Raw genomic sequence first — 55612 nt, 5'->3', positions numbered from 1 at the left:
GGATCGGTTCCGGTGCTCTTGCGGCTCCCCTCCGTCAGACCCCACACCGGAGTGACCTCGGAACCGGCATACGTGGTGGGAACGGCGACGATCGGCAGACCGGTGGTGAGCGCGACGGCCTTGGCCGTCCCCGTCGTCGACCCGCCGCCCACACACAGCACGAGATCCGCTTCGGCCGCCGCCACGCGGGCGCGTTCGGCGACTTCGAGCGGAACGTGCGGCCGGACTCCCGAGAACGTGGCCGCGATCCGGCCGGCGAACGGCGCACACAGTTCACGCGCCAAATCCAATTCCGAATCAGCCGCGATGAGCAGGATCCGCGTGGCCCCGAACGTGTCGATCTCGTCCAGCAGCCCACCGCGCGCGACGCCGGGCCCGAACACAACGCGTCCGGGCAACGCGTCGTAGGTGAAGGTGTTCATCGGGCGGGCTCCGGCAGGACGGTGGGCTGGTAGGCCAGCAGCAGCCAGCGGCCCGTGTCGCGCACCCACACGGCCAAGGACCGGTTCGCGAGGGTCTTGCGGGTCCCGCCCGCGGTGATGTCGGCGTGCATCTCCCCCACCACGACCGCGGTGTCCCCTGCCACCGTGATCCGGTCCACGGGGTGGTCGATGCTGTGGTAGACATAGAAACCCGAGCGTAGATTGTCCAAATAGGACTCCAGCGTGTCGGTGACCGCGTTCGAATGGGTGTAGGCGAGATCGGGATGGGCGTGCGCGGCGAAGGCGGCGAAATCGCCCGCCATCACCGCCGCGTACCTGGCATCTTCCAGGGAGCGGATGGTCGCTTCGGCATCGCCGCTGGTCATGAGAGTGCTTCCTCCTTGGTCACCGGCCGGCCCGTGCGGTCGCGCAGGATCGCGAGCACCTGGGCCATGTCTTCGTCGCCCCGACCGGTCGCCACCGCCTTGTCCAGCACGGCGTAGGCGGCTTCCGCTCCCGGCAGGTCGAGCCCGGCCGCGAGTTCCAGAGCGAGGCCGAGGTCCTTGCGGATCAAGGAAATCGGGGCCGCGACACCGGCGGACGCCGGAGCCAGGAACGCGTCCTCCTTGTAGCCGACATAAGGCGCGCCGGCCGCGCTCCCGCGGAGAACGTCGTAGAAGACCTTGAGGTCCAGCTCGCCCGCCTCGGCGATGAGCAGACCTTCCGCGACGCCCTGGCTGAGGGTGGCGAGTACGGCGTTGATCGCGAGTTTCGCCGCGGATCCCGACCCCGCCGGTCCGGTGTGGAACTGTGCCGACGTCATCGCCGCGAGGACCGGCCGGACGCGTTCGAACTGCTCCTCGGTGCCACCGACCATGGTGGTGATCGTGGCCGCCTCGGCCATCGACACGCTCCCGGACACCGGTGCGTCGATGACGTCCACCGGACCGGTGCGAGCCAGCTCCTTCACGAGCGCGGGACCGACTGTGCCCATGACCACGTGCAGATGATCCCGACCGGCATCCGCCAGCCCGGTCAGGACCAGCTCCCGGGTCGCCACGCCGTCGGGGAGCATGCTGATGGACAGCTCCGTCTCGGCGAGCCCGGCCGCCGAGGCGACCGCCGTGATGCTCGCCGGAACACTGCCGAGACCCGGGTCATGGGCAAGGACCGTGTGTCCCGCCCGTACCAGCCGGAGGGCCATCGGCAGGCCCATCCGTCCGATCCCGGCGAATCCGATCAGCACGGCATCTCCTTTCCGCCACCCTTGCTTGCTCAAGTGTTCACTAATATTGAACACATGGGCTCAAACGTCAAGTGACAGCGGACGAGATGTGATCAGCGCCCTCGGTCGCGATCGGCTTTCAGGAGCAGCGCCAGGGCCTCGACAGCGTTCGAAGGCGACTGGGCGACCTCACCGGAAAGGTCGCCGAACTGGGACTCCACCCACTCGCGGGTGTGCTCGAGCTCCCGCCTGCCGGACACGAACCACACACCTCGCGCGGGCTCGGCTCCGTGGTTGAGGTACATGTGCGGACGGGTGGAGTCGAAGCACAGGGAGTCGCCGGGGGCGAGCAGGTGCCGATCGAAGTCGAGCAGCAGGGTCAGTTCGCCCGACAGCAGGTAGGCATGTTCGATTCCGCTGTGACGCATCAGTTTCCGGTCGACCGAACTGGCGGCACCGGGCGCGTAGGTGACCAGCAAGGCATCGACGTCGGCCTGGCCGCCGATGGCCAGCCGCTCCCACCGGACACCATTGGCCATCTCCAGGACCGGGTTGTCCGCGGCACGCTGCACGACACCGGACGGCGTCCGCGCGACCGGCCGCTCCGGCGACTCACTCACGACCGGCACCCCGGCCTGACCCACGTCGATGCCGAGTAGTTCGTCGAGCGAGATGCCGAGGTGGCTGACCAGCGCGTACAGCGTGCTCACCGAGGGCTGGGACCGGCCTGTCTCCACCTGCGAAAGCAGGCTCGGCGAGATCCCGGCGGCGGTCGCCACCTTGCGCAGACTCAGCTTGCGCTCCTCCCGCGCCTGCCGCAGCGCGGGCCCGATCCTGTCCTCCACCGCGAACCCCTTTGCACCCTCAGTTCACCATCGCTGAACACTACCGCCGAGTTCAGGACCCCGCACTGACCACCTCGCCACGTCGGGTGACGTACAGCGCGCCTGCCTTGACAGCAGTGTTCAGTATGATTAAACAGTGCGATCGCAGTCGCTCACCGATCCGAAGCCCGTCCGGAGGCACCGATGCCCACTATCGAACCGACGATCGAGGCCGTCCTGGCCGGACGTCCCGTCACACGCGAAGACGTGCTGGCATGGGAGACGAAGCGGATGAACGAGGCCGCCGTCAAGATCGGCCTCCCGGTCCCCACCGGCGAACTCGCCCGCAGGCGCGCGGCTTTCGCCGACACCAAACTGGACCTCGGCCCCGACGAGATCCGGCGCCGCCTCGCCCGGGACATCCGCCGCGCCGACTGGGTCGCGCGCACCTCCACCCGCCTCTCGCGCGGGCGTCGCGTCACCAGCACCTGCGACCTCTTCGTCACCGGAGCCGGTACCGCCGCGGATTTCCTCGCCTGGTTCGGCGACGTCGGCCGGGACGACTACGCCCACAGCATGATCGCCGCCAACCCGGACCACTTCCTGATCGACACCGCCCCCGACGGACGACAGGAAGTCGTCGAGACGACCGGAGGAAGTCCCCTCGCGACCCGGTTCCTCGTCGACTACACCGACACCGCGGAGATCGTCACCCACCGAGATCCGGCGTTCCCCCTCGAAGCCTCCGGTGTCGCCCGGACCGGCACCGGCCTGGCCATCGGTGGAGTCCGGCACGAGTTCCGCGACCACGCTGACGGCTTCCACGCCCATCTGTGCGTCGAGTTCCCGCGGTTCACCCTCCCCACCATGGTCACCCGCCACCGGATGCACCTTGCGTGCGAGTTCTCGAACTGGATCGCCCTGGCCTTCGCTCGCTGAACGAACTCGGTCACCATTGGGCAACTACGGCGACTCGCCGGGCGATGCCGACGCTACGCTCCTGCCGAATCGGGCAAAGCGTCCGTTCAGGAAGGAAGACCGATGAGTCGCAAGTACCGTCTGATGACCCTGCTGGCCGCCGGAGCCGCCCTCGTGGGAACGGTGGTCGCGCCCGCGACCGCGATGGCCGCGCCGAGCTGCACCTCGGACCTGTGCCTGTGGTCGGGAATCAACTACACCGGCACGAAGAGCTCGGCGGGGTATTTCGACAAGAACACCCACTGCTACCCGGACAAGCACTACAACTCCGCGGTCAGCCGCACCGGCTACAGCATCCGGATGTACAACGGCTCCTCGTGCAACGGCCCGTCGTTCGTGCTCGGACCTGGCAAGCAGGTCGCCAAGACCCAGTTCGTGGTGCACAGCTTCCGCCGCGCCTGACTCACGCGGCCAGTCGGGCCGTGCGACGGGGTTCCTTGGCCTGGGTGGCGTAGTGGGCGGTGACGATCGCGCCGGCCATGGCCAGGATCAGGCCTGCGATCGTGAAGGTGGCGAAGCCGTCGCGGACACGGTCGTCGAGGAAGAGCAGGCCGATGACCGAGGACAACGCGGTGTTCGTGGTGAACATGATCGCGTTGACCGCCGTCGCACCGCCCTTCTGCAAGGCCAGGGCGAACGCGACCGCCGCGGCCAGGCCGTTGAGGATCATCGCCCACACGGCCGGTTCCGCCAGCATCCCCCAGCCTGAGGACGGCAGGTTCAGGGTGCGCGCCGAGACACCGACCACGCTGAAGCCGACCCCGGTCGCGAAGCCGAGCACCTGTGCCGCCCAGGGGCGGTCGAATCGCCTGAAGTACCAAGCGATCGCCCCCACGACCAACGCCATCGCGGGCAGGACCCAGCGCCACCCCGCCGGGAGGACCTTGGCCGGGCCCGGCTGCGCCGACAGTCCCAGCAAGACCAGGCCGACGGCCCCGACTCCCAACGCGGCCCAGCCCGGCGCCGCCAACCGGCTGCCCAGGAACGCGGAGATCGCGGCCGTCACGCCGACGCTGAACGCCAGCACCGACTGGACGAGGAACAGCGGCAGCCGATGCAACGCGGCCGCCGCGCAGGCGAAGCCGACCAGGTCTACGCCGACGCCGAGGAAGTAGATCCACTGGCGCCGCAGATGCACCAGATCCAGCGCGCTGCCGCCGTAAGCGCCCGCGCGGCGGACGCCGATCGACTCCAGCACCGAGCCGCTACCCGAGGCCAGCGCCGCCAGCAGCGCGAGGACGTATCCGACGATCATTCCAGCAGTCTGTCAGCCGCGCTCAGTCCACCTGAGCAGCACACATCGCTTTCACACCGTGGTCGAACTCCGTCACCGGCCGTCACCGTCTCCGGGTGGGAGTACGCCGCGGGGTAGTCGGCCGCTTCGCGGTCGTCGTGGAGCGATGAGCCGTGGTCCGGGTCGTGTCCGGCGTCAGCTGGGTCGTGGTGGTCGCCGGGGTCTCCGGCGGTGACGGCGTCGAGGTCGTCAAAGGGCCGGTCGCCACCGTCTTCGGAGCCGTCGTGGTCGGCGCGGGCACCACCTTGCCTGCTCCCGACCCACCCCCGGCGCACGCGCCGAGCAGCACACTCGCGCCCACGACCAGGCCAAAGCACCACACCCGCATGGCCGGGACCCTAACAGCCGCCGCCTCCCCGACCGGCCGTTATCGACGGATCGACCTCCGCTGGGGCGTCCGGCCTGCGGCCGACCAGGCAGTGCACCCGGACTGGCCGGAGAACGAGGTCTGGGAGCAGGTGATGACCGACTGGGTCTGGGATCGGGTGGCCGGCTTCGGCGGAGCGGACCCGCGACCGACACCCCGGAAGACCGAGGATCTCCCGGCCGATCCGGCCGATCAGAGGTCGAGTCCGGGGCCGGTGATGTAGCGGCGGCGCAATTCCGCGTGCCCACGGTCGGTGACGTCTGTGCTGTCGACGTACTGATCGATCGCACCGACCGGGGGCAGGGCCCGCACGGCCGAGTCACTGATCGTCGCGACCAGGGCGTCGGTGAACCGGTAGGCGTCCAGAACCCGGAACGGCCGGTCGTGGAAGTAGCGGACCGTCACGTCCACCGGCTCGGTGAGACCGAGATCGTTGTGCAGCCGGGCGGCGATCTCGTAGGCGCGGGAAAGGTGCCGCTCACGTTCCCGCCAGACTCGCGCGGACAGCGCGCCGGACAGGTCCGGAGTCAGCGCCTGGGCGCAGGGCAGCGCGGCGAAGGCGGTGCCAAGCCACTTGCTGTAAGGCGGATACACCCGGTTCATCAACAGGCACAGCTTCATCAGGTCACGGACCTGCCGGGCGGCGACCACCGCGGAGCCCAACTCGTCGCCGACCTCGCCGCAGCGACCGACGAACGGCTCCTCCTGTGACAAGCGCATCCACTGGCACGCCAGGACATAGCGCCACACGTCGTCCGGATACCAGGCGAGCAGCTTTCGGTGAGGTTCCAGCAACCCCAGCCCATCGTGGAAGACGACGCCGCCCGTCAGCTCACGCAGCACCTGCGTCGGCACCGTCAGCCAGGTGGAAGTCGACAGACCGCCGGCCGGATCCGTACCGAGTTGCCCGGTGAAGAACTCCCGCAGATCGGCGACGTGTACCCAGTGCCGAGCCGGCGCGTCCGACGGGAAGGCGAAGCGCACCGGGTAGCCACGGAATTCGAGCGGCAGCCGACGATCGAGCAAGGCGTCCAGCTCGTCGCGGCGGGCGAGGAAGTCCGCGCTGCCAAGGAACAGCTGCATTCGCGGCCCCCAGGCGTGGTCGGTGGAGCGCGCGGTGTCGAAGCCCTGCACCTCCGAACCCCAGCCGATCAACGCCGCCGAGTACGGCACCCCGGCCAGCTCGCTGTCCAAGATCGGCGCGACGACTTCGGTGTAGAACAGCTCGGACAGCTCAAGGCCGGGAAGGAATGGTCGCGTCACGCCTGTCACCCTGACAGAACCTCACCGCGCCCGGCCAGTCGATATTCGGGTCCTGGACGAGGGCCTAGAGACCGGTCAAGCGCCCACAGGCCTGCCAGAGTTCCTGACGTTGCGCGGCGGTTTCGCAGGTCTTGCCGAGGTAGTGCGTCGGCCGCTGGACCCGGTCGTGCCAGAACATCCCGTTGTACCGGGCCGGTTCGTCGGCCGCGGCGAGCCAGACGAAGGTGTCGGCGCCCTGCTCGGCGTCCCGCAGGATCGGCCGTGTCAGTTTCTGGAACGTCGGCAGGGAGGTCGCGACGCCGGGGGTGTCGGCCCAGCCGGGGTGGGCGCTGTGCACGGTGGTCCCGGAGCCGTCCAGCTCGTCCGCCCAGAGTTCGGCGAGCACCACCTGCATGCGTTTGGTGCGCGCGTATCCGGCGGCGGGCTTGTACTCGCCGTGGAGGTACTGGAGGTCGTCGGTGCGCAGAGGCTGGCCGTACATACCGCCGGAACTGACCCAGATCACCCGCGCCCCCTCGGCGAGTTTCGGCCGGAGCGACGCGGTGAGGAGATGCGGGCCGAGAACGTGCGTGGCCAGCATGACCTCGTTGCCCTCGGCCGTTTCCGTCCGCTCGGCCGGCATGACGCCGGCGTTGTGCACGAGGACGTCGATCTCGCCGTCGAGGTCTTTCGCGTAATCGCGCACGGACGAAATCAGGCTCACGTCGCACTGGTCGACGACGATCCGCGCGCCGGGTGCGGCCCGCTCGATCTCGGCGCGGGCGGCGTCACCGTCGCCGCGGACCGCGATCCGGACCGTCGCCCCCAGTTTCGCCAGTCCGACGGCGGTCGCCTTGCCTAAGCCTGCCTTCGCGCCGGTCACCACGGCGACCTTGCCCGCGAGCGCGTCCGGCGCGGGGTCTTCGGGCCACCACCGGCGTCGCAGGAAATGCCCGATGCTGCTGTAGCCGAGCAGGGTCCGGTCGAGCACGGTGTCGGCGGCACGGGTGACGGTGGACATGCGGGCGCTCCTCAACGTTCGTAGTACTGCTGGGCCGGAACCAGTGCCCACACCGTTTTCCCGGTCGGCTCGCCGCGGAAACCCCAATCGAGGGTCAGCTGATGGATCAACCGGAGTCCGTAGTGCGCGCTTTCCGAGGTGGACCGCAAGACTTCCAGGTCGGGGTCGTCGTCGGAGACCTCGACCAGGAAGCCGCGGACCTGCCGGTTGACGCGCAGTTCACCTGGTCTGTCGGTGTGCCGGTACGCGTTGCTCACCAGTTCGTCTATCACCAGCAGCAGGGCACCGAGGGGTTCCTCCTCGCCGCGGCCGAAGCCGAGCTGATCGGCGACGACGGAGCGGATGTCGCGTAGCTCGGGAAGGTCCCGCAGGTCGAGCGTGACTTCCGCGGCGCCGGCGACCCGGCGGCACAGTCGGTCGAGTTCCGCTTCCAGCTCCGCTTGGCCACCGCTCATCGCGTCCAGCTCCCCTCACCTACGCACCTCTCACGAGGTGTTCGGAGCCGGTGAGCCCCGCGGATGGGTGCTAACTGATACGGGGACCGGACTTGGCGGAGAAGCGGAACTCGATGGTCATCGGGAGCTCGCCGAGGTCCAGAGCCTGGCGCAGCCGCGGCAGCCCTTCCTCGGTGACCCGCTCGCGGATGGCGGCCAGATCGCCGTCCTGCTCGGCGCTCAGCACCACGGCCAGCACCGGCGCGTCCTGGGTGCCGCCGAGCGTGGCGTGCGCGGCGTGGACGCCGGGATAGGTCGCGACCTCCGCCACGAACGGTTCCACAGCGGTGCTCGCGGCCAACGCGGTCTGGCCGGTGTCCTGGTCGAAGCGCCAGGTGCGGGATTTCGGCTTGCGGACGGGCTGCGCGACGAGCCAGCGCAGCGTCAGCAGTCCGACGACGACCGCACCCCCGGCGACGGCGTACCAGACCCACCCGGGCGGCGCGGCCGTTCCGGGCACGAGCGTGGCGTCGCGAGCGAGCAGCGGGACCTTGCCGAAGTGGGTGCCGACGGCGAAGGCGCCACCGGCGATCAGCACGAGCCCCGTCAGGATCAGGAGAGTGCGGTTCAGCCTGGCGGGACGGTTGAGATCGCTCATGACGCGCTCCTGGTGGCCTTGACCCGGACCCGCACGGCGGGAACGGTGGCGGGACCGATCTGGGAGAGGCGGTGCTCGATGGCGGCGCGGACCGCGTCGGCGAGGCCCGCCGTGTTCGTCCGCCCGGTGGTCACGACCGAGACGATCGCACGCCGCTTGAGCTTCAGCTTCGCCGCCGAGACGCCGTCCACAGTGGACGCGGCGACGCGGAGCGTCGATCGGTAGCTGCGCCGGGAAGCGCCGGTGTCCGGGCCGCCGTCGAGCGGCAGCACTGTCGGCCTCCCCGGCACGATCGCGCTCATGAGAAGCAGCAGGCCGATCAGCGCGACTCCGCCGCCGACGATCGCCGTCAGCGGATCACTCCATCGGGTGCCGTGCAGCGCGGACGCGACGGCGTCGTAGCTGATCCACGGTTTCTCCCCGATGATCGTCTGGACCGCGACGGCGGCGGCCAGCACGCTGCCGGCGAGCACCAGGAGGGCGACGAGCACGGCGGGGACGGTGCGGCGAGGGCGTCGTTTCATCGGACCCTCCTCGTTTCGGTCTCCCCGGAGTGCAGGGCCGTGACGGTGATGTCGACCCGCGTCACGGTCAGCCCCGAGAGTTCGCCGACGCGGCGGAGCAGGTGCTTTCGCGCGGTTTCCGTGGTGGCACGGACCGAGAGCGGGTACTTCACCGAGAGCCGGACGTCCAGGGTGGCCGTCGAGCCGGTGACGTTCGCGCTCACCTTGGCGCCCTGGTCCAGGTCCTCGCCGCCGACCGCGATCCCGAGCACCCGGGAGGCCGCGCCGCCGATGCCGTCGAGTTCGGTGATCGCCTGCGCGGCGATCCGCTCGACGGCACCGCCGGCCACGGTCAGCCCGCCGCGCCCGTCCGTGTCCGGCGCGGCGGCGGTCATGGTCGTCATGGCGGTCAGCCCCTGTCGCGGCCGGCCAGGGCCGACAGGTCGAGCTTGCCGTCGAGGAACCGGCCGACCAGCAGGCCGAGGACGGCGAGGACGAGTACGACGAGGAAGGCGCCGAAGCCGCCGAACGCGCCGGCCACGCCGAGCACGAGACCGGTCAGCAGGCCGAGATGGGTGGCGTTCATGAACGTTCTCCTTGCTTTGTCGGGCGCTGGCCGGCGCCGGTGGTCACTGGACGCGGGTGGATTCGGTGCTCTCGTCGGCGTCGTCGTCGCCCGGGATGTGCACGTCGGAGACGTTGATGTTGACCTCGACGACCTCGAGCCCGGTCATCTGCTCGACCGCGCCGATCACGTTGCGGCGCACCGACTTGGCGAGATCCGCGATCGCGACGCCGTATTCGACGACGATCTGCAGGTCGACCGCGGCCTGACGCTCGCCGACCTCGACGGAGACGCCCTGCCCGGCGGACGCGGTGGCACCCGGGATGCGCTCGCGCAGCGCGTTGAAGGCACGCACGGCGCCGCCGCCGAGGGCGTGGACGCCGGTGATCTCCCGGGTCGCGAGGCCCGCGACCTTCTGCACGACGGTGTCGGCGATCGTGGTGACGCCCTGGGTGGAGGCGAGCGCGCCGTTCTCGGCGGCGGGGGTGGCGGAGTTCGAGCTCGGCTTGGCGGTGGTGGCGGTGTTCGTCATCGCAATCTCCTCGGTTCGGATTCCATTGCCTGTGGTGGAAGTGCGCGGTGTCCCGTTCGCTCCCACACTCCATAGACCCAGCCGGGAGAAGATCGTCACGACCCGATCGTGTGGTCTGGATCTCACCGCCCGTGGGTATCACTTACGGGCTTTTCTGGCGTTCGCGTGAGTTCTCTGTTAGGAAAGGTTCCTAACTAATGGGAGGCGATGTGCGCGGACGTGGTCTGGCGGCGACGACGGTTCTGGTGGTCCTCTGCGGCGGTTCGGCCGCCGTCGCGGAGACGACGACGGCGGGAACCGGGGCGCGTTCGGCGCGCAACATCATCTACATCCAGGGCGACGGTCTCGGACTCGGTCAGCGCGACCTGCTCCGGCTGGCGCTCAAAGGAAAACACGGCGAACTGGCGATGGACGGGCTCTCGGCCACCGGCCTCGTGCGGACCTCGTCCGACGACGAGGACGAGGTCGTCACCGACTCGGCCGCGGCGGCCACGGCCCTGGCGACCGGGCACAAAACCCGCAACGGCGCCGTCGGGGTGGACACCCGCGGACGTCCGCTGGAAACGATCCTCGAACGGGCGAAACGGGCGGGGAAGTCGACCGGCCTGGTCACCACCGCGCAGGTGACGGGCGCCTCGCCGGCGGCCTTCGCGGCGCACGTGCCCAGCCGGGATTCACAAAGCGACATCGCGAAGCAGTACATCGAGGACAGCCGTCCGGACGTCCTGCTGGGCGGCGGCGAGGACTGGTGGTACCCGAAGGGGGACCCCGGCCTCTGGCCCGACAAACCCGGCGAAGAGAGCCGCAGTCCCTACGGCAACCTGGTCGAACGCGCGCAGCGAACGGGCTACACCTACGTGCGTGACGGCGACGAACTGCGGAACACGAGGGCGAACCGGATCCTCGGCCTGTTCGCGAACGAGGACATGGTCGACTACGGCCCGGACGGCGTCGGGAAGTACGCGCCGCGAGTGCCGCTCCAGCAGATGGCACGCAAGGCGCTGGACACGCTGTCGAAGAATCCGCGCGGGTTCTTCCTCTTCCTGGAGGAAGAAGGGACCGACGGGATGTCGCACGAGAACAACGCGCACGGCGTGATCGACGCCGGCCGCGCGCTCGACGCCACGATCGCCGAGGTCCTGCGCTTCGTCCGCGCGCACCCCGACACGCTGGTGATCATCGGCGGCGACCACGAGACCGGCGGGCTGAGCATCGAGAATTACGACGCCGAGGACACCGACCCCGACCAGGACGGTCCGTTCGGCGTACCGGGTTCGAAGCTTCAGTTCACTGTGGACTGGACGACCCACGACCACACCGGCGCCGACACCCCGGTCACCGCCGAAGGCCCTGGTTCCTCCAGGTTGGGCGGCACCGTCGAGAACACCGACGTCTATCGGGTGATGCGGGCGGCAAGCGGCCTGTAAAGCGGAAAGGCCACCTCCGTCGCCGGAGGTGGCCCTTCTGCGGGTACTCGTCAGCCGATGCTCTCGACGACGGCCTCCGCCACGGCCTTCATCGTGGTCCGGCGGTCCATCGCGGTGCGCTGTATCCAGCGGAAAGCGTCGGGCTCGGTGAGCCCCTGACGGCTCATCAGCAGTCCCTTGGCGCGGTCGATCACCTTCCGCGTCTCGAGCCGGTCGGTGAGGCCCGCGACCTCGGACTCGAGGGCCTGGAGTTCGGCGAACCGGCTCACGGCCAGCTCGATGGCCGGCACCAGATCCCGCTTGGCGAACGGCTTGACCAGGTACGCCATCGTGCCCGCGTCCCTGGCCCGCTCGACGAGGTCGCGCTGGCTGAACGCGGTCAGGATGACGACCGGCGCGATCCGGTCGCCGGTGATCTTCGAAGCGGCCTCGATACCGTCGAGCTTGGGCATCTTGACGTCGAGAATCACCAGGTCGGGTTTCAGTTCGGTGGCCAGGTTGATGGCCTGCTCGCCATCCCCGGCCTCACCGACGACCTCGTAGCCCTCTTCGCGGAGCATCTCGACGAGGTCTAGACGGATGAGGGCCTCGTCTTCGGCCACGAGCACCCGCCGCTGGGGTGCGGCGACGGCACCGTTGGCCTCGGCAGCCTGCTCGGTCACCGGGGTCCTCCTGAAGGGTCGTCGGGCAGTTCGGCTCGCGGACTGTCCGCGAACCTGAAGCCTACCGGGAACGATCCAGTCGGCGAGATGGCGTTCACCACGTCAGACGGTCGTCACACTCCCGGGCCCGGCGGAAGGGGTGGTCCCGGGATCCCGTAAAGTTCACCGGGCACCGCCCCCGTAGCCCAACTGGCAGAGGCAACGGATTCAAAACCCGTCCAGTGTGAGTTCGAATCTCACCGGGGGCACTCGCAGGATGCACAGTGAGCTTGGCCTGGGCATTGTTGTCTTGATGCAGCGTCGCCGATGGCGGCTATCGCGTCCAAATCCCCAGGTAACCTGGCTGTAATGGTCGCTTGGTCATCCTGCTGGCAGTGGACCTTGATCGTGAGCTGCGTCATGGCTAGCAGGCGATGCAGCTGGTCTGCTGGGGCGTGGCGCAGGTTGGCCTTCAGATAGGGCAGGGCGGTTAGCAGGTTCACCTGGGCCGGGTTCGCCTGGCGCGGGTCGTCGGCGTATCCGGTGATTCGGCTTAATGCGTCGAGGAGTGTTTGCGCTCATTGAAGACGTCGTTGTAGCGCTGCCTGAGGCCTTGAATGAAGGGATCGTCGGGGTCTGCGTCTTCTGCTTGACGTAGCAGATTGTCTTGTTTGCGGGCGGTGTCGGCGATCTTCTTCCGGAGCGCTTGCCGTCGGCGTTCGGTGTCCTGTCTTTTGGCGTTCTGGCCGTCGTCTTGGCCTGCCACGAGTAGCTCGTGTCGCTGGGCGCCGAACAGGCGCTCGTTGAAGAAGGCCTCTACTTGCTCGAGGATGAGGTCTTCGCGGATGTAGACAGTGGGCGGGTGACCCTCGTGCTTGTCCGGTCGCCCGCGATTGTTGCCCGCCGGGTGGCAGCGGTAGTAGACGCCGGATTTACGTGCCATGCCCATCATGCGGCGGCCACAGTCACAGGTGACGCGGCTTCGCAGCAGGTAGGTGCGTTTCGCGCGGGGATCCTTCTTCAGTCCGGCACCGTCGCGTGATCCTCGGCGCTGGGTTCTGGTGGCGGTCATCTCGTCGAACATCCACTTGGGAATGAGAGGTTCGTGCACGGGGTCAGTTGACCAGACCCACATTTCCGGCGGATTCTGCCGGTTCCATGCGCCGCGGCTGCGACGGGCCCGCCGGTTGTAGACCTGGTACCCGGTGTATTTCGGGTTCTTCAGGATGTCAGCGACACTGGACGTCGACCACGCGCCCTGCGCTCGGCTCCCTCCGGGTGGCTGTGGTGGTGGATGCTCATCGGTGTCCTGGTTCAGGCGCTCGGCAATCGTGTCGAATCCGAGAGCTTCGTGGTAGCGCCATTTCGCGATCAGGGCCACGGTTTGCGCTCGTTCTCCGTCCGGCTCCAGGCGCGTCTTCGTGATCCCCTTCTCGGCTTTCGCGGGGTTGGGATGACACAGGATCTTCGCGCGGTACCCGTAGGGCCGGTTTACCGATGTTGTAGCCCTCCCGGACGTGAGTGCAGGTGCCGCCCCACGACAACTCGAGCATGTTCAGGACTTCGTACAGCATGCCGACGACGTCTTGCACGTACCACCTGTTGTGGTTTTGACCGAGTTGTATCAACCCTCGAATGGAGGCCTGCAGCTACACCCGACCTCGGTCACGCCTGGGCCGGACAGTAGTGACGCGGTGAAGAAGATCCTCGGGTCTGCCAGCGGCGTTGCACTCGGCGTCAACGAGCTCCGCAACCTCACCGGCACTGGACACGGACCCGGAACACGGCGAGTCGGCCTTCGGCCCCGTCATGCCCAACTCGCCGTCAACGCCGCTCTTACCTGGTGCCAACTCATGCTCGACACCCTGACCGACCCGGACGCCCCTTGGCGATCCCGCCCAACGGTCTGAACGAGACCGTGCACGGAACTTCGGGACATTCGCGCAGACGCCTCCGGACATCGACACGGCGCGCCCGTTTCCACACGATCCGGCCGGTCGTTTGGACCAACTGGCCGAATGTCTTCAAAGGGTCATTTGACGACAGTAACGGATGAAGGCAGGACGCGCAGTCGGCGCAGCCGAGCCCGGGGCGCGAGCAGCGACCAAGCCGTACGTCCACACTTCCGTGTTCGACTTCGGAGTCACCGAGACGCAGAATTTCCCCGCCGGGCGCGCCGACGGGAAGCCCCCAACCCGCAGGGCGCGCCCGGTCTTGAACCACTGGAAACTCGATGTCAGCACCGAGGCGACATCACTGACACGCCCCGGGCTCCCGCAGGGCCAGTTCTACTGACACCGAGCGTCGCCGACGTACTGACACCTGATGTCGTTTCCCGAGTCAGCGAGCTGTCGCCTCGCACGGCGTCCGCCCAAGTCGGTTTCCGACCGGAGACGTCTTGTTCCGGATAATATGGCCTTATCCCGAACAAGATGGCGCGAGACGGCGAGTGGTTGCGCACGCAACAAGATCAGCCAGCGGGGGGTCGGCTTGATCTCTCTACTGATCTTTAACCGAGTAGACGGCGGTGAGCCGGTCAGCAAGTTCTTGGGCGTCGGCTCTGTTGCGGCGGCGTTCCAGGAGCCGGGCTGCCGTCACTACTAGTTCCTGGCGGCGGCCGAATCCCTGCTTCTGCATGATCCGATGGGTGAAGGTGGCTATGGTTTGCGGCGAGACGAGCAACTGTCGCGCGATCTCGTCGTTGCTCATGCCCTCGCCGAGCAGATCGAAGATCTCGCGCTCCCGTTCGGTCAGGTCGAGGAGGCCCTGATTTCTTTTCCTCAGTCTGCCTATCGCCAAGTTCAGCACATCAGGGTTGAGCAGCGTCCCACCTGCGGCCAGCAGGCGGATTGCCTTGAGAAGGTCCTCGGCCCGGGTGTCCTTCAGGAGGAACCCGGCAGCGCCGGCGTTCATCGAGGCGACTACCGCGTCGTCGTCGGCGTAGGAGGTCAGCATCAGGCACGTCGGCGCCGATTCCATAGTTGTTCGAGCGAATCGGCAGACGCTGATCCCGTCCTCGTCGGGGAGGCGGATGTCGAGGATCGCCACATCCGGCCTCGGTCTCGTCAGCGGGAGCCGTGTTCTCGCCTCAGCTGCGGTGGCGGCCTCGCCGACCACGGCCATGTCCGGCTGGCTCTCTATCAGCGCCCGTAGCCCGGTGCGGACAAGTTCATGGTCATCGAGCAGGAAAACCTTCACGACAGCTGTTGTGTCCGCACGCGTGCAGATGCTGGGACCGAAGCTGCTGGCAACCATTTTGGATCCGGCCATTTCGGAGCTGATCTGGCGATCCTGCGCGCTGCGGACGATCTGGAACGCGTCCGAGGCTTGCGGTTCACTCGGTGGAGGCTGGTTCACGATGGTGTCGTGGATGTCCTGGTCCCGGCGCATGGTCTGCCAGCGCTGTTCCCAGTCCAGCGGGTCGCCGCCGCAAGCCACGACAAAGGCCTTCACAGCCGGCCAGGCCGGGACCGTGACACCGGCTGCGGCCTGGGAAAGGACCGTGATCGAGTAGTTGGCCTGTCTGGCCAGGGTCCGGTAGGTGGGCGTGCCAGCGGCGCGGCGCAGTGCGCGGAGTTCCGCAGCGAACTCCGCGACCGGGCCGCGGGTCATGTCGAGAGGCTTCTCACCACGAGGCATACGGGTGTGCCGGTGATCCGGTGTGCTCACAAACCTGTTCGCGAGCACACCGGGCCCGTCGCTAGGTCAGCAGTGACCGCGCTGGCGCTGAGCCAGACCGCGGCCGATTCCTGTGCAGGTCGCGAGCGCCACAGCTGCGGAAACGGCGACCACGACGGACTGCCCCTGAAGGATGAGAACCTCCACAAAACACGCGATCACACCGAAGCTGACCAGCTTGAACGCTTGAGCGGAAGGGAACTTCCAGGCCGCCTCGAACCCGGGTGTGGCGGAGGCGGGCACTCTCGGGCGCCTGCGGGAAACCTGAACCATCACAAGCCTTTCTCTGCACCGGAATGGGCTGCGAACGGCGACGACGAAACAGCACCGTCCGGGAAGTGAGCGCTTCCCGGACGACCTCGTACACACCGCGTTGCTTACCATCGTCCAGCAGAGCACCCTAGCCGCACCAGAGAACGATGTTTTGACTTCGCTCCCGCGTTGTTTTGGTCGGCCCCCACCCCGTTGTTTGGCCAAAAACAGGGCTGGCGCCCCTTTCGCTGGCGACGATCACCGAGCGACACTGGGACACGGACTGGGCCACTCTAACCGGAATGGGCACAGACCTCGACGGGTCTCCTGTGAGCGCGGGAGACCCGCCAAATTTTTGCGCTCGTGCTGTCGCGCCCCGCACAGCTCCAGATGATCTGAACCGGCAATCGTAGCTGTTGGAGGGGTTTGCTGGTGATGGCCAGGCCAGGAACCCGCGAGCTCTCCGCCGTGCTGTGGGAGATCCAGGGACTGTTCAACTACCGCTGCTGATCAGACCCCATAGACCACTGAGGCACTTCACCGGTGAGGACACGATCGGCGGCTAGACACCGGGGGTGATTACGGCGTAATCACCCCCGGCTGTCCGCTACGTACGCCGCGGTGGTCCTACTGCTCGCGTTCGTCTGCGGTGCGATCGTCGGCTTCCTGACCTACCTCGCCGCCAGGGACGTACCCGCCGCGATCCTCGCTGGTCTCGCCGCAGCCGGAGGCGCGATCGTTTTCCTCCACAGAAAAGTCCGTTGACGCTCGCTGAGCTGCTGGTTGATGATCGGTGATCGCGCACTCGCCCCCCCCCGCACGACAAAATCCGGTTCTCACCGCGGCAGTTGGAAGAAGTCGGTGAGGTCGTGAGCGAGCAGCTCGGGTTCTTCATGTGCGGGGAAATGCCCGCCGCGGGGCATTTCCGTGTATCTCGTGATGTTGTAGGTGCGCTCGGCCCAGCTGCGCGGCGGCCGGGTGAGGTCGGCCGGGAACAGTACAAAGGCGGTGGGGACATCGATTCGCTCGACTCTGCGTGTCATGTTCTCGCTGTACTCGTAGTACGGCCGGAACGAGGTCGAGATGGTGTTGGTGAGCCAGTAGAGCGACGCCTGTGTCAGCAGGAAGTCGTCGCTGAACCGCGAGGACAGGTCACCTCCGCAGTCGCTCCACGCACGGTACTTCTCGATCATCCATGCGAGCAGCCCGGTCGGTGAGTCGGCCAGCCCGGAGGCCAAGGTGACGGGTCGGGTGCTCTGCTGGTGCTGATACGCGCCTTCCTTCGCCGACCAGGTCTTCACCGAGTCGAGATAGGCGCGCTCCTGCGTGGTGATGCTCTCGTCGTCGTAGGCGACCGGACTGGCGACGGCACCGAGGTGGATACCCACCAGAGCGTCGGGATGGGCTTCGGCCAGCCGGGAGGTGATGCCCGCGCCCAGGTCTGTGCCGTGCGCACCGTACCTGGCCAGGCCCAGTTCCTCTCGCATGAGCAAGTGCCACAGTTCGTGTGTCTGCAAGGGATCCGTGAGCGAGGGCCGTTGCGGGGAGAAGGCGAATCCCGGCAGCGACGGGACGATGACGACGCTCGGTTCTGTCCATGTCATGGCGCTTACGGTCAGCTTCTCGTTGAAGCACCCCGCGGTGGCGCAGCGGATCTATCCGAGTCGCTTCGACATGGCGCCGAGACGGCAGTCCCGGTCACTGTGTCGCGATGGGCGGGCCCCCAGCACTTTGCCGCCCTTCTAGAGCCACCGATCCATCGGTTGCGCAGCCCGACGCGCATTGAAGGAGCCGGAGGCACTCGCCGAGACGCGCGCTAAGTGATCGACAGTTTGGCTTGCGTAAGATAGTCGGCTAGGTGGTTGCTGAGAGGTTCGATAAGCAGGTCCAGTTGCTCGCGAATCGAGGCGACGTCAGCCTCGGACAGGCTTAGGGGTGGCTGGCGAAGTCGTGCACTCCAACTCGCTGGATCTGGGAAGGCATCCAGGCGATGCACAAGCGGGGCGAGTTCTACACCCGTTCTCAGGGGAGCCACACCCAATACCCGCAGACCGCAGCCAAGCGTGAAGGTTCTGTGACCGATTGTTACCGGCTCGTCGAGGTCAAGCGCAGATGTGGTGGCCTTCGCGTACCCGATGATCCTGCCTCGGTCGCGTGTTGGGTTGTTAAAACATCCGCGTGCGGTGTAGATGAACACCTCATCACCCTTTGAGAGGGCGTCCACCTGACGACGGCGTGCTTCAGGAAAGGCCATGCGTCGTTCGCCGAGCACCCACGCTAGCGCCGCAGCGTCGCTGATCACCACGAGGTACGCGCCAGTCACAGGGAGATTCTAGGCGCAGCACGTACCGCCTGTCATGATCGCGTGGACGTGCTCCAAGTGGAGCAACCGTTGACAGTCTCTCTGCGCGAGTACCCGCAGTCGTTGTGCTGGTGAGTGTTGATCTCAGCGCGTCGTAGCCCCAATGACAGCTTCCACTGGTCGAACTGGATAGGCTTCGCCGGGTCCCGATCGTTGAAGGAGTCTGCCCTCATGCCCGACCTGCTTGTCGCAGCGGCAGTGTCGGAAGCCGTGGAAAACGCCTCCGCTGTCCGTCCGCTCGGATCACGCGGTTCCCGTGGCGAGGTGGCCGAGGGCGGACCGGCTGAACTGACGCCCACGGCTACAGCGGTGCTGGCAGCCATTCCTGCCTGGTGGAGGGCTCAAGCATCCGCTGCCGGACTGACAGGCCGCTGGCTGGACGTTGAGGAGGCCGTGGATGCGAGCCCCCCGGTCGAGGTACCGCTTGATCCTCCGCTGGGTGACTCGTGGGGGTCGCTGACTCCAGAGCAGGTCGGGGCCGCGTATGTAGAGGCCCTGACCTCCGCAACTAGAGCTCGTCACGGACGTCACTACACGCCGCCAGAGCTGGCGGCCCATCTATGGAGCATGGCCCGCAAGTCTCTTGACCTTCCGCCGGCCAATCAGGCTCTCCCTGGTCTGGTGCGCGACCCCGCCTGCGGAGCAGGTGCCCTACTGCTCCCGCCGCTGCGTGAGCACCTACACGCTTCCTTCGACGTGGACCCGGCGCTGACTCTCGCTGGCTTGCCGAGCCTGATCGGGGGTGTCGACACCGACCCTGCCGCCATCTGGGTAGCAAACGTCGTGCTTGCGGCCGAGTTGCTGCCAACACTCGCGAGGGTTCCCGAGGGTCGTCGGAAATCATTGCCGGCGCTGGCTCAGGTAGGCGATGGCCTCGAGGTTCCTGAGCAGGAAGCTCGCGTAGTCGTGATGAATCCGCCGTATGGACGCGTTCGCCTGTCAACAACGGAGCGCGAACGGTATGCCCATGTCCTGTACGGGCACGCTAACCTCTATGGTCTCTTCATGGCTGCGGCAGTCGAATCGCTCGACGCCAAGGGGGTGCTGGCAGCTCTGGTACCGACCAGCTTCACCAGCGGTCGATATTTCTCCAACCTGCGGACTCACCTCGGACGGAATGCCTCCATGAGTGCGGTGACTTTCGTCGAAGATCGCAGTGGCGTCTTCACTTCTGTACTACAGGAGACGTGCCTTGCCACCTTTGAGCGGCGAAAGAGGCAAAAGACACGCATTACCAGCATGGGTAGCACTGAAACCACCATCGCAACGGTGAAGGTGCAAAAGACCGGTGATCCTTGGGTCTTGCCTCGCCGCTCGGATGACGCCCCGATCGCTGCCGCCGGGTCGGCGATGACGGACTCTCTCGCGTCGCTAGGTTGGCGGGCCTCAACCGGCCCTCTTGTGTGGAACCGCCGAACCAAGGATCTTCACGCGAAGTGGGGTGCCACTCGCTCCCACGTCATTTGGGCAGCTGACCTTGACGGCGGCGAACTGCACCGCGACCCGGCTCGCGATTCGATGCGTTACCTGGCTCTTACCGCCGCCTCTGATCTGAAGGTCATGGTTTTGGACAAGCCAGCCGTGCTGGTCCAACGCACGACCGCTCCCGAACAGTCACGTAGGCTCGTTGCTGCGTACCTGAGCACGGAAGCATTGGAAGCTCGCCACGGTCGAGTGACGGTTGAGAACCACGTCAATGTCCTCCGCCCTACGGTGCCCGATCCTGTACTCACCCCTGAGGCCCTCACCCGCGTGCTAGCAACGAAGACAATGGACCAGGTGGTGCGCAGCATCTCAGGCTCCGTCGCCCTTAGTGCCTACGAGTTGGAATCGATCCCCCTCCCGCGTCCGAACATAGTTCGCACGTGGAACGGCTTAGTGGGTACCGCGCTCGAAGCAGCCATCTCTGCTGCCTATCGACCCGAGGGGAGCTGACGTGCGCGAGCCCATCAGTCCCGATGAAGCCGAGCGCCGACTTCAGGTGATCTTTCCGAGGGCTGCCTTCGACTCTGTGCTGTCCTCGCCTCTCGCAGGCATGGCAGTTGCCGCCTGCATCCATGTAGATGCGGTCTGTAGTTCGAGCGACGACCCTGACATTGTCGAGTGGGCCCGGCCGTCCACGGTCGTGTGGATGTCAAGCGAAGCGCTGTCGCGCACCTCTGACGCCGACCGACTCGCCTGGCGTACTGCTGCTGCGAAGGGCAGTAAGCAGGTTGAGGACCTCCATACTCACTGGGGAGTGCCCTTCCAGCCCAAATATAAGGACAACTCACGCGAGACGCTGCGCGATGAGACGTTCCGCAAGTGGCGCGAACATGGCGCGCTCCGGATGCGTCCTGGGCTTCCCACGTCCAGCAGTAAGCCTCGATGGGCATTGCTGAATGACTTTGCTGACTTGTTCAACCCCAGTCTTACTGAGGAAGACTTCGAACAATCGGCGGATGAGTGGCGCGAGAAACACCTGGACCCCGGCACGCGGCTGCGAGCGATTCACGCGCTTGACACCGAGACGGCCGCGCACGCAGTAACAGTCACCCTGCCGAACAACACAACCCGAACACTAGAGCCAGGTCACTCCTCGAAGATCATCAAAGGCGTCATCGAAACCTGGGCACCAGCTCGGCTCGTGCAACCTGTCGTCCTCACGATCTCCGAGCCCGGCGACAAGGTCCACATTGGCGATGAGCGGACGCTGCGCGCGCTCGGCATCAACATCGATCTCGCCAATGTCCTGCCCGACGCCGTCATCGCCGACATCGGCGCAGATCCGGTTCACTTCTGGATCATTGAAGCCGTCGCGTCTGATGGTCCCGTCTCCGAGGAACGCCGCAAGGCACTACTCGCCTGGGCAGCCCAACAAAACATTAAAGCCGAGCGTTGCTCCTTTCTGACGGCATTTCTCTCTCGGAACCATGCTGCCGCCAAGAAGCGTTTGAAAGACATCGCCTCTGGAACCTGGGCTTGGTTTGCGGATGAGCCTGGCCACGAACTTGCCTGGTACAAGGTGGTACCGACCTCTGACGGCCTCTAAAATCGGAGGAAGAAACTACCTGGAAGTGCGAACCTTTCAGTATGAGTCGGGATGCGCCCAGTTGGGATGACCTCTGCCGGAGGCTAGTCGCCGAGCGGTTCAGTGCGGCGGGCATCGCAACTCTGGGTCACGCCATTGACCAGGCCGAACGGGGTGCTAGGAAAGGCGTGGCCAAGCCGACAGTTCGAGCGCAAGGGCTGGTGGCCAGCCGAATTCAACCTGCTCGCGTTCCATGCCGCGGCTTTCCACGCTTCCTAGAACAGGTCGCGTAACAGCCCCACCCCACCGCTTCGAGTGGTTTCCAGCCCGGCGGCGTGGAGCCGGTCGGGTTCCTGTTCACGGTGTTCGCCGTACCGTTCGACGATCGGCGTGAGGGCATCGACCTGCCCGTCGAGTCGTCCGGCGAGCATCGAACACGTGTGTTCGACGTCGGGTTCGTCGCCGTGGCCGCGGCCGACCTCCCGGAACGCCTCGGCCAGGGTGTTCAGCGACGTGTGCAGGAGGCCGAGGTAGGTCGCGAGATGCATGGCTCAGTCCCCCACCTTGGTGACCCGGACAGCGCTGAGCTTGAACAACGGCTGTTTGGACACCGGATCCCATTCGGTCATCGTCACTTCGTTCGCGGCACGCGTGTGGCCGCCGTCGCCGACATCCCAGTAGCCGTAGTGAAACGGCAGGAACACCACTCCGGGACGAACGCGGCCGATCCTCGCCGGCACTTCGACCGCGCCGCGCGCGGACTCGACGCGCACGAGAGCGCCGTCCGTCACCCCGAGGTCGGCGGCATCGGCGGCGGACAGTTCCGCCCACGGTTCCGGTGCCGCTCGACGCAGCTTCGGCGCGCGGCCCGTTTTCGTGCGGGTGTGAAAGTGATAGACGGTCCGTCCGGTCGTGCAAACGAACGGATAGTGCTCGTCCGGCTCTTCCGGTGGCAGCGTGTACTCCGCCGTCTTGAGGAATGCCCGGCCTTCCGGACGCTGAGCACGGTACTTCTCGGGCGAGACGGTGCCGCCGGTGAGCAGGTCGTGGCCGAAGTCCTCGCAGACGTCCGGATCCGTGGAGAACACGCCGTCGGTGTAGAGCCGCTCGGTGCCGTCCGGATGGTCAGTGTCGCAAGGCCACTGGATTCCGCTGCCGCCGCGGAGTTTCTCGTAGGACAGTCCGCTGTAGTCGCACAGTCTGCCCCGGCTGCACTCCTGCCAGGCCCGGAACGCCTCCTCTGGATTCCGCCACGGGATCAACGGATCGCCGTCGCGGTCCCGGAAGTCCATCCGCCGCGCGTAGTCGAGGAAGATGTCCAGGTCCGCGCGTGCCTCTCCAGGCGGCTCGACCGCTTTGTCCGAAAGATGCACCGTGCGGTTGACGTTGGTGAACGTTCCCTGCTTCTCGCCCCAGAGAGCGGCGGGCAGGACGACGTCGGCGAATTCGGCCGTCTCCGTACGGAAACCGTCCTGTACCACGACGAAAAGGTCCTCTTTGCCCAGGATCTCCCGGATACGTGGCAGTTCGGGCATGGAGACCGCGGGATTGGTGGCGGAGATCCACAGGAACCGGATCGAGCCCTGTTCGGCGTACCGCCAGATCTGCATCGCGTGGGTGGGCGGCGACCAATGCGGGATGGTCATCAGGTCGACGTTCCACAGTTCGGCCAGCTGCCGGATGTGCTCGGGGTTGTCCCAGTTCCGGAACCCAGGCAGGTCTCCGTCGGCACCGCACTCGCGGGTGTTCTGGGCAGTGGGCTGACCGTTCATCTGGAGCACGCCGCAACCGGGCCGCCCGATCATCCCGCGCAGCAGATGCAGGTTGTTGACCTGGCAGGACGCCGCGGTCGCTTGGTGGGATTGGTAGAACCCCTGCAAAACAGTGGAAAGCACGCACCGGGTGGTACCGAAGATCTCCGCGGCCCGCACTAGGGCGGCGGGGTCGACCCCGCACACCTCGGCCACGTGCCCGGGCGTGTACGGCTCGACCGTCGCTTCGAGTTCGGCGAAGCCGAGGGTGTGCGCGGTGACGTAGTCCTCGTCGATCCACTTGTTGACGATCAGTTCGCGGAGCAGGCCGTTCATCAGTGCCTGATTCGTGCCGGGAAGCGGGTCCAGGTGCACCCCGCCGGATTCTTCCGCGGCCGCGGCCACCTCCGTCCGGCGCGGGTCGACGGCGACGACGACCGGCGGCTCGGGCCCGGCCAGCCGGTCCAGCACCCGCGACCACAGCACGGTCTGCGTCGAGGCCATGTTGTGCCCGAACAGGAAAAGTGCGTCACAGTGGTCGATATCGGCGTACGTGCCGGGTTGGCCGTCGGAGCCGAAGCTCTCTTTCATCGCCGCCGCCGCTGTCGCCGTGCACAGCCTGGTGTTGCCGTCCATATGCGGCGTACCGAGACCGGCCTTCCCGATGACCCCGAGCGTGTAGTACTCCTCGAGGAACAGCTGCCCGCTGGTGTAGAAACCGTGCGACAGCGGCCCCGTATCCGCCAGCAGATCCTTCGAACGCCGCACGATCAGGTCCATCGCGGTGTCCCAATCGGACTCAACCAGCTCGCCGTCACGACGGATCAGCGGCCGGGTCAAGCGATCCTCGCCATTCCACTGCCATGATCCGTAGAGGCCTTTGGGACCCATCCGCCCATGGTTGACCAGATCGTCCCCGCGACCGTGGACACCGACCATACGCCCGTCCTTGACGGCGATGTCGCAGGCGCACCCGTTGCTGCACAGCACACAGGCCGACTGGACCCAGGCATCCACATCGGACTCTTCCAACCCCTGCGCGAGATGGAGATCCACTCGCCGCGGCCAATCCGTGTCACGCGAGTACGGGGTCCGCGTTCCCCAAACCTGTTCGATCCGATCGGCCATGCTCGCGCCATACCCGCTCTTGAATCCGCACAAACATCAGATCCCGTCACTTGCCGGGGTCGTGCCCCCAGTTCATCAGGGAGTAGCGCCATCGGGTATTCCGGATGTCACCGGCGGGGCGCTGCGCGAGGTGCCGGTGAACATAGCCGACGACTTTCCGCATGTGCTTCTCGTCGTCCACCGTCAGATCGGCCTTTTTCTTGCGGAGCAACGTGACGATGCGCCGACCGGATTCGTGACCGGCCGACTCGCCGTCGCCGGCCTGCTGGCCGAAACGCCTTCCCAGACCATCTCCTTCTCCACTTGGGGCACCTGGCCGTGCTAGTCCGGGTCACCCGACGTCCAGCACCGTTTTGAGCCAGCCCTCCTCGCGACGATCGAAAGTCTTGTAGGCGTCGATCGCCGAGGCGGGCTTCTCGTGCTGTGTGATGAAGGGCTTCGGATCGACGCCACCTGAGGCCACGAGCTGAAGCAGCTTTGGCACATAGCGCCTGTGGTTGCAGTTTCCCATGTGGACGGTGAGGTTCTTGTTCATCGCCGCGCCGAACGGGAACCGGTCGAATCCCGGCGGATAGACACCGATCACCCCGATCGTCCCGGCCTTCGCGACCGCTTCCACGGCCCAGCGCGCGGCCAGACTGGGCGCCTCACCCGGCACCCACAGGTCGCCGTCCGGAGCGGACTCAGGCGCCGCGAGCTCCTGCTCCGATTCGAGATCCTTCCCCTGCCCGGAGGCGGGGCCGCGCGCTGGTCGCTGAGCGTCGACGCCGACCGCGTCGATCACCCGGTCCACTCCGATCCCCCCGGTCAGTTCCTTCACGAGGGCGATCGGGTCCTCGGCGTTGAAGTCGATCGTTTCCGCGTTCTGGCCACGAGCCAGATTCAACCGGGAAGCGATCCCGTCGACGACGAAGACCCTGCCCGCACCCTGCCGTTTCGCGGACGCGATCGCGAACTGCCCCACCGCGCCGGCACCGAGCACGAGCACGCTGTCCCCGGTGCCGACCTCCGCCAGGCGGGCACCGAACCATGCGGTCGGAAAGATGTCGGAGACCAGAATGGCATCGTCGTCGCTCATCCCGTCCGGAACCGGCACGAGCGTGGTCATCGCGAACGGGATCCGCGCGTACTCCGCCTGAAGCCCATCGACCGGACCGGTCGTCTCAGGACCACCGAAGAAGGACGTGCCCGCCCCCGGGCCGTGGGGATTCGCGGTGTCGCACTGCGCGTAATAGCCCGCGCGGCAATACGAACAGGTACCGCACCCGATCGTGGACGTCACCACCACGCGGTCGCCCGGAGTGAGCCCTCGGACAGCCGGGCCGACCTCCTCGACCACGCCGACAGCCTCGTGGCCCACGATCGTGCCCGGCACCATTCCCGGCATGGTCCCCCGTACCAAATGCAGATCCGTACCGCAGATCGCGCTCCGGGTGATCCGGATGATCGCGTCGCTCGGCTCGAGGATCTTGGGATCGGGCACCTCGTCGAGCCGGATGTCGCCGACGTCGTGCCACACCACTGCCTTCATGTCGCGTTCGCCTCCTCGGTTTCGCCCTGTCCACAGTGGTTAGCCGGTCAGAGGCGGGACGAAACCGGGCGAACGGCTTTCGAGCGGCCCGCTCGGGACCGAAGCCGCGAGCACCTCGTGGTCCTCCAGCTCCAGTAGTGCCTTCGTGACGTGCACGGCCAGAATGGGCTGGTACTTCTGAACGAGGGGCAACAGCGCTTGGCTCAGCCGCGCCTTTCGCTGCGGCGGGTTCAACTCGACGAGCTCTTCGATGGATATGACTTTTTCACTCGCTGATGCCGGCCGACCTCGACGGCTCGATCCCCCGATGGTGCTGTCCGCTGGTTTCGACCGGACTTGGCGGGGTATCAGGAGGCGAACGAAAAACAGACCAGCCTCAAGGAGCCGCTTGATGAGCACGATCACCAAGTCCGTTGACGTCGAGGCGCCGGTCAGCGATGTCTACAACCAATGGACCCAGTTCGCCGAATTCCCTCGCTTCATGGAAGGCGTGGACCGGATCGAGCAGCGCGACGACACCCACACGCACTGGACCATCACCGTGGCCGGCGTCTCCAGGGAATTCGACGCCACCATCACCGAGCAGCACCCGGACGAACGCGTCGCGTGGAAGTCCGACGACGGCCCGACCCACGCGGGCGTCGTCACCGTGCACCGCCTTGACGAGCACAACACCCGGGTCACCGTCCAGATGGACATTGATCCCGAAGGGTTCGTGGAGAACGTCGCCGACAAGCTCGGCATCCTCGACCGCCGTGTTCAAGGTGACCTCGACCGCTTCAAGACCTTCCTCGAAAACCGCGGCGGTTCGGAGACCGGCGCGTGGCGCGGCGACGTGGACCGCCCTGGGCAGTCCTAACCCTCTTATTTCAGACCACCTCACCCGCACGAGGGTCGTTGCCCGACCAAGGGTGAGGAGGACGGCCGCTTCTCCCGACCCAGGCCGTTTGCACGCGATGTGGCCGACCCGTCCGTATGGAGGGGTCGGCCACATTCTTCCGGTTGCCACGACCCGGCCGGTGAAATCCGTGCTTGCCCGGTGAGGACGGAAATCGGCGTGTCGCAAGTCAGTGACGATGCAGGGCATAAAGGTTTGTCAGTGTGCGCACAGGGCATTCGCACATCATGCGAGCGTGGTGGAAGCGGCTGGCCACACAGCCCCAGGGCTGGACGATCCTCTACCTGGGCGACCATGCTGTCCTGGAAAAAATCATCGGGGCGGCGTTTTCACGTGGTTTCGGGGCGGTCGAGATTCCTCACCCCGCACTGGTCTGCGCGGTCGCCGACCACGACGTACTCAGTGGCCGCGGCTGCCGGGCCGACACCTCGCAACTCCGGCGGGTCCGGGAACTGAACATTCCGTGCCTGGATCCCGAACAGGCGCTCGCCTGGCTCGCCGAGCTCGACAAGACAGATCACCTCGCCTCAGCGTGAGGTCCAGCCGGTTGATCGCTTCCCACGGCCCACCGAGGTAACGCCAGATCGCCAGCCCGGTCGCTGCCATCGGTTGCGCAGATCACGATGCACGGCCACCAGCCCGGGCCAGTCGATCGCGAGCGCGACTCCGCGCCCCAGGGAACGGGTGCGGCACAGTCCACGCTGACCGCGTCCAGATTTTCCCCGGGAAGAGCATAAAAGGGTGATGTGCGCCCCACCCTGAGCCGGTCCGGCGAAAACCAGGTACGGCGCAACCGGTCCCAGTACTCCTGAGTGATCCGACAGCACGAAAGGGCCTCGGCTTCGGCCGTTCTCGACGCGTAACGCCGTTCGGCGTAGGCGAGGTCGTCTCGACAGAGCCTGGCGGACGCAGAACCGGCGCGATCCTGCTGATCACGCCTATGGTCACAGGTTACGCCGATTGGGTACCCCAACGACAAGGGCTGCACGACTACGTTGCGAGACTCAAGACAGGAGGCTCGATGAATACCGCCGACAAAGTAGAAAACAGGGAGGGCGGACTGGCCGCGGTGCTGAGCCAGATCGCGCGCGCTCTGCAGGCAGAACCCGACGTCGAGACGACCCTGGCCGCGATCGTGAAGGCCACGATCGATCATATCGACGGTGCCGAGCACGCCGGGATCTCCCTGGTCGAGCGCCAGGGCAAGATCCGCACAGTCGCACCATCCAGCGAGTCCGTCGTGGAGATCGATCAGGCACAGTACCGCACCGGTCAAGGCCCTTGCGTAGACGCGATCAGCGAACACGAGATCTATCGCACCGGCGACCTCGCCGACGAGGACCGCTGGCCCGACTTCACCCCCGCCGCCGTCCGGGCCGGGGCCCGGTCGATGCTGTCCTATCGGTTGTTCGTCACCGACACCACTCTCGGCGCCCTGAACATCTACTCGACCCGGCTCTTCGCGTTCAGCAAGCAGACCGAACTGGACGGGCGTATGTTCGCCACCCATGCCGCGATCGCGCTCGTCGGCGCCCAGAAAGAGGCCCACCTGCACCAGGCGATCGAGCACCGCGACACCATCGGCATGGCCAAAGGCATCCTCATGCAACGTCACGACATCGACCACGCCCGCGCGTTCAGCATGCTCGTCGAAGCCTCCCAGCACAGCAACCTCAAACTCCACGACATCGCCGCCTGGCTCGTCGAACACCGCCACGCGATCTGAACCAAGCGGGAAAGAACGCATATTTGCCGACGCCCGTGGGTAGCTGAAACGTGGCGGGCGGGCCATTCAGCAGTGAGTGGCCCGCCCGCCGTTCAGCAGGTCGCGACTCTCGTAGCCTTTCCATGTAGTCACGAAGCCACAGATCCTCTCCGACGTCACACCGGGCGGACCCTGCCGCGGCGGTCAAGCCGACCGGCGGTATCGGAGTCGTGGGCGTCTACGTCCCGGAGGATCCCGGCGCGGAAAGCGAACTGGCGAGGAACGGCAAGCTGGCCTTCGGCTACGGCACGTTCTTCTTCAAAGGACAGTCCATGGGCACCGGTCGATGCAACACCAAGCAGTACAACGCGCGGCTGCGGGACCTGATCACCGAAGGCATCGCCACACCCGGATCTCTGGTTTCCCACGAGTTGGAGCTCGACCAGGCCGCGGAAGGCTACGAACACTTCGACAAGCGGCACGACGGCTGGACGAAGGTCGTCTTGCATCCTTGAACCACCCCTCAGCCCCGGGCTCGGCCCGCTCGTTTGTTTGTCAAGGAAAGCCAGGGGTACTCGCGGAGCATGTCGGATGTTTCCGCCCGGCCCCGCCGGGACGCGGATCGATTCCTGAGCATCTACCTCAATGACCAGCTCGCCATGGGCATCGCCTGGCGCGAGCTCGCCCGTAGGTCCTCGAAGGCGAACCAAGGTACCGAAACCGGTGTCGCGCTGGCTCAGGTCGCCTCTGCCATCGCGGAAGACGTGGAAACCTTCCAGCGCGTCATGCGCAGGCTCGGATTCCGGCGCAATCCGGTCAAGACCGTGTTGGCAGCGGCGGCAGAGCGCGTCGGACGGTTCAAACCCAATGGGCGGCTGACGAACTATTCCTCCTTGAGTCGTTTCGAAGAACTCGAACTCCTGATCATGGGTATCGAGAGCAAGAAACAACTATGGGAAACGCTGGGCCGGCTCGCCGGGCTCGGTTCGCGACTGCCGGATATCGACTTCACCCGGCTCGCTGAGCGTGCGAGAGAGCAGCGTGCCCTCCTTGAGCCCCACCGCGTCCGCGCCGGGAGCGAGGCCTTCTCGGCGTGACTCGATCCCAAGCCGACCGGATCACCCGGTAGCGCGCCATCGGTGATTTCACGAAAGGTTTCGCGCCGATCACACCGGGGAATCCGGCGATCCCGGAGTCGGCTAGCCATCGACCGGGCAAACCACCAGTCCCAATCGGAAGGTCGGTAGCCGTGTGTCGACAAAGGCCTATTCGGATCGCATCCGTACCGAGTGGACATGTGTACGTTCGTCACCTCGCGGACCCCGATCACGAGGACGGGGTCGTCCGTCTGGCCGATCCGCTGCCTTGCGGCGCTCCAAGTACTTCCGTTCGGTGGTGGCCGCCGGTGATGCTCGATCCACAATGGATCGACGAGAACCACCACGCGTTCGATGTATTCCATCTGCACTTCGGCTTCGACACCCACGGCCCGGAAAGCCTGGCGGCCATCGTGTCCGCTTTGCGGCGCCGGCGCAAGCCTTTGGTGTTCACGGTGCACGATCTGCACAACCCGCACCAACCGGACACCATGGCGCATCAGGCACAGTTGGACGTACTCGTACCGGCAGCCGACGCACTGGTCACTCTGACGCCCGGTGCCGCGAAGCTCATCGCGGCCCGCTGGGGCCGCCCGGCACTGGTGATACCCCATCCTCACGTGGTCGCCGCGGACGACATCCCCGCCCGGCGGCCGCGTCCGTTCACCGTCGGACTGCACGCGAAGAGTCTCCGGCCGAACATGGCGCCGCTGCCGGTGCTGGAGGTGCTGACCGAAGTCGTCGCCGAGTGGCCGGACGCCAGACTTCGGGTGGACATCCACACCGAAATCGTCGAACCCGGACCGAAACACGTCCCGGAAACGGTCGCCGCGCTGCGCGAAGCCCAGGACGCCGGTCTGCTCACTCTGCACGTGCACGATTTCTTCTCCGACGAGGAGTTGTGGCGCTACCTCACCGATCTGGATCTTTCGGTGCTGCCGTACACGTTCGGCACCCATTCGGGCTGGCTGGAGGCATGCCACGATCTCGGGACGACGGTCGCGACTTCCACCTGCGGCTTCTATGACCAGCAGCAACCCTGCTTGACCTACCGGCACGATCAGTCCGGTTTGGACACCGAGGCGCTGGCCGACGCCGTCCGGTACGCCTACCACAAGCGGCCGTCCTGGCAGGCCGACCCCGGCGAGCGCCGTCGGCAACGACGGCGGATCGCCCACGCGCACCGTGCTCTGTACGAGCGTGTGCTCACACGAAACGAGAAGACGCGATGGTGAGTGCACCGCCCGGCCGGCTCGCGACACGACGGCCACCGGTGCCCGGGCGCGATGATGAGACATTGTCCATCGGCTTGGTCGCTTCGGCCCGGTATCCCATCCGTGAACCCTTCGCCGGTGGCCTGGAGGCGCACACCTGGCAGTTGGCGACCGGTCTGCGTCAGCGAGGGCACGAAGTGACCGTCTTCGGCGGAACGGGCTCCGACCCGGATCTGCGAGTCCGGGAGATGCCCGTGCTTCCGGCATTGTCCGCGCAGTCCCGGCTGGACGTCAGCATGCCCGCCGACTACTTCATCGCCGAACATCACGCCTATCTCGGGTTGATGCTCGATCGCGGTCCTCTGGAACGCTGCGACGTGGTGCACAACAACTCGCTGCACTACCTGCCGATCGCGATGGCTTCGACGTTGCGGGCGCCCATGCTCACCACGCTGCACACCCCGCCCACGCCGTGGCTGGAATCCGCGGTCCGGCTGCGTTCCCCTCGGCACACCAGGTTCGCCGCCGTCAGTGCGCACACCGCCGGCCAGTGGTCACCGCTCGTTCCCGCGGTCACCGTGGTGCGCAACGGAGTGGACCTGGGCCGCTGGACACCGGGCACCGGCGGCGGCACACCGGTGTGGTTCGGCAGGCTGGTACCGGAGAAGGGACCGGAACTGGCCATCAAGGCCGCGTGCGAGGCCGGTACCGGGCTCCGGCTCGCCGGTCCACGGCCGGACACCGCCTACTTTCGTGAACGGGTCGAACCGCTGCTGGGCGGCGGGATCGAGTACCTGGGACATCTGGCCCACCACGACCTCGTCCATCTCGTCGGCTCGGCCAGTGTCGCGGTGGTGTCGCCGCGATGGGAAGAGCCTTATGGACTGGTTGTGGCCGAGGCGCTGGCCTGCGGCACCCCGGTCGCGGGCTTCGCGCGCGGAGCTCTTCCGGAGATCCTGGACGGCTTCAGCGGGGCACTGGCCGCCCCCGACGACGTGCACGGCCTGGCCGACGCTATCGCGTTGGCGTCCACTTTGGACAGATCGGCCGCGCGACTCCGCGCGGAGACCGCGTGTTCGGTGGACAGGATGGTGGACGAGTACGTGAAGCTGTATCGGGAGCTGCGCCCATGATCGCCTTCTACGTCCATCACCACGGTTCCGGGCATCTCCATCGAGCGCTCACCATCGCCGAGGCGCTCGGTGAGCCGAGCGTCGGAATGTCCACCCTGGCCGCTCCGCCCGGCTGGCCCGGCCGCTGGCTGGTGTTGCCGGACGACGCCGGTGATGTCGATCAAGACCGCGACGACGTCACCGCCGGGTCCACTTTGCACTGGGCGCCTCGGCACCACGACGGTCTGCGGGAGCGGATGGCACGGATCAGCTCGGAACTGCGCGAGGGCGGGATCCGCCTTCTGGTCAGCGACGTCTCGGTGGAAGTGTCGCTGCTGGCCCGTCTTCACGGGGTCCCGGTGGCCGTCGTGGCCCAGCCTGGCGACCGCACGGACCGGGCCCATCGCACCGCCTACGACCTCGCCGAGGTGATCATCGCTCCGTGGCCGCGGCGGCCCGCACCGGACTGGCCGGACGCCTGGCTCGCCAAGACCGTCCACGTCGGCGCGCTCTCTCGGTTTGATCGGCGCCCGAAGACACCCGCAGGTGGGCGGGCCGTCCTGGTGCTGTGGGGCTCGGGTGGGCTCGCGGTGTCGCCGGCTCAGCTGCGGGCAGCCGCGGCGGCCACCCCGGACTGGCGGTGGAACGTCGCCGGGCCGGGGGAAACGACGGAATTGCGGGCGCCGAACCTGCGGCACCACGGCTGGGTGCCCGATCCGTGGCCGTTGCTCGGCGAGGCCGGCGTCGTCATCACCCACGCCGGGCAGAACGCGCTGGCGGAGGTGGCGGCGGCCGGACGCGCCGCCGTGGTGATACCGCAACCTCGTCCGTTCCGCGAACAGCACGCCACCGCCGCGGCGCTCATCCGCGCCCGCTTGGGCGTGGTCGTCCCGTCGTGGCCCGAACCCCGGCGATGGCCCTCGCTCCTCGCTCGCGCGCGTATCCGGGGCGGGGAATGGAAGAGCTGGTCGAGCGGCGATGGTGCGGCCCAGGCCGCGGCCGTGCTGCGGGAAGCGGCGGGCGAGCGATGAGCGCCCGCCCGAGTACCGCCGTCGTCACCATCACCGCCGGCCGCGACGGCCACCTGCTTCGGCAGCGGCAAGCCCTGTCGGCGGAAGAAGTCGATCTGCACGTCGTGGTCGGTATGACGGGGGCTCCTGCGCTGCGGGACATCCCGAAGTCGCCACCGGTCACGCCGGTCCTCGTGACCGCCGACGATCGAGGTCTCCCGTTGGCCGCCGCCCGCAACGCCGGGGCGCGGGTGGCCCTCGAACACGGCGTCGAGCTGCTGGTGTTCCTGGACGTCGACTGCGTTCCAGGCCCTGGCTCCCTGGCCCGCTACCGGGCCGCGGCTCGCCGGGTACCTCCCGCCACGCTGCTCTGTGGCCCGGTCGCCTACCTGCCGCCACCTCCGCCGGGCGGGTATCCCGCGGCGAGTGAACTCGCCCGGCTGGCCGAGCCACATCCGGGCAGGCCTGCACCTCCGCCTGGCGAGATCACCTTGGAGGACAACCGGTTCGAGCTCTTCTGGTCGTTGTCCTTCGCGACCACACGGGACGATTGGCACCGCTTCGGCGGCTTTTGCGAAGAGTTCGCCGGATACGGCGCCGAAGACACCGATTTCGCCCTGCGCGCGGCCGCTCGGGGCGCCCGCCTCGCCTGGATCGGCGGGGCGATCGCCTACCACCAGTACCACCCGCCGAGCAGGCACGAGTCACGGCACATCCGTGAGCTGGTGGCGAACGCCAGGTTGTTCCATCGCCATCACGGTTTCTGGCCGATGTCCGATTGGCTGACCGAGCTGGACGAGGCGGGCGCCGTCCGCTTCGACCCCACGACCGACACCCTCCACCTGCTCTCCGGATCCGGCCACTCCACCTCGAAGCAAGGGATCACATGACTTCACCACGCGTCGTCGTCATCGGAACCGGATACGTCGGGCTCACCACCGGCGCCTGCCTAGCCTCCCTGGGACACGCCGTGGTGTGCGCCGACGCCGATCAGGACAAGGTCGACCGGCTGGCCCGCGGGCGGATCGACATCCTCGAACCCGGGCTCGCCGAACTGGTCACCTCAGGGACCGCAGCAGGCAGGCTGACCTGTGTAGGTACCTCCGAGAAGGCGTTCGGGCGTTTTCTGCGGAACGCGGAGATCGTGTTCCTCTGCGTGCCGACCCCCATGGGCGCGGGCGGCCTGGCCGATCTCGGCATCCTCGAAACCGTCGTGCGGCAGATCAGCGAGCTGCTTCCTCCCGGCTGCACGGTGGTGACCAAGTCCACCGTTCCGGTCGGTACCGCAACGAGACTGACGCAACTCCTGCGCCGTGACGACGTATCGATGGTTTCCAATCCCGAGTTCCTCCGTGAAGGCAACGCGGTCCGGGACTTCCTGCACCCGGATCGCGTCGTGGTCGGTTCGGCGGACCGGGAGGCGGCCGAACAGGTCGCGTCCCTCTACGCCTCCTTGAACGCCCCGATCGTGCTGACCGACGCGGCGTCCGCCGAGCTGATCAAGTACGCCGCGAACTGTTTCCTCGCGGTGAAACTGTCCTACGCCAACGCCATCGCCGAACTGTGCGACCGGGCCGGAGCCGACGTCGCGGACGTCGCGGCCGGCATGGGTTTCGATCGCCGGATCGGTAAGGAGTTCCTGGCGCCGGGCCCGGGCTGGGGAGGATCCTGTCTGCCGAAGGACACCTCCGCCCTGCTGCAGCTGGCGGACTCCATGGATTTCGAGTTCCGTCTGGTGCGCGCGGCCATCGACACCAACATCCGGCAGCACAAACGGGTGGTGGACAAGATCCGTGAGGTCGTCACGGGAACCCGGCTCGGGTCGATGAGCGGTGTCCGGCTGGCTCTGCTGGGATTGACGTTCAAAGCCGGAACCAACGACCTGCGCGACTCCCCCGCGCTGGCTGTGGCGGCATTGCTGCGCGAGGCCGGTGCCGAACTCGTCGCCTACGATCCCGCTGTGGATTCCGCCGACTCCCGAATCGCCGACCTCCCGTTCCCCGTGACCGACGACCCTCACCACGCGGCACGCGGAGCGGACGCCATCGTCGTCCTGACCGAATGGCCGGAGTTCCGGGAGCTGGACTGGCACCGGCTCGCCACCGTGGTCCGCACTCCCGTCGTCGTCGACACCCGCAACCTTCTCGACGCTTCTTCCCTTTCCCGAGCGGGCTTCGGCTGGACAGGGCTGGGAAAGCCTCCTCGCTCCGCGATGGCCACCGTTCCGCCGAGTCGCCGCGCGGTGGAGGCCGTGCCCACACCCGTCACAACACCTGCTTGACTTGCCGGATGACGATCGAGGTGGTGACGCCGATGTCCCTTGCTACACCGACGATTCCGTCACAGGATGGCTACTCGTGGAGCCACAGCCGAACTCTTTGGCGTGGCAGGTCCACACGGGGCTTGTCGACATAGCCACCGCTCTCACCGCGGAAGCCGAAGCCTGGCCCGACTGACCGCTCGCCGGGTGGTTACCGAAGACCACAGCGGGTAACCCCAGGGATGACCGACTTCGACACGGGCATCGGCGACTTGGCCGAGCGGCTCGTCACGGCCACCCGGACCGGCGACCACGACTACGTGGCCGACGTCCTGGCCAAACTGGCGGCGGACGATCCGCGAACCCGCGCGAGCGCCCTCCTGCGAGACTTGGTCGACACCGGCGCCGGGATGATCCGTGCCCGAACCCGGGAGGACAACGACGCTCTGTACACCTTCGACGTGACGACCGAGCACGACGAACCGGTCCATGTCGACATCGTGCCGCCTGCCCCGCGTGCCGCCTTGCGGGCCCTGGCCGCCAGCCTCAACAGGGACGCCGTGGATCGCGACATCCATGCCGTTCTCGCCACCCGGGGAACACCGGACGAAGTGGTGACGGTGCTGGTCCAGTGTCTTTTGTGGACACTGGAACTCCGGGATACTCGAACACCGGCAGTCCGGCTGAATTGTTTTTGACGGGGTTGGGTGCCGGAGAGTCACTCGATCGGCAGGCCGGGCAGTAGTTTGTCGAGGGTGATCGGCAGATCGCGCACTCGCACGCCGGTGGCGGCGTGGACGGCGTTGGTTATCGCCGCCGCCGTGCCGACTATGCCGATTTCGCCGATTCCCTTGCTCTCCATGGGGTTGAGGTGCGGATCGTGCTCGTCGATCCAGTCCGCGCGCACATCCTCGATGTCGGCATTGGTCGCGATGTGGTATTCGGCGAGATCGTGGTTGACCGTCAGGCCCACGCGGGGATCGAGGACCCCGTTCTCGTGCAACGCCATCGAAAGCCCCATGATCATGCCGCCCAGCAGCTGCGAACGGGCGGTCACGGGATTGATGATCCGCCCGACGGCGAAGGTGCCGTGCAGTCGCGAAACCCGGACCTCACCCGTATCGGCGTCGACTCGCGCTTCGGCGAACTGTGCGCCGAAGCCGTACATGGCGTACTTGTCTTCGTCGGGATTGGCAGGGGTTTCGGCGTCGGCTTCGTCGCCTTCACCCGGATCGGTGCCGTACTTGTCGCGGAAGACGTCGGCGGCCGCGAACACCGCCGATCCCCAGGACGCCGTACCGGTCGAGCCGCCGGCCACCGTGGCGAACGGATAGAGGGTGTCGCCGATCCGGGCGTCGACCGATGCGACGGGCACGTCCAGCGCGTCGGCGGCGATCTGCGGCAGGACCGTCCACGTGCCTGTCCCCAGATCCGCCGCGCCTATCTCGACCACGTACCGGCCGTTCTCGAAGCGGATCACCGCACGTGACCCCGGCATCCGTTTCGCGGGATAAACCGAGGATGCCACTCCGGCGCCCACCAGCCATCGGCCGTCCCGCCGGGCGCCCGAGCGGCCGTCCCACCCGAAGTTTTCGGCGCCCTGCCGCAGGCAGGCGACGAGATTCCGGCTGGAGAAAGGATTACCCGTCTCCGGGTCACGCAGCGGCTCGTTGCGGATGCGCAGTTCCACCGGGTCGACGTCGAGAACGGCGGCGAGTTCGTCCATCGCCACTTCCGGCCCGAACATACCCGGGCACTCCCCCGGCGCGCGCATCCACGAGGGGACGGGCAGGTCGAGGGCGGCCAGCCGATGGCTGGTGGCACGGTTCGGCGCGGCGTACATCATGCGGGCCGGCGCCGCGCTCTGCTCCGCGTATTCCTTGATCCGTGAAGTTTGCTCGACGACGTCCATACCGACGGCCCGCAGCGTCCCGTCCCGTTCCGCGCCCAGGCGGGCGCGCTGGATCGTCGGTGTGCGATAGCCGGCGAGGGTGAACATCTGTTGCCGGGTCAGTTCCAGTTTCACCGGCGTACCCGGTACCGCCCTGGCGGCCATGGTGGCGAGGACGACGTTGACGTGCGGCGTGCCCTTCGAGCCGAAACCGCCGCCGATATAGGGGCAGGTCACGCGGACTTTCTCGGTGGGCAGGCCGAACAGATCGGCGACCGTGGCGCGCAGGGGGTGCACTCCCTGGGTGGACTCCCGCAGGGTGAGAGTGTCGCCGTCCCACAGCGCCGTCGTCGTATGGGGTTCGAGCGGATTGTTGAAGTACGGCGCCGTCGTGTAGGTCTGATCGATCACCACGTCGGCACCGGAGAGGGCGGCGTCGAGGTCACCGTCGGCGGTGTCCGTCGGGAAGCCCGCGTTGACCTCGTCGGGTTCGTACAGCTCGGGATGGTCGGCGGTGAGGAGGCAGTCGTGCGGTTCACTCTCGTACCGCACGGTGACGAGCTCAGCCGCGTGACGCGCGGTTTCGGGGGAGTTCGCGAGCACCACGGCGATCACCCGGCCGCGGAAGGGGACTTCGAGGTCCTGCAGGACGGCGAGTTCCCGGTCGTCGGTGACAGCGAGCCGTTCCGCGGTGGAGGGGGTGATCACGCATCGCACTCCCTCCAAGGCTTCGGCCGCGGTGGTGCCGATCTCGGCGCAGCGGCCTCGGGCGATGGTGGCTTGCACCAGATGGCAATACAGCGGCGATTCCGGCGCCGTCTCGTAGGCGTACGGGGCGGTACCGGTGACCTTCGCCGCGCCGTCCCGCCGGGAGTGGCCGCGCCCGATGGCCCGTGGTTTCAGCGATCCCGTCATCGACCGGTCTCCTCGGTGGTCAGGTCGCGCAGCACCGCCGTCAGCGTGCGCACGGTGAGCGGGACCTTGAAGCCGTTTCCGCCGTCCAACCCTTCCAGCGGCCGAGCCTGTTCGAGTTCCGCTTCGGCCGCCGCCCTGAACACGCGCACCGCGGGCCGTTCTCCTCGCAGCGCTTCCTCGGCGCGGTACGCGCGCCACGGTTTGTGGGCCACTCCGCCGAACGCCATCCGGATGTCGTCGATGACCCCGTCCGCGAGCGACAGAGCGACAGCCACGGAGACGAGCGCGAAACCGTAGGATGCCCTGTCCCGGACCTTGCGGTAAGCCGACCTGCGCGTCGTGGGCGGCAAAGTGATCGCGGTGATCAATTCGCCGTGGGCGAGGCCGGTGTCGCGCTCCGGGTGGTCGCCGGGAAGACGGTGCAGCTCGGCGAACGGGAATTCGCGTGAGCCCGAAGGTCCGGTCACTCGTACCGACGCGTCAAGGACCGCCAGCGCGACAGCCATGTCCGAAGGATGGGTAGCGACACAGTGTTCGGAGGCTCCGAGTATCGCGTGCTGACGCGTGTGACCGCCCATGGCCGAGCATCCCGTGCCCGGTGACCTCTTGTTGCAGGGCGTCGTGACGTCCTGGAAGTACACGCACCGGGTGCGCTGCAGCGGATTGCCGCCGACCGTGGCCATGTTCCGCAACTGCGGCGAAGCCCCGGACAACAAGGCCTCCGCCAGCACCGGATACCGTTCCCGGACCCGGGGGTCGGACGCCAGATCGCTGTTCCGGACGCCGGCTCCGATCACCAGCCCGCCGTCGCCGGCATCGCGGATCTCCGTCGAGACCAGCCCGCTCAGGCGGACGACGCGATCCGGCCGAGCGACGCCCAGTTTCAGGTGGTCCACCAGGTTGGTGCCGCCTCCCAAGAACACCGCGGACGGCTCCGATGCCACGGCGCGGACCGCGTCTTCGACGGTGTCCGGACTCGCGAACGCGAACGGCTTCACGGCGTTCCTCCAGCCGCGCGAATCGCGGCGACGATGCCGGGGTACGCGCCGCAGCGGCACAGGTTGCCGCTCATCCGTTCCGCGATCTCCGCATCGGTCCAATCCGGTGTGGCGGTCACCGGTGCGGTGACGTGGCTGGGCCGCCCGTCGGCGAACTCGGCCGACAGCCCGACCGCGGAACAGATCTGGCCAGGCGTGCAGTATCCGCATTGGAACGCGTCGTGCTCCAGGAACGCCCGCTGAATCGGGTGCAGCTCACCCTCCGCGGCGAGACCCGCGGCCGTGGTCACCTCGCCACCGTCACACGTCACGGCGAGGGTCAGGCACGCCAGCACGCGGCGACCGTCCACCAGCACGGTGCAAGATCCGCACTGACCGTGGTCACAGCCCTTTTTCGCGCTGAACACCCCGAGTTGCTCACGCAGGAGGTCCAGCAGCGTGCGACGTGGATCGACGGCGAGCCCGTGCTCGGTCCCGTCCACGCGCAGCGCGATCCTCCGGCCTTCCGTCGTCATCCGGGAACTCCGTTCCGGTCGCGGACAGGCCTCGTGGCAACGAGCCAGAGCACTCCCGCCAGCGTGAGGACGATGCCCGTCATCGACCACCAGGACCACCAGGTGAAGAACGCGACGACAGGTCCGACCGCGAGCAACGTGCCTCCACCAACTTCCACGACTTCGGAAGACGATGGGACGGTGGTTCTCGGCGTCATGGTGGTTCTCCGGTTTCACACATTCGGGATACAGATGGGCCGGATACCCCGTTCCGGACGCCCGTACACATCGGATCGATCTTCGGTCGAACGCGAGGAAAGCCCACGCTTAGCTGTCACGGAGGCGGGGTATTCGCGGCGCACCACCACTTCCGGCAAGGAGAATCGATGCCCCCGAAACGTCGAGGCCAGCAGGCAGAGCCGACCGCGACCGAACCGCGTCCAGCGGCGGTCCGGGAGAACAGTGGCCAACGCGGAAAGTTCCTGACGACAGCCCAGGGGGTTCGCCTGCCGGACACCGATCATTCCCTCAAGGCCGGCCCGCGGGGCCCGTCCTTGATGGAGGATTTCCATCTTCGCGAGAAGATCACGCATTTCGACCACGAGCGGATCCCGGAGCGGGTAGTCCACGCGCGGGGCGCCGCCGCGCACGGCACTTTCCGTGCTTACGGGAACGCGTCCTCGGTGACCAAGGCCGGCTTCCTCCAGAAGGGGCGCGAGACTCAGGTCTTCGTGCGATTCTCGACGGTGCTGGGTTCTCGGGGCTCGGCGGACACCGTCCGCGACGTCCGCGGATTCGCGGTGAAGTTCTACACGGACGAGGGAAACTTCGATCTGGTCGGCAACAACATGCCGGTGTTCTTCATCCAGGACGGCATCAAGTTCCCCGACGTCATCCACGCGGGCAAGCCTCATCCGGACGTCGAGATCCCGCAGGCGCAGACCGCGCACGACACTTTCTGGGACTTCGTCTCCCTCCACACCGAAGCGACGCATCACGTCATGTGGGCGATGTCCGACCGGGGGATCCCGCGCTCCTACCGCACCATGGAGGGCTTCGGCGTCCACACTTTCCGGCTCGTCGACGCCGAGGGCGGCACCAGCCTGGTGAAGTTCCACTGGAAGCCGGTGGCGGGTGTGCATTCCCTGGTCTGGGAGGAAGCCCAGATCGCCGCGGGCGCCGATCCCGACTTCCACCGCCGGGACATGGCCGACGGCATCGAGGCCGGGGCGCCCCTGGAATACGAGCTCGGCCTGCAGGTGCTGCCGGACTCCGACGACGAGATGTTCGAAGGGATCGACCTGCTCGACCCGACCAAGATCATCCCGGAGGAACTCGCCGAGGTCCAGCTGGTCGGCAAGCTCACCCTGGACCGGAATCCGACCAACTACTTCGCCGAGACCGAACAGGTCGCTTTCCACACCGGGAACCTCGTTCCGGGTATCGAGGTGACCGACGACCCGCTGATGCAGGCGCGACTGTTCTCCTACCTCGACACTCAGCTCACCAGGCTCGGAGGCCCGAACTTCACGCAACTCCCGATCAACTGCCCGCACGCGGCCGTCAACGACAATCTCCGCGACGGGATGCACCAGACCCTCGTCCACCACGGCAAGGCGCCCTATCTGCCCAACAGCGTCGACGACGCCCTGCCGACGACGGCCACGGAAGCCGAGGGCGCCTACGTCCACCGGCCCGTCGAAGTCGCGGGCCCCAAGGTCAGGGCGAACCCGGCGTCGTTCGACGACCACTTCTCCCAGGCCACGCTCTTCTGGAAGAGCCTGTCGGGGATCGAGAAGGTCCACGTCATCGAAGCGTTCACCTTCGAGCTGGGGAAGTGTTTCTCGCAGACGATCCAGGAGCGCATGCTGGGATCCCTGGCCCAGGTCGACGCCGAACTGTGCGCGGCGGTCGCCGACGGGCTCGGCCTGCCCGCCCCGGACGGCACCCCCGCTGAAGACGTCACACCATCGGCGGCGCTGTCACAGATCCCCCCGGGGCCGGGCCCGATCGCGGGCCGGATCATCGGGGTGGTGGCGGCCTCCGGTGCCGACCTCGCCGGGATCGGCAAACTCCGCCGCACCGTGGAAGCCAAAGGCGCGATCCTGCGCGTGCTGGCCCCGGTGGGCGGCACGCTGAAGCGGGGACGCGGGCAGCAGCCGGTGTCGAGGACGTTCCTCACCGCCCGTTCCATCGAGTTCGACGCGGTGGTGATCGCCGGCGGCACGGCCGGGCTGCACGACATCAAGCTGACCGTGCTGCTGCAGGAGGCGTTCCGCCACTGCAAGGTCATCGGCGCCTGGGGTGACGGCGCCCAGGTCCTCACCGACGCGGGGATCGACACCGGCGCGCCGGGCGTGGTGCTCGCCGACGAGGTCGCCAAACCGTTCTCCACCGAACTCGTGGACGCCGTGGGCATGCACCGCGTGTGGGAACGGGCCGAGCGGGTAATGAACAGCTGACCGACCGATCCGGGGGACGCCACACCGATGAAGACCCTGCTCGAACCGACCGCGCCCGAACCGCTAACGGAGCCGAGGACCGTCGAGACCATCACCGCCATGGTGCGGTTGCTGATGGCGAACGGCGTCCTCGACCTGCCCCGCCCCGGTGCGGGCGACACGTGGGGCCGCTGGACGACGCTCGCCGGGCTCGGCCGCCGTGACCTGGTGCTCGGACGGCTCGCCGAAGGCCACACCGACGCCCTCGCGATCCTGGCCGAAGGCGGCCGCGACCCCGTGCCGGAAGCGCTGTACGGCGTCTGGGCCGCCCGCTCCGGCGGTACCGGGGCCGTCGTCGAAGGCGGCGCCCTCACCGGGACGGTCCGGTTCTGCTCCGGCGCCCAAGTCCTCGACAGGGCCCTCGTGGTGGCGGACTTCGAGCAAGGACCCCCGATCCTGCTGGATGTCGACCTGCGCGAGCCCGGTGTCCAGCCGTTGCCGGAAACGTGGCAGGCCCTCGGCATGGACGCCTCCGACAGCGGTGACGTGCGGTTCGACCGAGTGTCGGTGACCGCCGCGCAGGTCGTCGGCGAACCCGGCTGGTACGTGGCACGACCGGGGTTCGCCGTCGGCGGAGCGGGGGTCGCCGCGGTCTGGCTGGGCGGTTGCGCGGCCGTCCTGGACTCGGTAATGGCGTTCCTGCTGAATCGCGGCTCGGCGGACGAACACCAGCACGCCCACTTCGGCGCGCTCCACACCGCGATCCACGAGGCCGACGCGCTGCTCGCGCGGACGGCCGACGTCGTCGACGGCGGTTCGGAAGGCGATCCGGCTCTGCTGAGCACGCTCTGCCGGGCCGCCGTCGAGCGCACCGCCAGGCAGGTCCTCGACCTGGCCCCGGAGATCACCGGGCCGACGGCGCTGTGCCGCGACCGGCGTCTGCCGCGGCAACTGGCGGATCTCCTGGTCTACGTCCGGCAGCATCACGGCGCCCGCGATCTCGCGGCCCTGGGCGCCGAACTGCTGAAGGGCGCACAGCGGTGATCGAGGAGTCTCTGCCGCCCTTTCCCCACGACGACGTCCGCCGCGTCTGCGTCGTGGCCGCGCATCCGGACGACGAAACCCTCGGCGTGTCCGGGCTCCTTCAGCGGCTGCACGCACGAGGGGCGGAGATCCGGCTGATCGTCGCCACGGACGGGGAGGGCGCGTTTCCCGGTTCCTCGGCCGGGGAACGACGGGCTCTCGGTGCACGTCGCCGCGTGGAGCTCCTGGAAGCGTTGCGGTGTCAGGGACTGGGCGACGTGGAACCGGTGTGGGCGGGGCTCCCGGACTCCGCGCTGGCCGACCACGAGACCGAACTGACCGGCCTCGTCCGGGACCTCGCCGCGGACAGCGAACTCTGCCTGGCGCCGTGGCCGGACGATCCTCATCCGGACCACCGGGTGGCGGGCCGGGCCGCGTTCCGGGCCGCGCCGCTGGGCGCGCACCGCTGGTCCTACCCGATCTGGTTGTGGCACCTCGGCACGCCGGACGACCCGGGTACGCCGTGGGCACGGGCCACCCGGTTCCGGCTCGACGACGGGAGCGCGGCCGTCAAGGCGAAGGCGATCCAGGCCTTCCCCTCTCAGCTGGAGCCGGGCCCCCGAGGGGAAGAGCCGATCCTGACGCCCGAGATCCTGGGACGTTTCACGCTCGGGAGAGAGATCCTGTTCCACGAACCCCGGTCCGCCTCGACACCGGTCAGCAGATTCGAAACGCTGTATCACGCACCGGATCCCTGGGCGATGGACAGCTGGTACGAGCGCCGGAAGAGGGCGATCGCCTTGGCCGCCCTGCCCTCGGAGCGGTACGGCGTCGCCGTGGAACCGGCTTGTGGCACCGGCGCGCTGACGGTGGAATTGGCGGCACGCTGCGACCGGGTCCACGCGTCCGACCCGGTGCCCGCCGCGTTGGCGGCCGCCAGGGACCGGGCGGCACACTTGTCCACAGTGGACTTCACGGCGGGAGCGCTGCCGGGCGACCTGCGGGGCCCGGCGGATCTGGTCGTACTGAGCGAGATCCTCTACTACCTGGGGGAACCGGAGCTCACGGCGACCCTCGACCGCGCCGTGGAAGCGCTGCGGCCGGGCGGTCAGGTGCTCGCCGTGCATTGGCGCCCCCAGGCACCGGACGCACCTCACCACGGGCATGAGGTCCACGAACGGCTGCGGACACAGCCCGGTCTGCGGGCCCTCGTGGAACACCGCGAAGACGACTTCCTTGTCGACGTCCTGACGCGGCGGTGATCACCTCCGTCGGAGTGTTGATTCCCGCGCGCGACGAAGCAACCCATCTCCCGAACTGCCTGTCCGCCCTTCGCGAGGCCTTACGCGAGCTACCGCCCGGCATCGAACGACGGGTCTGCGTGGTGGCAGATCGATGCCGTGACGACACCGCCGAACTGGCCGCGAAAGCCGGCGCGCAGGTCTGCGTGAACACTCACGACCTGACGATCGGGGCCGTCCGTGCCCTGGGCGCACGGCATCTGCTGTCCGGGCTGAACCACCACGCCGCGACCCGGACGCTCTTGCTGAGTACGGACGCGGACACCGTGGTGGAACGCGATTGGGCGGTACGGCACGTACGCCGGGCGGAAGCCGGCTGGGACGCGGTGGCCGGAACGGCACAGTTGGACTCCAGACTTGTGGCAGCCGCCCAACCCCACTACGAAGCTCTCCTAGCTCAGGCACGAAACCCCGCGGGCCACGGAAACGTGTACGGGGCGAACCTTTCGGTCAGGGCGAGCGCCTACCGCACCGTGGGCGGGTTCCTGCCGATCAGGACCGCCGAGGATCACGATCTGTGGCATCGCCTCTTCCGCGCGGGCTTTCGCGTCGCCTACGCCGACGAAGCGAAAGTGACGACGAGCGCCCGGCTCGACGGACGAGCCCCGGAGGGGCTTTCCGCACGGCTGCGGACTCTCGGCGGTCGGGGCCACACCGGTAACCCGAACGGCACCATCGCGCGTCGATATCGCGCCGCTCGAACCCCCCGACCCGGTGACGGGAGGTGAAACCTTCACCAGCGGCGGATATTTTCAGGCCCTGGTTCTGGTTCGCTCCGCGGAGAAGGGCAAGTGGTGCCGTCATGTCACTGATACCCGCCTCGATGCCGCAAGACCTGACTCTCACCGACGAGGTGCTCGGCGACGTCGCCGTGATCCACGTGGCCGGTGACGTCGATCAAGTCTCGTGTGAACCGATCAGCGCACGGGTGAGCGCTTCGCTCGAGCAAGGCGTGAGCACCGTGCTGGACCTGACCGCCGTGCGATTCCTCGGATCAGCGGGCCTGTCGCTGCTGGTGGCGGCCCGCACCACGGCGCGGCTGTTCGGAGCGGGTTTCGTGATCGTCGCGGACAAGCCGGTGGTGCTCCGCCCGGTCGAACTCACCGGGCTCGCGCCGATCCTCCCGATCACCTCGACACTCACCGCCGCGCTGAGCCGGATCACCGAACCCACGTAGCGGGCCGCCCGAGCCTCGTCATCCTCTTCGACGGATCAACACCCGATGAGTAGAGGACACGTGCTGTACATGCTGCTGGTCTACAACTGCGATCGCCCCGATCCGGAGGATCCGCGTTTCCCCGAGGCGCTGGCCAGGGTCAACGCGTTCGCCGACGAATGCCGCCGCCGCGGCGCCTTCGTGTCCGGGCATCCGCTGCAAGGCGAGCACACCGCGACCACGGTCAGCGTCCGCGAGGGCAAGACGCTCGTCACCGACGGCCCGTTCCCCGAAACCCACGAACACCTCGGCGGCGCCTACGTCCTCGACTGTCCCAGCCTCGATGAGGCACTGGAGCTGGCGGCGCTGTGCCCGATGGCCGAAGACGGCACGATCGAGGTGCGTCCGATCACCGGGGCGCCGGATCTCGACCACCGGGCGGCGACCGGCGTATGACGTCGACGCCGGTCTTGTCGGAGACGTATCGCGAGCATCGGTCCCGGATGCTTGCCGCGCTGGTCCGGGCGCTCGGCGACTTCGAACTCGCCGAGCTGAAGCTTCCGCCGGAGGTGACGCAGATGGCCGTCGGAGAGGAAAGCCTGCTCGGTGTCGGGGACGAGCGGCTCAGTCTCATTTTTCACCTGCTGCCATCCCGCGCTGGCCGAGGAAGCGCGGGTCGCGTTGACCTTGCAGGCCGTGGCCGGGATGACCGCGGGGCAGATCGCGCGCACGTCCTGGTCGGGGAAGCGACGTTGGCGCAGCGACTCGTGCGGGCGAAACGGAAGATCCGCGACGCCGGGATCAGCCTCGACGTTCCCGCCGACCATCTCCTGCCGGAGCGGCTCTCCGGAGTCCTCGCGGTGGTCTACGTGATCTTCACCCAGGGCTACACCGCCGACGGCGACCAGCCGGAGTTCCGGGACCTTCAACGGGAGGCGATCCGGCTCGCCAAGCTCGTCGCCGCGCTCATGCCCGACGAGCCGGAGGCGTTCGGCCTGGCCGCGTTGCTCTTGCTGCAGGATTCGCGCGCCGCGGCACGCTACGGGCCGGACGGGGACGTCGTCCTGCTCGCGGACCAGGACCGGTCGAGATGGGACCGGGCCGAGATCGCCGAGGCCGTCGGGTTGCTCGACCGGGCGCTGCGCCACGGAAACCCCGGCCCGTATCAGGTGCAGGCCGCCATCGCCGTGCTGCACGCCCAAGCGCCGACCGCCGACGAGACGGACTGGGCGGGGATAGCCGTTCTCTACGAACGACTGCTGGAAATGAGCCCCTCTCCCGTCGTCGCCTTGAACCGCGCGGTCGCGGTCGCCATGGCCACCACCCCGGCGGACGGCCTCGCGCTCATCGACGACATCGAAGGCCTTGAGCGCTACCACCTTCTGCACGCCGCCCGCGCCGACCTTCTTCGCAGCCTCGGCAGGAACGCCGACGCCGCGGCCGCGTACCGGCGCGTACACGCACTCGCCGTCAAACCCGCCGACCGGCGCTACCTCACGAAGCGGCTGGCCGCATTCGACACCGCGAAGTCTCGATGAGACTGTCCATCCTCGACCACGGCCACCGCCGCCGCGCGAAGCTCTTCCTCGGCCGTCAGCGAACGATCTGGCACTCGACATGCGAATGCTGCCCCGCGACGCCTTCTTCGCCGACACCGAACACGTTCCCCTGGCCAAAGCCACCGGCCGGGTCAGCGCGGAAATGATCAGCCCCTACCCACCCGGTGTCCCCGCCATCGCACCAGGCGAAGTCTTCACCGACGCGGTCGTGGACTACCTCGGCAGCGGCGTCCGCACCGGCATGTTCATCTACGACGCCGCCGACCCGGACCTCGATACCGTCCGCGTCGTCGCCTGACGTCAGGAGTCGGGTTCCGCGAGCACGTCGGCCGCCGATCCGTGACCAGTTGCAATGTCCCGCAAAGGATCGTCCTTCCAGGACCGGCGCTGACGGACTAGGCCCAGCCCTAGCCGCCGGGTGTGGTGAAGGCGGTCCAGAGGCGTTCGGCGGCGTGGCGGGCTTCCGGTGTCGGGACGATGACCGGGATTCCCTCGGGCGTGGACTGGGGTGTGTGACTGAGGTGCTCGACGAGAGCCACGGCGAGGTCCCGGATCTTGACGTTGAATTCCTGGCTGGCCCGGCGCAGCGTGGCCCAGGCCTCCTCAGGGCCGCACCGCCGGATACTGACGATCACGCCTTTGGCCTGTTCGATCGCGGCGCGGGAACGCAGCACCGCCATCATCTGCTCGGAACCGGCGGCGCCGTGTGCTTCGGTGACGACGAGCGTCGCGACCATGATGGCCTCGTAACGGGTCAGCACCCGCAAAGCCTCGCTGGTGCCGGAATGATCCAACGTGACAGACAGGACCAGGGCACTGTCTTCGTCGTAATAGCTCGGCAGAGCGGCGACACCGCGAACGTGGCGCCAGGTCGAGGTCAGTTGCGGAAACTGCCCGGTGATCGAGTCAAGAGTCAGTTTCGGCCAGCGGGAGTCGGTGAACACGTCGTCGGTGAGCGTGGGATCGCCGGTGGCCGCGGCCTCGGGGACCGGGCCGCCGAACAGCTGGGTCTGGGCCGGAGCGAGACGATCGCCGATCCCGGTGGCGACCAGAACGGTGAGCGGTTCCCCGTGACGGGCGACGCTGATCGCGGCACCGAGCGTGCCGGGGATATCGCCACTGACGCGATCGAGCAGGGTACGCAACAGGACGGCGACGGGTATGTCATCAGCCGCCGAGCGCGGCATGGACACGGCCACCCCCATCACCTCCCGACCGAACTCAGTCTGCCTTCTTGATCTTGCCAAAAACAGCGGGTGCTCGCCCCAGGTGGCGGTGATCTTTCGCCGCGGCGGAGACGTCGTCCTCCATTCGAGCCCGCAGCAGCGCACTAGAGGACGTGATGCCGCTTCTTCTCCGGGTGGTCAGGGCCTGCTGGTGTCCAGTCCGCGCAGGGCGTCTTCGAGGGTGGGGTGGACCCGCAGGACCCGGTGCAGATCGAGCCTGGCGAGTGGCCGAAGCAGCGCTCGCCGACGGGCGACGAGCGCGAACGGAACCCCGGCCGCGTGCGCGTCGCTTCCGACGGTGAGCAGCACAGTTAGCGCGCGGGCAGAGCAGAAGGTGACGTCGGCGGCATCGACGATGAGGGCCGGCGGGCCGAGAGCGAGCACCTCGTCGTGGCGCGTGTAGTCACGACTGCCGAGGGTCTCGCTGAGCTGTTCATGCGTCGCGACGCCGGGCGCCGAGCGCGGCGTCGAAACGAGCGAGTGACGTCCGGAGCGAAAACTGGCGCTGGAGCGCGGTCAGTGGGCTACAAGCTGAGGTTGGCATCGTGGTGGCCCTTCGAACGGCGACAAGATCGCCACGAGGCTCGAAGCCGCCCCTCGCTACTTGTTTGAACCGCGCCGGGGGCACCCGCAGGAGGATTCGGCCTGATTCGTCGAGGAGTTTCTTGCGCTCGGTGAAGAAGACCGCCCGGACGAGGTCGGCCCATCCCGGCGGCCGGCAGGCAGCCCTTTCTTCGCCGGATCGCTGGAAGAAAGGGCATGATTTCCGGCGACGGCGGTGGTCGCGATGGCTGAGACGCAAGAATCCCGCAATGCACAGACCCGACCCGTCCGGACTGATCGAGCAGGCCAAGGGCATGATCATGCTGATGTGCACTTGCGATGCCGAACAGGCTTTTGCTGCGCTTCGCGAGGTTTCTCGACACACCCAGGTCACGCTCCATGACGTCGCCGACGTCATCGTCGCTTCCGGAACCCGCACTGTCCTCACGACTGTCGATGAGGACACCGCGCGACGAATTCGGCGCGAAGTCCGGCTACGCATCTTCGGCGCCTTCGAAAAGTAGCCGCGTATGGACATCGGCGGCGTGGTGCTGACCCGATACGAGGTGAGGTGATGAACCATCTTCCTCCGAGATCACGGTGTCAGGGGCAGGCCCGGCCCGGGTCAGCGAAGAGCCGATACTCCGGTGCGTCGTGGGTGCGGGTACAGCAGGGCGGCGGGCATGCGGTTGACGAATGCGGCCCTTTCACGTTCCCGCGCGTGCTGGGAACGCTCCGTTCCCAGCATCGTCTCCCGCGCCGACACCGATCCCGCAGGAGCGTCGCGTCCCGGTCTCGATTCCTCACCCGTGCGACGACCGCTACTCCGCACATCACCTTGAACGGGGCTGATCCTGGTCCGCCCGGCGACGCGTTCCACACGATGAAACACTTCGGGTCGCGGCACCTCCCAGTCGGCTAACGTCCGAGTCCCCCGGTCGATCCGACCGGCCCCGAAGACCACGAAGTTCCTCACGAACCGGTTCTCCACACCGACTCGGTGGTGCCTGTCATGTCCCTCTTCCCGATCGCTCCGTCCTTTCACCGGTCGTTCTGGACAGCGCGCTCCCGGCTGTTCGCCCACGTTCAGACGTGGCGTGTCTATACGCTCTGGTATCCCGGGTCGATCGCCGTCGCCGGTGCCGGAACCGCCGCGGCCGGGCATGCGACCGTCCCGGTCGGGCTCGTCGCTTTCGCCTGGGCCAGTGTCACCGCGGGCTGGCTGGCGGCTCACTACCTCGGCGATTTCCTGGACCGGGAACTCGACGCGATCGCCAAGCCGCAGCGGCCCATTCCCTCCGGTCGACTGTCCCCCAAGGAAGCGCTTTCGGCCGGTATCGTGCTGCTGGTCGTCAGTGTGACGTTCGCCTGGCTCGCGACTCCCGCCGCGGCGGTGATCGCGGTGGCGATCTGCGCGGGTATCTGGTCCTACAGCGCGCTCTTCAAGAGCCGGGGCATCCTCGGGAACCTCGTACGCGGTCTCCTGTCGGCTTTCGCCTGCGGACTCGGTGCCACGACGGTCACCGGCGAACTCGCCCTCCCTGGCACGGTTCTGGCACTCGCGGCCGCGTTCCTCCTGCATGACACCTCCACGAACCTGATCGGCGCGATGCGTGACGTGGTCGGCGATCGCTCCGGCGGCTACGGAACCGTTCCCGTCCGGCACGGACTCAAAATCGCCGCGCGCGCGGCGATCGCGCTCTACGGGGCAAGCGCCGTCCTCGTCGTGGCCGTCGGCTGGCACACCCGGGGCGGACCGGGCTTCTGGGTCCTCGGCGGCATCGCACTCTCGCTCGGAATCGTGGTCTTGAGCGGACTTCACCGGATCGCGGACCAGTTCTCACCCGAGACCGCCTTGCGCTCGCACTCCGTCTTGGTCGTGGCCAGGTTGGCTCTCGCGGCCTCGCCCTGCACACTCGGCTTTCCGACGCCACTGGTGGTCGCGGTCGCCGTCGTCCTGAGCGTCGTCACCGTCGTGACCCAGCGCGTACTGCGACAACACCATGAAATTCCCGCCCACCACTGCGCAAAGGGGTTGCCGTGAACACTCGACTTACCGACCCGTGCGGCAACGATCCGGCGAACTTCGTCAATGTCGTGGACATCGCGTGTGTTCCGTACTCGACGCTGCAGATCGGCCTGTTCAGTCTCGGCTGCGTGCTCTGGGGAATGGCCTATCTGCTCCTGCTGCGCAACAGTCTGCGAAATCGCTTCGTCGAAATGCCCATCGTCGCCGCGTGCAGCAACCTCGCCTGGGAGTTCGCTTGGGCGTGGCTCTTCGAAGTCGATCTCGGCATGGCGTTCACCTGGGCGATCCGCGGCTGGTTCCTCCTCGACCTGGTCATCTTCGTCCTGGTTCTCCGCCATGGCCGCAAGCAACTACGTGACCCTCGCGGCCGTGGATCCGTCGCCGTGCAGCTGCTGGTCACCGCGGTCGTCTTCGCGGTGCTATACACGACGCTCATCAACCAAGGTCTCGACAACGGGATGGGGGCTGTTTCGGCCTACATCGCGCAGCTGTTCATCTCTGTCCTCTATTACACGCTGGCGCTCCGTCCCGACATGCCGACCGCGTTGTTCTCCACGGCCTTCGGCTACCTGCGCACGGCGGGCAGCGCTGTGATGACCGTCTTCATGCTGTTGCACTACCCCGAAAGCTACTTCCTGCTCAGCATGGCGCTGCTGTCCGCCGCACTGGACGTCGGCTACCTGGTCCTCTTCAACCGCAAGAAGCGCGCGGAGAAACGCGCGGAACCGCTCACGGCGCCGCCCGCGCCGAGCCCCCAGCCGGCCGGCCCACCCGCGAAAGGATCCTGATGCCGGAGAATGTCGAATTCATCGGTGAAGGAGGCGCCCGGCTGCGCGGGCGGCTGTTCCTCCCCGACTCCCCCGCCCCCGCTCCGGTCGTGGTGCTGCAGCCGGGGATGGGTGACCTCGCCCGCATGTTCTGGCCGCTGGCTCCCTGGTTCACCGCGGCCGGCCTGGGCGTTCTGGGATACGACCACCGGAACTTCGGGCATAGCGAAGGCGAACCGCGCCGCGAGGTCGACCCCTGGCGGCAGAGCCTCGACCTCCGGCACGCGCTCACCGCGCTGGAACGCCGGGACGACATCGACGGCGACCGCCTCGGTCTCTGGGGGATGAGCATGGGAGCGGTCAACTGCCTGTACACCGCGGCCTTCGACTGGCGTGTCGCGGCGGTGGCCGCCATCGCGCCACCGGTCAGCGGCCTGGCGCTGCGTTCGTCGCTCTACACCGGGGAAGCGCGCATCGAACTGCTTCGCCGGCTGCACGACGACAGGCTGGCACGGGCGGCCGGTGAACCCCCGGCCCGGATCCCGCTGGCCGCTCGGGGCGATTCGACGGAGATCGCGGGGTTCCGGGATGACCGGGTGCTCGCCACCGTGACCGGGCTCGCGGAGAACGTGCCCGGTTATCGCAACGAAATCACACTGTCCTCATTGGACAACGTGATCGCCGCGGAGGTCGCGGCCCATGCGCCGCGGATCACCGCGCCCACCATGCTGGCACTGACCGAGTCCGACGAGCTGTCCGGACTCCACGACGCACGAGCGATGTTCGACAACTTGCCCGGAGTCAAGGAGAAACACGAGTATCCCGGGACTCATCATGACGCGCTCACCACCCACCTGCCGGCGATCTGCGCGCAGAGCATCGAATTCCTCACCAAACATCTCGCGGGCGAACCGGGCGAACGCGGTCAACGGATCTCGGACTGGCTCGGTTGACTCGGATCGGCATGTCGTCCGGAGAGACAGTGGCCCGCGAAACACGCGGGCCGTTCTGTACCGGCCTGAATACGTCCGCCCACCACATCAGGGTCTTCGGAGACCTTCTCGTGTATGGGCGGCGACGGAGGAAAGAGTCACGCCCCGTGACACCCCGGCCGCCGCCACCGCGTCGAGCAGCTGGCGTGTCCCGTGGTCGTTGGTGCGCCACATCGGCGGCCCGCCACGCACCCGCCCGCTCTCCAGGGGAACCCCACGCACCGGCCTGTGGTCTCGCCGCGATGACGAGTGTCAGGTCGCGGATCGCCGACGACTGTCCAGGGCGTCTTGCCGTACTTGCCCGGTGTGTTCACTGATCGCGCCGAGGCGATCGGCGAGGTGGAGATGATCGGCCGTCAGGTGGTCTCGCATGTCCGCCAGTGGAGTCAGGAGATCGGCCACGTCGTTTTCGCCGAGTGCCATGTTGAGCTTGTCGGCGCTCTTCCTGCCTTCCGCGCTCAGTCCTTCCACCGCGCCGGCTTGTCCGGCCACCTGCCGCAACATCGCCGAATTGCGCCGAGCCCATTCCGCGACAGCTCGATCGCCCGCGCGACGGTCACGTTCGGCGTCCACCCTCGCCTCTCCCGTCCGCTCGCCCCCGTCGGACGGCCTCAGCCGCAGGAACCGGCGTTCCGCCGCCTGACGGCTGGCGACTCCCAGCGCGGGGGCGAGCAGGGCCCAGCTGACCCCTTCCGCGCGGGCCGCCTCGATCAGTTCCGGTTCCCAGGAGGCGAACTCCTCTCGTAGGACCCGTAAGGACTCCAGTGCGGCCAAGAGCGTCACCGGCTCGACAGCGCTGGAACGGGCAGCCGTCACCACCTCGTACAGGTCACGCGACCGGCGCGTGAAGTCAGCCTCGACCATTGTCATCCTTTCGACGACTCTGATGTTGTCATCGCTTCGATGACATGTTAGAACAGAGGGGCGTGTTGACACCAGACAACGAACCCAGGAGGTGGAACCCGATGTTGATGCGCACCGACCCGTTCCGCGAGTTGGACCGTCTCACCCAGCAGGTGTTCGGCGCCGCGAACCAGGGAACCTGGTCCAAACCGGCCATGATGCCGATGGACGCCTACCGCGACGGCGACGAATTCGTCGTCTGCTTCGACCTTCCCGGCGTCGCCGCCGACGCGATCGAACTGGACGTCGAGCGCAACGTCCTCACGGTCAAGGCCGAACGACGGCCCTCCCCCGGAAAAGACGTCCAGATGCAGGTTTCCGAACGTCCGCTGGGGGTCTTCTCCCGGCAACTGTTCCTCGGCGACACCCTCGACACCGACCGCATCGCGGCCGGGTACGAAGCAGGTGTACTGACCCTGCGCATCCCGATCGCCGAGAAGGCCAAGCCGCGGCGCATCGAGATCAGCGGTTCCGAGACCAATCGCAAGGAAATCCGGGCCTGAGCGCCGCGTCCGTGGTGGGACCGGCCGATCGCCGGTCCCACCACGGGCCGCCGTGGAAGAAAGGACACCCCGTTGACCGCGTCGCTCCTCGCGCCGGCCCGGCACCCCGCTCTCGCCGCTCTCTGGGGCTACCTCGCCGAAGTCACCGACGCCCTCGGGATCGGCCCCGAATCCTGCGTCGTCGACCACGACAGCCCCGTCTCGGCCTACGTCGCCCTCGACGGCAGGCTCCCCGGCCACCCCGACCGGGACGTCGCCCTGCTCTGGGACGAGGTCCACGGCTGGGCGATCGCGATCGAAACGCATTCCGGCGAGGATCTCATCGTCGTCTGCTACCTCGGCGGGAAGACCATCGCCCCGACGGCGGCAAGGGTCGCGCGCTTCGTCCGCGCCCTTCGCGCGGGCGACCGCTACGTCGGACAGCTCACGCCGCCGTCGCTCCGCGACGCCACCGGCCACGCCGACCTCGAACTGGCGCTCGGCGGGACGGAACCAAAAGGAAGACCATGCGGAACGAATCCTCGGTGAACGGCCACCTGGACGAGGTGAACGCGGCCTTGGCCGCGCTGACCGAGGCGCTGGAAACGGAAGCGGGCGACGAAGAACTGCTCGACGCCGTCTGCGCCCAGGCGGTGCGGGCGATCCCCGGCGCGGACCTGGCCAGCGTGACCGCGATCCACACCGGCAGCCCGCGGACCGCCGCCAGCACCGACGACCGCGCCGTCGAGATCGATCGCGTCCAGTACGCCCTCGGAGACGGCCCCTGCCTGGAAGCGGCCCGTAGCGGCGAGATCGTCCGGCTCTCGGTGTCGACCGCGGACCGAGCCTGGCCCGATTTCGCCACCACGGCGCGAAAACTGGGAGTCGGCAGCTACCTCGCCGCGCCACTGCACATCGACGAGACGCTCTCCGGCGCACTGAACCTCTTCGGCTTCGGCGACCACGGCTTCCGCGACAGTGATTCGGAACTGCTGAAGCTGTACACCACAGTCGTCTCCTCCGGCCTCCGCACCGCCCGCCGTTATCGCGACACCCGCAGGCTCGCCCTCCAACTCGAAGACGCGATGCGCACCCGGGGCGTGATCGAGCAGGCCAAAGGCATCCTCATGGCCGTGCACAAGGTCTCGGCCGACGAGGCGTTCAGGCTGCTCGTCACCGAATCCCAGCACAACAACACCAAACTCCACGAGGTCGCCTCTCGCTTCGTCCGTTCCGTCACCGCCGGGATACCGGCGGATCGCTCCATCGAGACCGGATAGCCGGCAGTCCAGCTCGTGCGAATCCTGGCCGTGCCGAGCTTGGCGACCGCTCACTTACTTGTCCGCGGACGAGCTTTGCGTGGAAGGATCCCTGTTCGTGGAACTCCGGTGTTCTTGCCGGCGCTGGTTTCGTTCCTGGCGTTCCTGCTCGCGGCGGCTGTAGGTCGCGCTGCGCACGGTCTCTTCGTCTTCCAGGCTCGATCCCAAGGCGCCGGCGACGATGCCGACCGAACTGCACAACCACACCAGGTTCAGGTACGAACCCACACCGACCGGGTGCCCGAGCGTCTGAGCGAGATAGCCGCTGTCGATCAGGACGGCCGCCGCGAGCAGCGCGAGCACGAACAGGATCGCGTACATGCACGCCACCCCGATCGCCAGCGTGGTCACCGTGGAAACGTTGTACAGCAACGCTTTGCGTCGCTCGGCGGCTTCGGACGGCCGGTCCCAGAGGTGGTTGTACACCGTCCG

The 55612-nt window shown here is 67.5% G+C and carries 61 protein-coding genes, 1 tRNA gene and 4 pseudogenes (1 of these 66 cut by a window edge); 35 read left to right on the top strand and 31 right to left on the bottom strand.

Translation table 11 applies throughout. From position 1 onward, the window contains the following. The 4 genes from CFP71_RS07275 to CFP71_RS07260 all read right to left on the bottom strand — a co-directional run. On the bottom strand, positions 1-422 hold the 5' portion of the coding sequence (locus tag CFP71_RS07275) for a maleylacetate reductase (protein WP_093933052.1). The gene continues 649 nt to the left of window position 1, outside the view; the window shows 422 of its 1071 coding nt (coding positions 1-422); it begins with the start codon at positions 420-422; its stop codon lies beyond the left edge, outside the window. Then, the gene (locus tag CFP71_RS07270) at positions 419-808 is read right to left on the bottom strand and encodes a nuclear transport factor 2 family protein (protein ID WP_093933051.1); all 390 of its coding nucleotides are present in this window, start codon (positions 806-808) and stop codon (positions 419-421) included. The genes CFP71_RS07275 and CFP71_RS07270 overlap by 4 nt, the downstream gene beginning before the upstream one ends. Then, positions 805-1668, bottom strand: a complete 864-nt coding sequence (locus tag CFP71_RS07265) for an NAD(P)-dependent oxidoreductase (protein ID WP_093933050.1) — start codon at positions 1666-1668, stop codon at positions 805-807. Before CFP71_RS07265 ends, CFP71_RS07270 begins: the two co-directional genes overlap by 4 nt. 92 nt (positions 1669-1760) lie before the next feature. After that, positions 1761-2492, bottom strand: coding sequence for a helix-turn-helix domain-containing protein (locus CFP71_RS07260; RefSeq protein WP_093933049.1), 732 nt, complete (start codon positions 2490-2492; stop codon positions 1761-1763). Positions 2493-2675: 183 nt separating this feature from the next. On the opposite strand from CFP71_RS07260, the gene CFP71_RS07255 reads away from it, so the two are divergent. Beyond that, positions 2676-3410, top strand: a complete 735-nt coding sequence (locus tag CFP71_RS07255; RefSeq protein ID WP_093933048.1) for a hypothetical protein — start codon at positions 2676-2678, stop codon at positions 3408-3410. A gap of 102 nt (positions 3411-3512) precedes the next feature. Continuing rightward, a complete protein-coding gene (locus CFP71_RS07250; RefSeq protein WP_093933047.1) occupies positions 3513-3851 on the top strand; it encodes a peptidase inhibitor family I36 protein in 339 nt (112 codons plus the stop codon). Between the two features lies 1 nt (position 3852). Here the strand turns inward: CFP71_RS07250 and CFP71_RS07245 are convergent, their stop codons facing one another. After that, positions 3853-4704: a hypothetical protein gene (locus CFP71_RS07245; protein WP_093933046.1), complete on the bottom strand. Its 852-nt coding sequence runs from the start codon at positions 4702-4704 to the stop codon at positions 3853-3855. A 152-nt stretch (positions 4705-4856) separates the two neighbouring features. Between CFP71_RS07245 and CFP71_RS07240 the strand changes: the two genes are divergently transcribed. Beyond that, entirely contained in the window at positions 4857-5333 is a 477-nt protein-coding gene (locus CFP71_RS07240) for a hypothetical protein (protein WP_093933045.1), read from the top strand. On the opposite strand, the gene CFP71_RS07235 is transcribed toward CFP71_RS07240, so the two are convergent. From CFP71_RS07235 to CFP71_RS07200, 8 genes are all read right to left on the bottom strand, one after another. After that, positions 5303-6373 (bottom strand): DUF4037 domain-containing protein, encoded by a 1071-nt coding sequence (locus CFP71_RS07235; RefSeq protein ID WP_093933044.1) that lies wholly within the window; start codon positions 6371-6373, stop codon positions 5303-5305. The genes CFP71_RS07240 and CFP71_RS07235 overlap by 31 nt on opposite strands. Positions 6374-6437: 64 nt before the next feature. Beyond that, positions 6438-7373 (bottom strand): SDR family NAD(P)-dependent oxidoreductase, encoded by a 936-nt coding sequence (locus tag CFP71_RS07230; RefSeq protein ID WP_093933043.1) that lies wholly within the window; start codon positions 7371-7373, stop codon positions 6438-6440. 11 nt (positions 7374-7384) lie between these two features. Next, entirely contained in the window at positions 7385-7828 is a 444-nt protein-coding gene (locus CFP71_RS07225) for an ATP-binding protein (protein WP_093933042.1), read from the bottom strand. Positions 7829-7898: 70 nt separating this feature from the next. Beyond that, entirely contained in the window at positions 7899-8465 is a 567-nt protein-coding gene (locus CFP71_RS07220) for an Asp23/Gls24 family envelope stress response protein (RefSeq protein ID WP_093933041.1), read from the bottom strand. Further along, entirely contained in the window at positions 8462-8989 is a 528-nt protein-coding gene (locus tag CFP71_RS07215; protein ID WP_093933040.1) for a DUF6286 domain-containing protein, read from the bottom strand. The genes CFP71_RS07220 and CFP71_RS07215 overlap by 4 nt, the downstream gene beginning before the upstream one ends. Beyond that, the gene (locus CFP71_RS07210; protein ID WP_093933039.1) at positions 8986-9372 is read right to left on the bottom strand and encodes an Asp23/Gls24 family envelope stress response protein; all 387 of its coding nucleotides are present in this window, start codon (positions 9370-9372) and stop codon (positions 8986-8988) included. Before CFP71_RS07210 ends, CFP71_RS07215 begins: the two co-directional genes overlap by 4 nt. 5 nt (positions 9373-9377) lie before the next feature. Further along, entirely contained in the window at positions 9378-9554 is a 177-nt protein-coding gene (locus CFP71_RS44060) for a hypothetical protein (protein ID WP_005154991.1), read from the bottom strand. 43 nt (positions 9555-9597) lie between these two features. Continuing rightward, a complete protein-coding gene (locus CFP71_RS07200; RefSeq protein ID WP_093933038.1) occupies positions 9598-10065 on the bottom strand; it encodes an Asp23/Gls24 family envelope stress response protein in 468 nt (155 codons plus the stop codon). Positions 10066-10274: 209 nt separating this feature from the next. Between CFP71_RS07200 and CFP71_RS07195 the strand changes: the two genes are divergently transcribed. Then, positions 10275-11492 (top strand): alkaline phosphatase, encoded by a 1218-nt coding sequence (locus CFP71_RS07195; RefSeq protein WP_093933083.1) that lies wholly within the window; start codon positions 10275-10277, stop codon positions 11490-11492. A 50-nt stretch (positions 11493-11542) separates the two neighbouring features. Here the strand turns inward: CFP71_RS07195 and CFP71_RS07190 are convergent, their stop codons facing one another. Beyond that, positions 11543-12154 carry an ANTAR domain-containing response regulator gene (locus CFP71_RS07190; RefSeq protein WP_005157321.1) on the bottom strand — a complete coding sequence of 204 codons (612 nt, stop codon included), beginning with the start codon at positions 12152-12154 and terminating at the stop codon, positions 11543-11545. Positions 12155-12328: 174 nt separating this feature from the next. Between CFP71_RS07190 and CFP71_RS07185 the strand changes: the two genes are divergently transcribed. Beyond that, positions 12329-12402: transfer RNA gene (locus CFP71_RS07185), tRNA-Leu, on the top strand. 284 nt (positions 12403-12686) lie between these two features. Here CFP71_RS07185 and CFP71_RS07180 read toward each other — a convergent pair. Then, positions 12687-13544, bottom strand: coding sequence for a recombinase family protein (locus CFP71_RS07180; RefSeq protein ID WP_279629211.1), 858 nt, complete (start codon positions 13542-13544; stop codon positions 12687-12689). A 106-nt stretch (positions 13545-13650) separates the two neighbouring features. On the opposite strand from CFP71_RS07180, the gene CFP71_RS44860 reads away from it, so the two are divergent. Next, positions 13651-14043 carry an abortive infection family protein gene (locus tag CFP71_RS44860; RefSeq protein ID WP_093933036.1) on the top strand — a complete coding sequence of 131 codons (393 nt, stop codon included), beginning with the start codon at positions 13651-13653 and terminating at the stop codon, positions 14041-14043. A 589-nt stretch (positions 14044-14632) separates the two neighbouring features. Here the strand turns inward: CFP71_RS44860 and CFP71_RS07170 are convergent. Next, positions 14633-15745 (bottom strand): response regulator, encoded by a 1113-nt coding sequence (locus CFP71_RS07170; RefSeq protein ID WP_208635897.1) that lies wholly within the window; start codon positions 15743-15745, stop codon positions 14633-14635. A gap of 93 nt (positions 15746-15838) precedes the next feature. Then, positions 15839-16054 (bottom strand): hypothetical protein, encoded by a 216-nt coding sequence (locus CFP71_RS44600; RefSeq protein WP_093933034.1) that lies wholly within the window; start codon positions 16052-16054, stop codon positions 15839-15841. Positions 16055-16684: 630 nt separating this feature from the next. Here CFP71_RS44600 and CFP71_RS44055 point away from each other — a divergent pair. Beyond that, positions 16685-16828: a hypothetical protein gene (locus CFP71_RS44055; protein WP_167406028.1), complete on the top strand. Its 144-nt coding sequence runs from the start codon at positions 16685-16687 to the stop codon at positions 16826-16828. A gap of 71 nt (positions 16829-16899) precedes the next feature. Here CFP71_RS44055 and CFP71_RS07160 read toward each other — a convergent pair whose 3' ends face one another. Together CFP71_RS07160 and CFP71_RS07155 are read right to left on the bottom strand one after the other, a co-directional pair. Continuing rightward, a complete protein-coding gene (locus CFP71_RS07160) occupies positions 16900-17667 on the bottom strand; it encodes an alpha/beta fold hydrolase (protein WP_244199588.1) in 768 nt (255 codons plus the stop codon). Between the two features lie 212 nt (positions 17668-17879). Further along, on the bottom strand, positions 17880-18386 hold the full coding sequence (locus CFP71_RS07155) for a hypothetical protein (protein ID WP_093933033.1): 507 nt from the start codon (positions 18384-18386) through the stop codon (positions 17880-17882). A 210-nt stretch (positions 18387-18596) separates the two neighbouring features. On the opposite strand from CFP71_RS07155, the gene CFP71_RS07150 reads away from it, so the two are divergent. Together CFP71_RS07150 and CFP71_RS07145 are read left to right on the top strand one after the other, a co-directional pair. Beyond that, positions 18597-20360 carry an Eco57I restriction-modification methylase domain-containing protein gene (locus CFP71_RS07150; protein ID WP_093933032.1) on the top strand — a complete coding sequence of 588 codons (1764 nt, stop codon included), beginning with the start codon at positions 18597-18599 and terminating at the stop codon, positions 20358-20360. A gap of 1 nt (position 20361) precedes the next feature. After that, the gene (locus CFP71_RS07145; protein WP_093933031.1) at positions 20362-21456 is read left to right on the top strand and encodes a BsuBI/PstI family type II restriction endonuclease; all 1095 of its coding nucleotides are present in this window, start codon (positions 20362-20364) and stop codon (positions 21454-21456) included. A 260-nt stretch (positions 21457-21716) separates the two neighbouring features. Here CFP71_RS07145 and CFP71_RS07140 read toward each other — a convergent pair. The 5 genes and pseudogenes from CFP71_RS07140 to CFP71_RS44050 all read right to left on the bottom strand — a co-directional run. Then, a pseudogene (locus CFP71_RS07140) lies at positions 21717-21983 on the bottom strand (hypothetical protein); the annotation flags it as partial. Positions 21984-21986: 3 nt separating this feature from the next. Continuing rightward, the gene (locus tag CFP71_RS07135; protein WP_093933030.1) at positions 21987-24314 is read right to left on the bottom strand and encodes a molybdopterin oxidoreductase family protein; all 2328 of its coding nucleotides are present in this window, start codon (positions 24312-24314) and stop codon (positions 21987-21989) included. Positions 24315-24360: 46 nt separating this feature from the next. Then, positions 24361-24570, bottom strand: a pseudogene (locus tag CFP71_RS07130) (DUF3140 domain-containing protein); the annotation flags it as partial. Between the two features lie 75 nt (positions 24571-24645). Further along, positions 24646-25845 carry a zinc-dependent alcohol dehydrogenase gene (locus CFP71_RS07125; protein ID WP_093933028.1) on the bottom strand — a complete coding sequence of 400 codons (1200 nt, stop codon included), beginning with the start codon at positions 25843-25845 and terminating at the stop codon, positions 24646-24648. A gap of 39 nt (positions 25846-25884) precedes the next feature. After that, a complete protein-coding gene (locus CFP71_RS44050) occupies positions 25885-26037 on the bottom strand; it encodes a hypothetical protein (RefSeq protein WP_167406027.1) in 153 nt (50 codons plus the stop codon). Positions 26038-26236: 199 nt separating this feature from the next. Here CFP71_RS44050 and CFP71_RS07115 point away from each other — a divergent pair, with 199 nt between their 5' ends. The 11 genes from CFP71_RS07115 to CFP71_RS07065 all read left to right on the top strand — a co-directional run bounded on the left by CFP71_RS07115 (position 26237) and on the right by CFP71_RS07065 (position 35839). Continuing rightward, the gene (locus tag CFP71_RS07115) at positions 26237-26704 is read left to right on the top strand and encodes an SRPBCC family protein (RefSeq protein WP_093933026.1); all 468 of its coding nucleotides are present in this window, start codon (positions 26237-26239) and stop codon (positions 26702-26704) included. A 242-nt stretch (positions 26705-26946) separates the two neighbouring features. After that, positions 26947-27279: a hypothetical protein gene (locus CFP71_RS44045; protein WP_093933025.1), complete on the top strand. Its 333-nt coding sequence runs from the start codon at positions 26947-26949 to the stop codon at positions 27277-27279. 485 nt (positions 27280-27764) lie between these two features. Further along, positions 27765-28469, top strand: a complete 705-nt coding sequence (locus CFP71_RS07105; protein ID WP_093933024.1) for a GAF and ANTAR domain-containing protein — start codon at positions 27765-27767, stop codon at positions 28467-28469. Positions 28470-28678: 209 nt separating this feature from the next. Next, entirely contained in the window at positions 28679-28963 is a 285-nt protein-coding gene (locus CFP71_RS07100) for an MDR/zinc-dependent alcohol dehydrogenase-like family protein (RefSeq protein ID WP_425266608.1), read from the top strand. 69 nt (positions 28964-29032) lie between these two features. Next, on the top strand, positions 29033-29545 hold the full coding sequence (locus CFP71_RS07095) for a hypothetical protein (RefSeq protein ID WP_093933023.1): 513 nt from the start codon (positions 29033-29035) through the stop codon (positions 29543-29545). Positions 29546-29697: 152 nt separating this feature from the next. After that, positions 29698-30780 carry a glycosyltransferase gene (locus CFP71_RS07090; protein ID WP_244199587.1) on the top strand — a complete coding sequence of 361 codons (1083 nt, stop codon included), beginning with the start codon at positions 29698-29700 and terminating at the stop codon, positions 30778-30780. Between the two features lie 62 nt (positions 30781-30842). Continuing rightward, positions 30843-31892 carry a glycosyltransferase gene (locus CFP71_RS07085; protein ID WP_244199586.1) on the top strand — a complete coding sequence of 350 codons (1050 nt, stop codon included), beginning with the start codon at positions 30843-30845 and terminating at the stop codon, positions 31890-31892. Next, a complete protein-coding gene (locus tag CFP71_RS07080; protein ID WP_093933021.1) occupies positions 31889-32902 on the top strand; it encodes a glycosyltransferase in 1014 nt (337 codons plus the stop codon). The genes CFP71_RS07085 and CFP71_RS07080 overlap by 4 nt, the downstream gene beginning before the upstream one ends. Continuing rightward, the gene (locus tag CFP71_RS07075; protein WP_093933020.1) at positions 32899-33771 is read left to right on the top strand and encodes a glycosyltransferase family 2 protein; all 873 of its coding nucleotides are present in this window, start codon (positions 32899-32901) and stop codon (positions 33769-33771) included. The genes CFP71_RS07080 and CFP71_RS07075 overlap by 4 nt, the downstream gene beginning before the upstream one ends. After that, positions 33768-35162 carry a UDP-glucose dehydrogenase family protein gene (locus CFP71_RS07070; protein ID WP_093933019.1) on the top strand — a complete coding sequence of 465 codons (1395 nt, stop codon included), beginning with the start codon at positions 33768-33770 and terminating at the stop codon, positions 35160-35162. Before CFP71_RS07075 ends, CFP71_RS07070 begins: the two co-directional genes overlap by 4 nt. Positions 35163-35383: 221 nt before the next feature. Further along, positions 35384-35839: a hypothetical protein gene (locus CFP71_RS07065; protein WP_093933018.1), complete on the top strand. Its 456-nt coding sequence runs from the start codon at positions 35384-35386 to the stop codon at positions 35837-35839. 20 nt (positions 35840-35859) lie between these two features. On the opposite strand, the gene CFP71_RS07060 is transcribed toward CFP71_RS07065, so the two are convergent. The 3 genes from CFP71_RS07060 to CFP71_RS07050 are packed head-to-tail and all read right to left on the bottom strand — an operon-like array spanning position 35860 to position 39460. Further along, positions 35860-37947, bottom strand: coding sequence for a xanthine dehydrogenase family protein molybdopterin-binding subunit (locus tag CFP71_RS07060; protein WP_093933017.1), 2088 nt, complete (start codon positions 37945-37947; stop codon positions 35860-35862). Beyond that, entirely contained in the window at positions 37944-38945 is a 1002-nt protein-coding gene (locus CFP71_RS07055) for an FAD binding domain-containing protein (protein ID WP_093933016.1), read from the bottom strand. Before CFP71_RS07055 ends, CFP71_RS07060 begins: the two co-directional genes overlap by 4 nt. Then, entirely contained in the window at positions 38942-39460 is a 519-nt protein-coding gene (locus tag CFP71_RS07050) for a (2Fe-2S)-binding protein (protein ID WP_093933015.1), read from the bottom strand. The genes CFP71_RS07055 and CFP71_RS07050 overlap by 4 nt, the downstream gene beginning before the upstream one ends. 365 nt (positions 39461-39825) lie before the next feature. Here CFP71_RS07050 and CFP71_RS07045 point away from each other — a divergent pair, with 365 nt between their 5' ends. From CFP71_RS07045 to CFP71_RS07010, 8 genes and pseudogenes are all read left to right on the top strand, one after another. Continuing rightward, the gene (locus CFP71_RS07045) at positions 39826-41901 is read left to right on the top strand and encodes a catalase (RefSeq protein ID WP_093933014.1); all 2076 of its coding nucleotides are present in this window, start codon (positions 39826-39828) and stop codon (positions 41899-41901) included. A gap of 27 nt (positions 41902-41928) precedes the next feature. Then, positions 41929-42924, top strand: a complete 996-nt coding sequence (locus tag CFP71_RS07040; RefSeq protein ID WP_093933013.1) for an acyl-CoA dehydrogenase family protein — start codon at positions 41929-41931, stop codon at positions 42922-42924. After that, positions 42921-44165 carry a bifunctional PIG-L family deacetylase/class I SAM-dependent methyltransferase gene (locus CFP71_RS07035; RefSeq protein WP_244199585.1) on the top strand — a complete coding sequence of 415 codons (1245 nt, stop codon included), beginning with the start codon at positions 42921-42923 and terminating at the stop codon, positions 44163-44165. Before CFP71_RS07040 ends, CFP71_RS07035 begins: the two co-directional genes overlap by 4 nt. Continuing rightward, positions 44162-44932 (top strand): glycosyltransferase family 2 protein, encoded by a 771-nt coding sequence (locus CFP71_RS07030; protein ID WP_093933012.1) that lies wholly within the window; start codon positions 44162-44164, stop codon positions 44930-44932. Before CFP71_RS07035 ends, CFP71_RS07030 begins: the two co-directional genes overlap by 4 nt. 74 nt (positions 44933-45006) lie before the next feature. Further along, positions 45007-45381: an STAS domain-containing protein gene (locus CFP71_RS07025; protein ID WP_093933011.1), complete on the top strand. Its 375-nt coding sequence runs from the start codon at positions 45007-45009 to the stop codon at positions 45379-45381. Between the two features lie 45 nt (positions 45382-45426). Further along, positions 45427-45816: a YciI family protein gene (locus tag CFP71_RS07020; protein WP_425266607.1), complete on the top strand. Its 390-nt coding sequence runs from the start codon at positions 45427-45429 to the stop codon at positions 45814-45816. Beyond that, positions 45813-46898 (top strand): annotated as a pseudogene (locus CFP71_RS07015) (RNA polymerase sigma factor). The gene CFP71_RS07020 and the pseudogene CFP71_RS07015 overlap by 4 nt, the downstream one beginning before the upstream one ends. Before the next feature lie 79 nt (positions 46899-46977). Beyond that, on the top strand, positions 46978-47217 hold the full coding sequence (locus tag CFP71_RS07010; RefSeq protein ID WP_244199584.1) for an Orn/Lys/Arg family decarboxylase: 240 nt from the start codon (positions 46978-46980) through the stop codon (positions 47215-47217). A 109-nt stretch (positions 47218-47326) separates the two neighbouring features. Here CFP71_RS07010 and CFP71_RS07005 read toward each other — a convergent pair whose 3' ends face one another. Together CFP71_RS07005 and CFP71_RS07000 are read right to left on the bottom strand one after the other, a co-directional pair. Further along, positions 47327-48250 carry an ANTAR domain-containing protein gene (locus CFP71_RS07005; protein ID WP_244199583.1) on the bottom strand — a complete coding sequence of 308 codons (924 nt, stop codon included), beginning with the start codon at positions 48248-48250 and terminating at the stop codon, positions 47327-47329. A 33-nt stretch (positions 48251-48283) separates the two neighbouring features. After that, entirely contained in the window at positions 48284-48529 is a 246-nt protein-coding gene (locus CFP71_RS07000) for an STAS domain-containing protein (RefSeq protein WP_093933009.1), read from the bottom strand. A 290-nt stretch (positions 48530-48819) separates the two neighbouring features. Here CFP71_RS07000 and CFP71_RS44855 point away from each other — a divergent pair, with 290 nt between their 5' ends. The 4 genes from CFP71_RS44855 to CFP71_RS06980 all read left to right on the top strand — a co-directional run bounded on the left by CFP71_RS44855 (position 48820) and on the right by CFP71_RS06980 (position 52437). Continuing rightward, a complete protein-coding gene (locus CFP71_RS44855) occupies positions 48820-49212 on the top strand; it encodes an ANTAR domain-containing protein (protein WP_244199582.1) in 393 nt (130 codons plus the stop codon). 488 nt (positions 49213-49700) lie between these two features. Continuing rightward, entirely contained in the window at positions 49701-50732 is a 1032-nt protein-coding gene (locus CFP71_RS06990) for a UbiA family prenyltransferase (protein ID WP_093933007.1), read from the top strand. Next, a complete protein-coding gene (locus CFP71_RS06985) occupies positions 50729-51505 on the top strand; it encodes a transmembrane-type terpene cyclase (RefSeq protein ID WP_093933006.1) in 777 nt (258 codons plus the stop codon). Before CFP71_RS06990 ends, CFP71_RS06985 begins: the two co-directional genes overlap by 4 nt. Beyond that, positions 51505-52437, top strand: a complete 933-nt coding sequence (locus CFP71_RS06980) for an alpha/beta hydrolase (protein ID WP_093933005.1) — start codon at positions 51505-51507, stop codon at positions 52435-52437. Before CFP71_RS06985 ends, CFP71_RS06980 begins: the two co-directional genes overlap by 1 nt. Before the next feature lie 291 nt (positions 52438-52728). Here CFP71_RS06980 and CFP71_RS06975 read toward each other — a convergent pair whose 3' ends face one another. Next, on the bottom strand, positions 52729-53340 hold the full coding sequence (locus tag CFP71_RS06975; RefSeq protein ID WP_093933004.1) for an HSP18 transcriptional regulator: 612 nt from the start codon (positions 53338-53340) through the stop codon (positions 52729-52731). Positions 53341-53441: 101 nt separating this feature from the next. Here CFP71_RS06975 and CFP71_RS06970 point away from each other — a divergent pair, with 101 nt between their 5' ends. The 3 genes from CFP71_RS06970 (at position 53442) to CFP71_RS06960 (ending at position 55141) form a co-directional block, all read left to right on the top strand. Further along, positions 53442-53882 (top strand): Hsp20/alpha crystallin family protein, encoded by a 441-nt coding sequence (locus tag CFP71_RS06970; RefSeq protein ID WP_093933003.1) that lies wholly within the window; start codon positions 53442-53444, stop codon positions 53880-53882. Between the two features lie 72 nt (positions 53883-53954). Then, the gene (locus tag CFP71_RS06965) at positions 53955-54410 is read left to right on the top strand and encodes a DUF6292 family protein (protein ID WP_093933002.1); all 456 of its coding nucleotides are present in this window, start codon (positions 53955-53957) and stop codon (positions 54408-54410) included. After that, positions 54389-55141, top strand: a complete 753-nt coding sequence (locus CFP71_RS06960; protein WP_093933001.1) for a GAF and ANTAR domain-containing protein — start codon at positions 54389-54391, stop codon at positions 55139-55141. Before CFP71_RS06965 ends, CFP71_RS06960 begins: the two co-directional genes overlap by 22 nt. A 54-nt stretch (positions 55142-55195) precedes the next feature. Here the strand turns inward: CFP71_RS06960 and CFP71_RS06955 are convergent. After that, positions 55196-55612 (bottom strand): annotated as a pseudogene (locus CFP71_RS06955) (hypothetical protein); the annotation flags it as partial.

The organism is Amycolatopsis thailandensis (genome assembly GCF_002234405.1).
Classification (GTDB): Bacteria; Actinomycetota; Actinomycetes; order Mycobacteriales; family Pseudonocardiaceae; genus Amycolatopsis; species Amycolatopsis thailandensis.
Note: the sequence above shows the minus strand (reverse complement) of the source record. Positions and strands in the feature narration are given on the sequence as shown.

Excerpts from the sequence above, each read along its gene's own strand:
- CFP71_RS07170 (WP_208635897.1), bottom strand. The coding sequence starts at position 15,745 with ATGACCCGCGGCCCGGTCGCGGAGTTCGCTGCGGAACTCCGCGCACTG.
- CFP71_RS07020 (WP_425266607.1), top strand. The coding sequence starts at position 45,427 with ATGAGTAGAGGACACGTGCTGTACATGCTGCTGGTCTACAACTGCGAT.
- CFP71_RS07095 (WP_093933023.1), top strand. The coding sequence starts at position 29,033 with ATGTCGGATGTTTCCGCCCGGCCCCGCCGGGACGCGGATCGATTCCTG.
- CFP71_RS07230 (WP_093933043.1), bottom strand. The coding sequence starts at position 7,373 with ATGTCCACCGTCACCCGTGCCGCCGACACCGTGCTCGACCGGACCCTG.
- CFP71_RS44060 (WP_005154991.1), bottom strand. The coding sequence starts at position 9,554 with ATGAACGCCACCCATCTCGGCCTGCTGACCGGTCTCGTGCTCGGCGTG.
- CFP71_RS07210 (WP_093933039.1), bottom strand. The coding sequence starts at position 9,372 with ATGACGACCATGACCGCCGCCGCGCCGGACACGGACGGGCGCGGCGGG.
- CFP71_RS07060 (WP_093933017.1), bottom strand. The coding sequence starts at position 37,947 with ATGACGGGATCGCTGAAACCACGGGCCATCGGGCGCGGCCACTCCCGG.
- CFP71_RS07040 (WP_093933013.1), top strand. The coding sequence starts at position 41,929 with ATGAAGACCCTGCTCGAACCGACCGCGCCCGAACCGCTAACGGAGCCG.
- CFP71_RS07075 (WP_093933020.1), top strand. The coding sequence starts at position 32,899 with ATGAGCGCCCGCCCGAGTACCGCCGTCGTCACCATCACCGCCGGCCGC.
- CFP71_RS07105 (WP_093933024.1), top strand. The coding sequence starts at position 27,765 with ATGAATACCGCCGACAAAGTAGAAAACAGGGAGGGCGGACTGGCCGCG.
- CFP71_RS07220 (WP_093933041.1), bottom strand. The coding sequence starts at position 8,465 with ATGAGCGATCTCAACCGTCCCGCCAGGCTGAACCGCACTCTCCTGATC.
- CFP71_RS07255 (WP_093933048.1), top strand. The coding sequence starts at position 2,676 with ATGCCCACTATCGAACCGACGATCGAGGCCGTCCTGGCCGGACGTCCC.
- CFP71_RS06975 (WP_093933004.1), bottom strand. The coding sequence starts at position 53,340 with ATGGTCGAGGCTGACTTCACGCGCCGGTCGCGTGACCTGTACGAGGTG.
- CFP71_RS07115 (WP_093933026.1), top strand. The coding sequence starts at position 26,237 with ATGAGCACGATCACCAAGTCCGTTGACGTCGAGGCGCCGGTCAGCGAT.
- CFP71_RS07215 (WP_093933040.1), bottom strand. The coding sequence starts at position 8,989 with ATGAAACGACGCCCTCGCCGCACCGTCCCCGCCGTGCTCGTCGCCCTC.
- CFP71_RS06960 (WP_093933001.1), top strand. The coding sequence starts at position 54,389 with ATGCGGAACGAATCCTCGGTGAACGGCCACCTGGACGAGGTGAACGCG.
- CFP71_RS07270 (WP_093933051.1), bottom strand. The coding sequence starts at position 808 with ATGACCAGCGGCGATGCCGAAGCGACCATCCGCTCCCTGGAAGATGCC.
- CFP71_RS07250 (WP_093933047.1), top strand. The coding sequence starts at position 3,513 with ATGAGTCGCAAGTACCGTCTGATGACCCTGCTGGCCGCCGGAGCCGCC.
- CFP71_RS06970 (WP_093933003.1), top strand. The coding sequence starts at position 53,442 with ATGTTGATGCGCACCGACCCGTTCCGCGAGTTGGACCGTCTCACCCAG.
- CFP71_RS07050 (WP_093933015.1), bottom strand. The coding sequence starts at position 39,460 with ATGACGACGGAAGGCCGGAGGATCGCGCTGCGCGTGGACGGGACCGAG.
- CFP71_RS07045 (WP_093933014.1), top strand. The coding sequence starts at position 39,826 with ATGCCCCCGAAACGTCGAGGCCAGCAGGCAGAGCCGACCGCGACCGAA.
- CFP71_RS07010 (WP_244199584.1), top strand. The coding sequence starts at position 46,978 with ATGCGAATGCTGCCCCGCGACGCCTTCTTCGCCGACACCGAACACGTT.
- CFP71_RS07080 (WP_093933021.1), top strand. The coding sequence starts at position 31,889 with ATGATCGCCTTCTACGTCCATCACCACGGTTCCGGGCATCTCCATCGA.
- CFP71_RS07160 (WP_244199588.1), bottom strand. The coding sequence starts at position 17,667 with ATGACATGGACAGAACCGAGCGTCGTCATCGTCCCGTCGCTGCCGGGA.
- CFP71_RS07125 (WP_093933028.1), bottom strand. The coding sequence starts at position 25,845 with ATGAAGGCAGTGGTGTGGCACGACGTCGGCGACATCCGGCTCGACGAG.
- CFP71_RS07225 (WP_093933042.1), bottom strand. The coding sequence starts at position 7,828 with ATGAGCGGTGGCCAAGCGGAGCTGGAAGCGGAACTCGACCGACTGTGC.
- CFP71_RS07200 (WP_093933038.1), bottom strand. The coding sequence starts at position 10,065 with ATGACGAACACCGCCACCACCGCCAAGCCGAGCTCGAACTCCGCCACC.
- CFP71_RS06990 (WP_093933007.1), top strand. The coding sequence starts at position 49,701 with ATGTCCCTCTTCCCGATCGCTCCGTCCTTTCACCGGTCGTTCTGGACA.
- CFP71_RS07070 (WP_093933019.1), top strand. The coding sequence starts at position 33,768 with ATGACTTCACCACGCGTCGTCGTCATCGGAACCGGATACGTCGGGCTC.
- CFP71_RS07065 (WP_093933018.1), top strand. The coding sequence starts at position 35,384 with ATGACCGACTTCGACACGGGCATCGGCGACTTGGCCGAGCGGCTCGTC.
- CFP71_RS06980 (WP_093933005.1), top strand. The coding sequence starts at position 51,505 with ATGCCGGAGAATGTCGAATTCATCGGTGAAGGAGGCGCCCGGCTGCGC.
- CFP71_RS07150 (WP_093933032.1), top strand. The coding sequence starts at position 18,597 with ATGCCCGACCTGCTTGTCGCAGCGGCAGTGTCGGAAGCCGTGGAAAAC.
- CFP71_RS07025 (WP_093933011.1), top strand. The coding sequence starts at position 45,007 with ATGTCACTGATACCCGCCTCGATGCCGCAAGACCTGACTCTCACCGAC.
- CFP71_RS07135 (WP_093933030.1), bottom strand. The coding sequence starts at position 24,314 with ATGGCCGATCGGATCGAACAGGTTTGGGGAACGCGGACCCCGTACTCG.
- CFP71_RS07245 (WP_093933046.1), bottom strand. The coding sequence starts at position 4,704 with ATGATCGTCGGATACGTCCTCGCGCTGCTGGCGGCGCTGGCCTCGGGT.